At 53.8% G+C, this 44692-nt stretch carries 32 protein-coding genes, 6 pseudogenes and 1 other annotated feature; of the genes and pseudogenes, 19 read left to right on the plus strand and 19 right to left on the minus strand.

All coding sequences use genetic code 11. The annotated features are described in order from the left end of the window. Positions 1 to 146 precede the first annotated feature (146 nt). The 4 genes from ACNQ62_RS01100 to ACNQ62_RS01115 all read left to right on the plus strand — a co-directional run bounded on the left by ACNQ62_RS01100 (position 147) and on the right by ACNQ62_RS01115 (position 5263). Positions 147 to 935 (plus strand): sulfotransferase family protein, encoded by a 789-nt coding sequence (locus ACNQ62_RS01100; RefSeq protein WP_418093997.1) that lies wholly within the window; start codon positions 147 to 149, stop codon positions 933 to 935. A gap of 304 nt (positions 936 to 1239) precedes the next feature. Then, on the plus strand, positions 1240 to 2292 hold the full coding sequence (gene sbnA / locus ACNQ62_RS01105; RefSeq protein ID WP_418093998.1) for a 2,3-diaminopropionate biosynthesis protein SbnA: 1053 nt from the start codon (positions 1240 to 1242) through the stop codon (positions 2290 to 2292). Next, on the plus strand, positions 2289 to 3839 hold the full coding sequence (locus tag ACNQ62_RS01110) for an FAD/NAD(P)-binding protein (protein WP_418093999.1): 1551 nt from the start codon (positions 2289 to 2291) through the stop codon (positions 3837 to 3839). Before sbnA ends, ACNQ62_RS01110 begins: the two co-directional genes overlap by 4 nt. Further along, positions 3836 to 5263 carry a Y4yA family PLP-dependent enzyme gene (locus ACNQ62_RS01115; RefSeq protein ID WP_418094000.1) on the plus strand — a complete coding sequence of 476 codons (1428 nt, stop codon included), beginning with the start codon at positions 3836 to 3838 and terminating at the stop codon, positions 5261 to 5263. The genes ACNQ62_RS01110 and ACNQ62_RS01115 overlap by 4 nt, the downstream gene beginning before the upstream one ends. A gap of 6 nt (positions 5264 to 5269) precedes the next feature. Here ACNQ62_RS01115 and ACNQ62_RS01120 read toward each other — a convergent pair whose 3' ends face one another. Further along, the gene (locus ACNQ62_RS01120) at positions 5270 to 5839 is read right to left on the minus strand and encodes a PAS and helix-turn-helix domain-containing protein (protein ID WP_235183679.1); all 570 of its coding nucleotides are present in this window, start codon (positions 5837 to 5839) and stop codon (positions 5270 to 5272) included. A 111-nt stretch (positions 5840 to 5950) separates the two neighbouring features. Here ACNQ62_RS01120 and ACNQ62_RS01125 point away from each other — a divergent pair, with 111 nt between their 5' ends. From ACNQ62_RS01125 to ACNQ62_RS01145, 5 genes are read left to right on the plus strand one after another with little or no spacing between them, the layout of a single operon-like run. Then, positions 5951 to 7123 carry an acetyl-CoA acetyltransferase gene (locus tag ACNQ62_RS01125; protein ID WP_418094001.1) on the plus strand — a complete coding sequence of 391 codons (1173 nt, stop codon included), beginning with the start codon at positions 5951 to 5953 and terminating at the stop codon, positions 7121 to 7123. 6 nt (positions 7124 to 7129) lie between these two features. Next, positions 7130 to 8677 (plus strand): class I adenylate-forming enzyme family protein, encoded by a 1548-nt coding sequence (locus ACNQ62_RS01130; protein ID WP_418094002.1) that lies wholly within the window; start codon positions 7130 to 7132, stop codon positions 8675 to 8677. 57 nt (positions 8678 to 8734) lie between these two features. Next, positions 8735 to 9820 carry a C4-dicarboxylate TRAP transporter substrate-binding protein gene (locus ACNQ62_RS01135; protein ID WP_418094003.1) on the plus strand — a complete coding sequence of 362 codons (1086 nt, stop codon included), beginning with the start codon at positions 8735 to 8737 and terminating at the stop codon, positions 9818 to 9820. Between the two features lie 39 nt (positions 9821 to 9859). Further along, a complete protein-coding gene (locus ACNQ62_RS01140) occupies positions 9860 to 10381 on the plus strand; it encodes a TRAP transporter small permease (RefSeq protein WP_418094004.1) in 522 nt (173 codons plus the stop codon). Positions 10382 to 10396: 15 nt separating this feature from the next. Then, complete coding sequence (locus tag ACNQ62_RS01145; protein ID WP_418094005.1) at positions 10397 to 11710, plus strand: TRAP transporter large permease; 1314 nt, start codon at positions 10397 to 10399, stop codon at positions 11708 to 11710. Positions 11711 to 11753: 43 nt separating this feature from the next. Here ACNQ62_RS01145 and ACNQ62_RS01150 read toward each other — a convergent pair. After that, positions 11754 to 13369: pseudogene (locus tag ACNQ62_RS01150) on the minus strand (BCCT family transporter). Between the two features lie 156 nt (positions 13370 to 13525). On the opposite strand from ACNQ62_RS01150, the gene ACNQ62_RS01155 reads away from it, so the two are divergent. Beyond that, entirely contained in the window at positions 13526 to 14203 is a 678-nt protein-coding gene (locus ACNQ62_RS01155; protein WP_418094006.1) for an SOS response-associated peptidase, read from the plus strand. A 6-nt stretch (positions 14204 to 14209) separates the two neighbouring features. On the opposite strand, the gene ACNQ62_RS01160 is transcribed toward ACNQ62_RS01155, so the two are convergent. The 9 genes from ACNQ62_RS01160 to repA form a co-directional block, all read right to left on the minus strand. After that, entirely contained in the window at positions 14210 to 15007 is a 798-nt protein-coding gene (locus ACNQ62_RS01160) for a hypothetical protein (protein WP_418094007.1), read from the minus strand. A 109-nt stretch (positions 15008 to 15116) separates the two neighbouring features. Beyond that, positions 15117 to 15545: a hypothetical protein gene (locus tag ACNQ62_RS01165; protein WP_418094008.1), complete on the minus strand. Its 429-nt coding sequence runs from the start codon at positions 15543 to 15545 to the stop codon at positions 15117 to 15119. 233 nt (positions 15546 to 15778) lie between these two features. Further along, complete coding sequence (locus ACNQ62_RS01170) at positions 15779 to 16384, minus strand: DNA-binding protein (protein ID WP_418094009.1); 606 nt, start codon at positions 16382 to 16384, stop codon at positions 15779 to 15781. 365 nt (positions 16385 to 16749) lie between these two features. Next, a complete protein-coding gene (locus ACNQ62_RS01175) occupies positions 16750 to 18138 on the minus strand; it encodes a hypothetical protein (RefSeq protein ID WP_418094010.1) in 1389 nt (462 codons plus the stop codon). 228 nt (positions 18139 to 18366) lie between these two features. Further along, positions 18367 to 18795, minus strand: coding sequence for a hypothetical protein (locus ACNQ62_RS01180; RefSeq protein WP_418094011.1), 429 nt, complete (start codon positions 18793 to 18795; stop codon positions 18367 to 18369). A 455-nt stretch (positions 18796 to 19250) separates the two neighbouring features. Beyond that, positions 19251 to 19865 carry a hypothetical protein gene (locus tag ACNQ62_RS01185; RefSeq protein WP_418094012.1) on the minus strand — a complete coding sequence of 205 codons (615 nt, stop codon included), beginning with the start codon at positions 19863 to 19865 and terminating at the stop codon, positions 19251 to 19253. A 688-nt stretch (positions 19866 to 20553) separates the two neighbouring features. Continuing rightward, positions 20554 to 21687, minus strand: coding sequence for a helix-turn-helix domain-containing protein (locus ACNQ62_RS01190; protein ID WP_418094013.1), 1134 nt, complete (start codon positions 21685 to 21687; stop codon positions 20554 to 20556). A 202-nt stretch (positions 21688 to 21889) separates the two neighbouring features. Continuing rightward, complete coding sequence (locus ACNQ62_RS01195) at positions 21890 to 22813, minus strand: ParB/RepB/Spo0J family partition protein (RefSeq protein WP_418094014.1); 924 nt, start codon at positions 22811 to 22813, stop codon at positions 21890 to 21892. Beyond that, the gene (gene repA, locus ACNQ62_RS01200; RefSeq protein WP_418094015.1) at positions 22803 to 23948 is read right to left on the minus strand and encodes a plasmid partitioning protein RepA; all 1146 of its coding nucleotides are present in this window, start codon (positions 23946 to 23948) and stop codon (positions 22803 to 22805) included. The genes ACNQ62_RS01195 and repA overlap by 11 nt, the downstream gene beginning before the upstream one ends. A gap of 1063 nt (positions 23949 to 25011) precedes the next feature. Here repA and ACNQ62_RS01205 point away from each other — a divergent pair. The 3 genes from ACNQ62_RS01205 (at position 25012) to ACNQ62_RS01215 (ending at position 28785) form a co-directional block, all read left to right on the plus strand. Then, a complete protein-coding gene (locus ACNQ62_RS01205) occupies positions 25012 to 25197 on the plus strand; it encodes a hypothetical protein (protein WP_418094016.1) in 186 nt (61 codons plus the stop codon). A 382-nt stretch (positions 25198 to 25579) separates the two neighbouring features. Beyond that, the gene (locus ACNQ62_RS01210) at positions 25580 to 27466 is read left to right on the plus strand and encodes a polysaccharide biosynthesis protein (protein WP_418094017.1); all 1887 of its coding nucleotides are present in this window, start codon (positions 25580 to 25582) and stop codon (positions 27464 to 27466) included. Between the two features lie 125 nt (positions 27467 to 27591). Further along, positions 27592 to 28785, plus strand: a complete 1194-nt coding sequence (locus tag ACNQ62_RS01215; RefSeq protein WP_418094018.1) for a sugar transferase — start codon at positions 27592 to 27594, stop codon at positions 28783 to 28785. A 112-nt stretch (positions 28786 to 28897) separates the two neighbouring features. Here ACNQ62_RS01215 and ACNQ62_RS01220 read toward each other — a convergent pair. Beyond that, positions 28898 to 29521 (minus strand): annotated as a pseudogene (locus tag ACNQ62_RS01220) (IS3 family transposase); the annotation flags it as partial. A gap of 17 nt (positions 29522 to 29538) precedes the next feature. On the opposite strand from ACNQ62_RS01220, the gene ACNQ62_RS01225 reads away from it, so the two are divergent. The 3 genes from ACNQ62_RS01225 to ACNQ62_RS01235 all read left to right on the plus strand — a co-directional run bounded on the left by ACNQ62_RS01225 (position 29539) and on the right by ACNQ62_RS01235 (position 33973). Continuing rightward, a protein-coding gene (locus ACNQ62_RS01225) for an IS3 family transposase (RefSeq protein ID WP_418094019.1) occupies positions 29539 to 30773 on the plus strand; the annotation gives its coding sequence in 2 pieces (ribosomal slippage) (positions 29539 to 29833 and positions 29833 to 30773; 1236 coding nt in all). Beyond that, positions 29826 to 29942 (plus strand) — a sequence feature (AL1L pseudoknot). Its footprint overlaps the gene before it by 117 nt. 331 nt (positions 30774 to 31104) lie before the next feature. Continuing rightward, a complete protein-coding gene (locus ACNQ62_RS01230) occupies positions 31105 to 32211 on the plus strand; it encodes a glycosyltransferase (protein ID WP_418094020.1) in 1107 nt (368 codons plus the stop codon). A 1615-nt stretch (positions 32212 to 33826) separates the two neighbouring features. Then, the gene (locus ACNQ62_RS01235) at positions 33827 to 33973 is read left to right on the plus strand and encodes a transposase (RefSeq protein WP_418094021.1); all 147 of its coding nucleotides are present in this window, start codon (positions 33827 to 33829) and stop codon (positions 33971 to 33973) included. Positions 33974 to 34370: 397 nt separating this feature from the next. Here the strand turns inward: ACNQ62_RS01235 and istB are convergent. The 6 genes and pseudogenes from istB to ACNQ62_RS01265 form a co-directional block, all read right to left on the minus strand. Next, a pseudogene (gene istB / locus ACNQ62_RS01240) lies at positions 34371 to 35112 on the minus strand (IS21-like element helper ATPase IstB); the annotation flags it as partial. Continuing rightward, positions 35109 to 36584, minus strand: a pseudogene (istA, locus tag ACNQ62_RS01245) (IS21 family transposase). The pseudogenes istB and istA, both read right to left, overlap by 4 nt. 118 nt (positions 36585 to 36702) lie before the next feature. Further along, positions 36703 to 37238 (minus strand): annotated as a pseudogene (locus ACNQ62_RS01250) (IS21 family transposase); the annotation flags it as partial. Positions 37239 to 37399: 161 nt separating this feature from the next. Then, a complete protein-coding gene (locus tag ACNQ62_RS01255) occupies positions 37400 to 38422 on the minus strand; it encodes a hypothetical protein (RefSeq protein ID WP_418094022.1) in 1023 nt (340 codons plus the stop codon). Next, positions 38419 to 39660, minus strand: a complete 1242-nt coding sequence (locus tag ACNQ62_RS01260) for an oligosaccharide flippase family protein (RefSeq protein WP_418094023.1) — start codon at positions 39658 to 39660, stop codon at positions 38419 to 38421. The genes ACNQ62_RS01255 and ACNQ62_RS01260 overlap by 4 nt, the downstream gene beginning before the upstream one ends. Before the next feature lie 121 nt (positions 39661 to 39781). Continuing rightward, a complete protein-coding gene (locus ACNQ62_RS01265) occupies positions 39782 to 40810 on the minus strand; it encodes an NAD/NADP octopine/nopaline dehydrogenase family protein (RefSeq protein WP_418094024.1) in 1029 nt (342 codons plus the stop codon). A 379-nt stretch (positions 40811 to 41189) separates the two neighbouring features. Between ACNQ62_RS01265 and ACNQ62_RS01270 the strand changes: the two genes are divergently transcribed. Further along, entirely contained in the window at positions 41190 to 41903 is a 714-nt protein-coding gene (locus tag ACNQ62_RS01270; RefSeq protein WP_418094025.1) for a transposase, read from the plus strand. Between the two features lie 370 nt (positions 41904 to 42273). Continuing rightward, positions 42274 to 42501 (plus strand): integrase core domain-containing protein, encoded by a 228-nt coding sequence (locus ACNQ62_RS01275; protein ID WP_418094026.1) that lies wholly within the window; start codon positions 42274 to 42276, stop codon positions 42499 to 42501. 214 nt (positions 42502 to 42715) lie between these two features. On the opposite strand, the gene ACNQ62_RS01280 is transcribed toward ACNQ62_RS01275, so the two are convergent. Further along, the gene (locus ACNQ62_RS01280) at positions 42716 to 43882 is read right to left on the minus strand and encodes a nucleotide sugar dehydrogenase (RefSeq protein ID WP_418094027.1); all 1167 of its coding nucleotides are present in this window, start codon (positions 43880 to 43882) and stop codon (positions 42716 to 42718) included. Between the two features lie 378 nt (positions 43883 to 44260). Here ACNQ62_RS01280 and ACNQ62_RS01285 point away from each other — a divergent pair. After that, positions 44261 to 44500 (plus strand): annotated as a pseudogene (locus tag ACNQ62_RS01285) (transposase); the annotation flags it as partial. Between the last annotated feature and the right edge of the window lie 192 nt (positions 44501 to 44692).

Raw genomic sequence — 44692 nt, forward strand, 5'->3', positions numbered from 1 at the left:
ATACGTTACACTCCCTCAAATTTCTACCAAATTCTATCATCGCGCTCCGGCCTCGCTTCGACTTCATCATTACCCCTGCTGACATAACGTCCCTTGCCACCCCTCCCCCACAGCCTACCTGACTTTCGCAAGACAAAGGGGCCTTCATGACAGCACATCGCTATATCTTCGTCGGCGGGTTGCACCGGTCTGGCACCAGCCTTGTGGCGCGGCTGATCGGCGGGTTGCCCGGTGTCAGCGCAGTCAACGCCGCCCCCGTGCCTGAGAATGAAGGCGTCTATTTGCAAGGCGCAATCCCTCACACCGCGCGGCATGGCGTGCCCATGCATTTCGCCACCGACCCCGCTCAGCATCATATCGAAGGATCTCATTTCGACAGGTTAGAGACGCAAATGCGGTTGGAACGGGACTGGGCACCGTATTATAAAGAAGCCCCGTGGCGGGTCGAGAAGTCGCCCGTAAACCTCACACGGATGCGTCTGTATCAGCAGCTTTTCCCCCTGTCGCAGTTTGTGGTTGTCACGCGCCATCCAGAGGCGGTTGCCGCGGCCACCTCCAAATGGGTCGATATGGACTCCGCTGCGATGATAAATCATTGGCTAGATGCTCATGACATCGTGCAACGCGACATCGATTATCTGCACGCCGTGATCACCATCCGCTACGAAGACATTATCGCCGACCCTACCGCAACCTTGGCCCGGTTGGCCGCGTTTCTCGATATGGATACGGTGCCCGCGCCGTCCGATATCCGCAATGGAAATCAGGATTATGCGGGGACGGCTACGCTCTCCCCCGCTCAAGCGGAGCGCGCTTCGGTGTGGGGATATAGAGCGGGATTGCAGGTTCAGCCTTGGGCTAGCGTGACCCGCCACCCCTTGCGGCGCATTGCCGAGAATGTTGTAGCGGCGGCGGGTGTCGCACCGTCGACCTAACTGCGGCTTAATACAAAGAAGATGCAAAACCGCATATTAGAGACCCATATTGTCGACCCACGGCCCGAGCTCACATCGCTTCCCGCCCCCAAATTCCATCTCAGTTGCACACAAGACGGAACTTTATCACGCCCAAGAGGTTCAATCCTAAATAGCAATTTTCGACCATCGTTCTCTCCCTCACAAGCCCGTGCCCTTCCACTTGAGGGTTCAACAGCGCGCGACGTGAAAGAGACGCAACACGATCCGCAACGGCGCGGTCCTGCGCCGTCGGTGAGACTTGGCTTCCCGAAAGGCTGCGCAGATGAATATTCGTACTCAGGTAAAGACCCACTCCCACACGGCGACACCCTTCGCGGCGACGCGGATCGCGGACAATGTGCTCGACCTCATTGGCCAGACGCCGATGGTGCGCCTGCCTCGCTATCTTGACCGCGAGGATGTCAATCTGGTCGCCAAGGTCGAGGCGCTGAACCCCGGCGGCAGCGCCAAGGACCGGCCCGCGCGGCACATGATCGAACGCGCCTTGGCGGACGGTCGGTTGCAGCCCGGCGATACGGTGGTTGAATCCTCGTCCGGCAACATGGGCATCGGTTTGGCACAGGCGTGTGCAGTGCATGGGCTGCAATTCATCTGCGTCGTCGATCCTAATGCGCAGTCCCAGAATGTGGCGATCATCCGCGCATTGGGGGGCCAGATCGAGCTGGTGGATCACGCGCCTGACGGAGATTTCCTCGCCGCCCGTCTGGATCGGGTCGCCAAGCTTTTGGAGGAAGACTCCCGCCGTTTCTGGCCCAACCAATATGCCAACCTCGACAATCCGGAGTCCCATGAGCTCGGCACCATCGCCGAGATCGACGCAGCGCTTGGCGGGGAGATCGATGTGCTTTTCGTCGCCTGTTCCAGCACCGGCACGGCGCGAGGGTGTCGTGACTATCTGCGCCGGATGGGGCGCAAGACCAAGGTCGTCGCGGTGGACGCCATGGGTAGCACGTTGTTCAACGGCACCGCAGGCCCGCGCAAAATCTCGGGCATGGGTGCGGGTCGTATTCCCGAGCTGGCCAAGGGGCAGGAGTTCGATGATCTCGTCCGCGTTTCCGACGTGACCTGCGTCGCGGGGTGTCGTCGCGCCGTTGCGCGCGAAGGGCTGCTGGTCGGCGGCTCCGGCGGTGGTGTGCTTGAGGCGGTGCGCGAGATGCAGGATGAGCTTGCCGGTTTGACCGTCGCCGCGATCATCCACGATTCCGGCTCGCGCTATCTGGGCACCGTCTTTGACCCCGAATGGGTCGAGCGCGAACTGGGGATTTGCGAGGCGGATGTGACGGCATTGGCAGGATTGGCCCCCGCGGATTCATGAGCGAGACAGAGATTGCCATCGTCGGCTGCGGGCCCAAGGGGCTCTACGCGCTGGATAGCCTGTGCGAGGCGGCGCGGCGCAGTCCGCGGCACCGGTTTACCGTCCATATCTTCGAACCCTCGGCGCATCCCGGGGCGGGGCCGATCTATGATCCGCGCCAGCCGGATGTGCTGCTGATGAACTTCCCCGCCGGTCTGATCAACGCCTGGACAGGCGAGCGCGGGCCGTCGTTTCTGGGGTGGGCGGCGAGAAGCCCGAAGCCTGTCGATGCGGGCGACTACGTGCCCCGTGCGCATGTGGGGCGGTATCTGTTCTGGAGCTTTGAGCGTGTCGTCGCGCAAGCCCCGTCGAATGTGAGACTAATCAGGCATAAAACGCGTGTCGAGGCGGTGAACCGCAACGGGGATCGGTGGCACATCTCTCCGCAAAACATCACCGTTGATCACGTTCTGATTACGACCGGTCACCAAGACGGGTTTCGTCATAGCAAAACGGAGACGCGCAACCATGTCCCCTCCCCCTTCCCGATTGACCAGCGTCTGGCCCAGACCGCCGTGCCGCCCAACTCTACCGTGCGCTGCAAGGGCTTCGCCCTCACCTTCATCGACGCGGTGCTCGCACTGACCGAAGGGCGCGGCGGGGTCTTCACCCTCTCCGCTACCGGGTACACCTATACCCCCTCGGGCGCGGAGCCGCGCCGCATTGCCCCCTTCAGCCGCAGTGGTCGTCCAATGCGTGCCAAGGTAGAGGCGGCATTGTTTACCCAACCGCAAAACGATGCCTTTTGGGACGATCAACGCGCCGCGCTTTCGCACATCCTGCGCACCCCAAACGCGACCTTTACCCACCACATCTGGCCCCCGTTTTTGTCATGCGCCGATCAGGTTCTGGGCAACCCTTCCGGCACCAGCGCCGACTTCTTCACCCTCCGGACCAAAACCACCTTCACCCCCGACGAGATCCGCCAAGACCTGCGCATTGGCTATGACATCGCCATGGGGCGCCGCGCTCAAGACAGCGCTTGGGCTCTGGCCGAGGTCTGGCGCCGCTGCTATCCGCAGTTGATCAACTGGATCAGCCACCGCGAGTTATCCCCCGACGATGCCCACCACTTCCGCCAGATCGCGGCAGAGATGGAGCGGCTCGCCTTCGGCCCGCCCGCGCAGAATATCGGCAAGCTGATCACGCTGGAACAGGCGGGCATCGTCAGCGTTGACCATATGTCAGGCGAGGCCGGGGCAGATGTCACGATCAACGCCACGATCCCGCCCGCTGGCGGTGCCGCGCTTGCCGCCCCGCTCGACGGTCTTTTGCGCGACGGGCAGCTCAGCATCGGCACAATGGGCGGTGTTAGGGTCGATAAAAGCGCGCATGCCCTGACACGCGACGGCATCGCCAAGGGCCTCTCCGTCATTGGCCGTGCCACCGAAGGCTGCGTGCTTGGCAATGATACGCTGTCGCGCTCACTCCATGATCTTCCCGAAAACTGGGCCGCCGCCGTCGTGCAAAGCGCCCGCCAATCCAACGCGCTGGAGCATTCCCTATGACCATCCCCCAAACGATCTTCAGCCCCTGCCACGGCGTTGTGCCTTTGCGCCCGCGGCTGGAAAACTGGATGGCAGAGCTGCTGCAAGATCGCCCCCGTCTCGACGCGCTGACCGACCGCTTTGGTGCGCCGCTCAACGTCCAGTCGGTCGATCCTTTCCGCCGCAATATCGCGCAGCTGACCGACTGCGTGACCGACTATGGCCTGCCCTTCCTGCCCATGTTTGCGCGCAAGGCGAATAAATGTCTCGGCTACGTGCAGGCCGCGCGGGATATGGGCATCGGCATCGATACGGCCAGCCATGCGGAGGTGGAACAATGCCTTGAACAGGGCCTTCCGGGTGACCGGATCGTCTGTACCGCCGCCGTTAAGGATCGGGCGCTGATGACCCTATGTGTGGGTGGCGGCGTGACCGTGATCCTTGATAACGAGGATGAGCTGGAGCTGCTGGAGGACGTCGCCGAAGGGGCGACCAAGCCCGTCTCTGTCGGCCTGCGCCTGAACGGGTTTGAGCGTGACGGCACAAAGCTTTATTCGCGTTTCGGCTTTCCGCTGACGCAGGCCCCTACCCTCGCCGCGCGCATTGGCGCGTCGGAAACACTCCGGCTCGACGGGCTGCACTTCCACCTCAACGGCTATAGCGCCGAGGATCGCATCGCCGCCATCCTGCAAACGCTCCCCCTGATCCACAAGATCAAGGGCGACAGCACCGCGCCCTTCTTCCTCGATATCGGCGGCGGCATCCCGATGAACTACCTCGACGACGCGGCGGAGTGGGAGACATGGCTGGCCGAGCTTGACCGCGCCCTCGCCGGTGACCGCGACCCCATCACCCAGCATAACGACGGACTGGGGCGCAAAGCCGGCGGTGAAGGCAAGGTCGACAGCTACCCCGTCGCCCAATCGCTGGTGCAAGAAGACTGGGTGCGCCGCATTCTCGATCACATGGCGGACGGTCAAACCGTGGCAGCACATTTGAGGGATGCCCATATCTCCCTGCGGTGCGAGCCGGGGCGGTCCCTGCTCGACGGCTGCGGCATGACCCTCGCCCGTGTCGCCTTTTGCAAACGCGACAGCGCTAGCACCCCCGTGATCGGCGTGCAAATGAACCGCACCCAATCCCGATCCGGCTTCGCCGAATTCGCGCTCGACCCGCTCATGGTCTCCGCCCCCGGCCCGCGCAAGGAACCTATCGAAGGCTACCTCGCCGGCACCTATTGCACCGAAAGCGAATGGCTGACGCGGCGCAAGATGTCCTTCCCCCAAGGCGTCAAAGCAGGCGACCTGATGGTCTTTCCCAACACCGCCGGCTACCTGATGCATTTCCTCGAAAGCCGCTCGCACCAGTTCCCACTGGCGCGGAACGTGTTTGTGACGGAAGGAAACGCAGGGGCCGTCGCGCTGGACGATATCGACGCGGGGTAGTCGCCCTTAGAAGGCGTGGACAATCTCTGACACCAATGCGGCGGTATTCTTGACGTTGAACTTCCGCATCAGCCGCGCGCGATGCACCTCTACCGTCCGGTGCGAGATATTGAGCGCCTCGCCAATCTCGCGCGAGGTGCGGCCGTTGACCAGATGATGCGCCACCTCGCGTTCCCGCGGGCTGAGGTCGACAGACCGATAGCTCTTGTCTGCAATTTTCTCGAACGACCAGATCATCAGCGAAAACGGATCTTGCGGGGATAGCGTCGCCCCCTTGGCCTGCACCCAGAAGATGGTCTTGTCCGACGCCTGCATAAAGCGTTCGTCTTCATAATGGGTATCGCCCGTCTCCCGCATACGTGCTTCGCAACGCTCCCCGATCTGGTTGAAATCGGCGGTCGATGGGTACAGCCGCTGCACCGACCGGTTGATCAGATCAGCCCTCGTGTAGCCGAACAAACGCTCCACCGCCTTATTGGCCTCGATGATGCGGCGGTAACGCACGATGATCTGCGCCACGGGTGATTCCTGAAACCCGAGGCTGGAGGCCTTTTGCGTGGTAGAGGTATCGATCATCTGCATTTCTACTTAGTCCACTACGTAGTGATACGTATCATATTACGTGTTTCTACCAATAGATCGCGGGTCTGACATCCGTAAAATGACCCTCATATCAGGGAGGATATTATGACCACCGGAGTTTCCATCGTCGGAAGCGGCCACACGCAATTTGGCCGTCTGCAAGAAAACCTTGAAGAGCTGATCGTCGCCGCAACGCGCGAAGCGGTCGAGGAGTCCGGCATTGATCCCAATGATATCGACGCTGTTCTTCTGGGGCATTTCAACTCTGGCATGGTGACAGACGGTTTCGCGTCCTCGCTGATCCATCAGGCCTATCCGCAGCTGCGGTTCAAACCGGGGATGCGGGCCGAAAACGCCTGTGCGTCAGGCTCGGCCGCGATCCATGCGGGGATGAACATGATCCGCGCAGGTCAAGCGCGCAGGGTGCTTGTCGTCGGCGCGGAAAAGATGACCAGCCACAGTACCAAAGAGGTCACGCAGGCGCTGGCCGGTGCAGGTTACCAGAATGATCCGGCGGAGGCGTCGCTGAGCTTTCCGCAAGTCTTTGGCGTGGCCGCGCGCGATTATGATGCGCGCTATGGCAGCCCACTGGACGCGATGGCCAAGATCGCGGTGAAGAACCACGCCAACGCCATGTCCAACCCGCTGGCACATATGCATAAAGAGTTCACCTTCGAACATTGCAGCACCGTGTCCGATATGAACCCCGAGATCGCGCCGCCGCTGCGGTTGACCGATTGCTCGCTGGTGACCGATGGGGCCGCGGCCCTGATCCTCACCACCGAAGAAAACGCGGCGCATTTCCCGAAATCCGTCGCCATGCGTGCGGCGGAGCATGTGAATGATTTCCTGCCCATGTCGCGCCGTGATTTTCTGGCGTTCGAAGGCCCCGAACACGCCTTCGCACAGGCGTTCAAAGCGGCCAATATCACACTTGAGGATATCGATTTCGCCGAAGTCCACGACTGCTTTACCATCGCGGAACTGCTGGCCTACGAAGCGATGGGGCTGGCCCCCAAGGGGCAAGGCGCGCGCGCGTTGGAAGATGGCACCGTCTATCGCGGCGGCGCGCTGCCGGTGAACCTGTCGGGCGGGTTGAAGGCCAAGGGCCATCCCGTTGGCGCGACAGGTGTTTCCATGCATGCGCTGGCCTTCCGTCAGCTGACCAACCAAGCCGGCGATCTGCAAGTCCCCGGTGCCGAACTGGGGCTGCTGTTCAACATGGGCGGCTCTGCTGTGGCCAACTATGTTTCGGTGCTCGAAGCGCGCAAGGTCTGATTACATATGAATATTTCTAATTGGCTGCTTCAGGCCGCACGGGTGTCTCCCGATGCGCCGGCGATCCGCTGCGGCTTGGATATGCACGCGACCTACGGGCAGTTCGCGGCGCGTAGCGCGGGCATGGCGACTTATCTCGGGGATACTTTAGGCATCCGAAAAGGCGACCGCGTGGCGCTGTTCATGCAGAACTGCCCCGAATATCTGGAGATCCTGCACGCGGTATTGTGGATGGGCGCGATTGTCGTGCCGATCAATTACAAGCTGCACCCGCGCGAAACGGCGTGGATCATCGGTGATGCCAAGGCCCGCGTTGTCGTCACCCAAACCGGCACGGTGTTCGCATGCGGGACCGAGCTTGGCGATACCTGCAACGAACTCGGCATCCACGATCCCGCGTTGACCGCTGCGTCACAGCCCGGCGCGGAAATCACGCCCCCCGTCGACACGGGCAAAGACGATGTGGCCTGGCTCTTCTATACCTCGGGCACCACGGGGCGGCCCAAGGGGGTGATGACCACCCACGGCAACCTCATCGCGATGTCACTGGCCTATGCAATGGATGTGGACAGCCCCACCGCCCGCGATAATTCGCTCTATGCGGCACCTATGTCTCATGGCGCGGGACTCTATCACTTCCCCATCATCCGCGCCGGGGGCTGCCATGTCATCCCCCGGTCCGGCGGGTTCGATCCGGCCGAGATCGCAGAGCTGGCGCAGGCGCTGGACAACCTCGTGTTTTTCGCCGCCCCCACGATGATCAAACGCCAGATCGCCCATGCCCATGCCACAGGGTATGACGGCTCAGGCATCAAGACCATCATCTACGGTGGCGGTCCCATGTATCTGGCCGATATCAAAGAGGGGCTCGCGGTTTTCGGCGCGCGGTTTGTCCAAATCTACGGCCAGGGCGAATGCCCCATGACCATCACCGTGCTGCCCCGCGATCTTGTGGCCGACACCGCCCACCCCAACGCAGATGCGCGGCGCGGGTCGGTCGGGTTTGCGCAGGCGGGCGTGCAGGTACGGGTCGTTGACGGTGACATGCAGCCCCTGCCCGCAGGCGAGGTTGGCGAGGTCGTCGTCTCTGGCGACGCGCTCATGAAAGGGTATTGGGGTAATGAAAAGGCCACCGCCGATACCGTCGTCGATGGCTGGCTGCGCACGGGCGACTTGGGGTCGATGGATGCCGCCGGCTTCCTGACGCTCACCGACCGGTCGAAAGATGTGATCATCTCGGGCGGGACAAATATCTATCCACGGGAAGTGGAGGAGACGCTTCTGGCCCACGAAAACGTGTCCGAAGTGTCGGTGATCGGTGTGCCCAGTCCGGAATGGGGCGAGGATGTCGTGGCCTTTGTCGTCGCAACGGGTGATGTCCCCTGCGACGCGCCGCAGCTTGATGCCTGGTGTAAAAGCCGCATGGCCTCGTTCAAGAAGCCGAAGACATACCACTTTGTTCAGGATCTACCCAAGAATAGCTACGGGAAAGTCCTGAAAACCAGCCTGCGCGAACGTATTGCGCAAGAGCTGGAGGGAGAGCATCAGGCCTAAGCCGCGATGCAGAACAACGCGCGTCAGCCTTTGATGCGCAGATCGGGAGAGAGAAACATGAAACGCAGAACATTCCTAAAAACCGGTGCCGCCGCCGCATCGGGCGTCTTTACGCTGGCCGCGCCGTCCCTTGCGCTGGCCGCAACATCGCTGAAATTCGACAGCTACGTGTCGGATTCCGCGGGCCCATCGTGGATCGACCGCTGGTATCTGGACGAGCTGGAAAAACGCACCGAAGGCGAAGTTTCCATCCGCCGCTACTGGTCCGGTTCGCTCAACAAGGTGGGCGAACATCTGGGTGCCGTGCGCGATGGCACCTCTGAAATGACGTTAATCTCGCCCGGTTACTACCAGTCTGAACTGCCCGTCACCCGCGGGCTGGAATGGTGTTTCCGCATGAACCGCGCCGACGCGCTGCAAAAGGTCTGCCGCGATGTCTACGACCAATTCGATCCGCTGCACGCTGAATGGGAAGATCGTCACCGGTCAAAAGTGCTCTACTGGACCAACTGGAACTACGCACCGCTGATCCTGCGCGACCCGATCACTTCACTTGAAGACATCAAAGGCAAACGCATCCGTGCCTACGGCGTCTCTGCCGATGTGGTCGAAGCGCTTGGCGGTACGGCCGTCGCCATGGCCGCACCCGAAGTGTATCAGGCGCTGGAGCGTGGCATTCTCGACGGGGTCTACGGGTTCGATTTCGTGACCGCGATCACCTATAAACTGCATGAAATCGCGCCGCAGTTCTATGACATTGGCGACGGTCCTCACGCCCCCGCTGCGACCATCATGAACAAGCGCGTGTATGACGGGCTTCCCGACGATGTGCGCAAGGTCTCGGACGAGATTGTCGATGACATCTATGGTGGCCAGTTCAGCGCGATCTACGAAGATGTGCTTGCGACCTATGTCAAAACCGCTGAAGCCGAAGGCGTGACGCTAAGCACCGTTTCGGACGAGCAAAAGGCCATGGCCAAGGATCTGGTCCAGCCCGCGCAGGTGAATTCCTGGCTTGAGGATACCGCGAAACCCGCAGGGATCGATGGCGCGGAAATGCAGTCCTTGATCGATGCCGCGATCAAGAAGTACGACGCCGAAGCAACGCTGAAACGCCCTTACGAAATCAGCCAGGCATCGTAATCGGCTGGGGGCGATCGCATTTTAGCGAAGGATCAAATCATGCAAACAATCAACAGTTTACTGAAAATCGTGTCCGATGCGCTTGGTGCGGTCGCCATGTTGTTTCTCGCATTCCTTGTGTTTGGCACCACGCTTGACGTCTTGGTGCGTGCCCTCACCGGGAGCCCGATCACCGGCGTTTTTGAGTTCACGGAACTTGCGCTGGTGATGGTCGTCTTCCTCGGCGCGGGATGGGCCCAACGGGGCGATGCGCATATCCGCGTGACCGTCCTGACAGAGAAGCTCTCCCCCGCCGCCCGCGCCCGTGTTGTCGCGCTGGCCTGGGCGGTCGGGGCGCTGGCATTGCTGATGCTGGCGATCCCCGCCACGCATGAGGCGATTTATTCCGTCTCTATCCGGGAATTCCGCTGGGGTTACGTCAAGATCCCGATCTGGTGGACAAAGGCCAGCTTGGCCGCGGGCTTGTGGTTCGCCTTCATCCAGATGGCGATCCAATCCCTTCAACTTTTTCTCTTCGGGGAGCCTTCTAAGACAAAGCAGGCATCACCCGATCTTCACTGACGTCAGGAAGCCCCGATGGATCCGTCCTTTGCCCACTATATCGCCGTCGCACTGATTATCCTGCTGATGGCATTCGGCGCGCCGGTATTTGCCGCGCTGGCGCTGTCCGGCGCCGTTGGTATCGTCTTGGTCGAGGATTTCGCGTTTCTGATGACGCGGCTCAAGTCGATCTCATACTCCACCACCGCCGTCTATACGCTCACGATCATCCCGCTATTCATCCTGATGGGCAGTTTCGCGCATCATGCGCAGGTAGGTAAAAAGCTGTTCGACGTCGCCAGCCGCTGGGTCGGGCATCTGCCCGGTGGTTTGGCTATGGCGGCGATCCTGACCAGCGCAGGCTTTGCCGCCACATCGGGGTCAAGCGTGGCCACTGCCGCCACCGTAGGCTCCGTCGCGATCCCCGAAATGAAGAAGGCGGACTATCAAGGCAGCCTTTCGGCCGGCGCAGTCGCGGCTGGTGGCGTGCTGGGTGTGCTGATCCCGCCAAGCGTCCTGCTGATTTTCTATGCCGCGCTGACCGAAACATCGGCTGGCAAGATGCTGGTCGCCGGGTTCCTGCCGGGGCTGCTGACCGCGATCATGTTCATGGTCGGGATCTATTTCATCGCCCGTCGCGGCGATATGCGCCATGCGGTCACCCCACGCGCCAGCTGGGGCGAGGCCGTGCGCGAAACGGGTAAGGCATGGCAGGTCATGGTGCTGTTTATCGTTGTGATGGGCGGCATCTATCTGGGCCTCGTCACCCCGACAGAGGCGGGCGCCGTCGGTGCCTTTGTCGCCCTGATCATGCTGGTGATGCACCGCCCAAGCTGGCCGGGTATGCTGGGCCGTATCGTGGCAAGCTTCCGGTCGACCATAGACACCACCGTCATGATCCTCTTCACCATGATCGGCGCCGCCGTCTTCAGCTATTTCCTGACGCTGATTCAGGTGCCCAATCAATTGGCCGAGGCAGTCGTCGGCTCTGGTCTGCAGCCGTATCTCATCGTGGCGATGCTGCTTCTGGTCTTTGTGCCTTTGGGGATGTTCCTCGATGCCTTCTCGATGATGGTTATCCCCATCCCGATCATGTTCCCAACGATCCAATCGTTTGGCTTTGATCCGATCTGGTTCGGCATTCTCGCTGTAAAAATGTGCGAGATCGGCCTGATCACGCCGCCGGTCGGCCTGAACTGCTATGTCATCGCCGGTATTGATCGCGAAACACCCCTGCCCCAGATCTTCCGCGGCGCGCTGTGGTTTGTCCTGCTCGAGGTTATTACGATCGTAATCCTCTTCGCCTTCCCGATCATCACCACCATCCTGCCGAAGTGGATGGGGTCTTAAGGCTTCACCGGCGCGTCCTCCACAGACGCGCCGGTTGCCTACCTCAAGCCCGCGGTTCGCTGCGCAGACCCTTGTAGATCGTGTAGCACATCACCAGCATCAAGATGCTGAACGGCACGCCGGTGGCCGTGACCCCTGCTTGCAGCGCCGACAACCCGCCGCCGATCAGAAGGACGATGGCGATCAGCCCTTCCACCACACACCAGAAGATCCGCTGCGGCACCGGCGCGTCGATCTTGCCGCCTGCGGTGATCGTATCCACGACCAGCGAGCCGGAGTCCGACGACGTCACAAAGAACACCAGCGCCAGCACGATCGCGATGGTCGATGCGGTCTTGGTAAACGGCAGCTCGTTCAACATGCCAAAGAGGCTTAATTCGGGCGAATAGCTGTCGATGACGTTGGCTTTCACCAGCGAAGTCTCGGGGGAGGTCAGGATCTGGTCGATCGCGATGCCGCCAAAGATGCCCATCCAGACAAAGATGATCAACGACGGGATCAGCAGAACGCAGACGATAAACTCCCGCACCGTGCGCCCTTTGGAGACACGCGCGATGAACATGCCGACGAAAGGCGCCCAGGACACCCACCAAGCCCAGTAAAACGCCGTCCACCCCTCGCGGTAGGCATCATCCCCGCGGCCAAAGGGGTTTGATAGCGGGATGATCTCTTGCGTGTAGGCGATCAGGCCAGTCCAGAAACCACTCAGCCCGATCAGCGTCGGCCCTGCGAAAAGTACGAAGAGGAAGAACAGGATCGCGACGCCCATGTTGACCTCGGACAACACCTTCACCCTGCCGTCCAACCCGCGCCAAACCGAAACAAGCGCGACAGCCGTGACCAGAACGATGATAATCACCTGAACATTCGTCGAAATTTCGAGCCGGAAGGCAAAATTGAAGCCCGCATTGGCCTGCTGCGCCCCGAGACCCAGCGAGGTTGCCAAGCCGAACAACGTCGCAAAGACCGCCAGAATGACGATGACATGGCCGGACCAACCCCAGACACGTTCGCCCAAGATCGGATAGAAACAGGACCGGATCGAGAATGGCAGCCCCTTGTTATAGGTGAACAGCGCCAGGGCCAGCGCGATGATCGCATATACCGCCCAGCCGTGCAGCCCCCAATGGTTGAAGGTCGCAGCCAGCCCCATGGCGCGGGCAGCTTCTACATTCTCGGCAATGATCGACCCATCCGCAGCAATGGGCGACGGCACCCCAAGCGGGCCCGAGACGTTCATATGATAGACAGGTTCCAGCACGCCAAAGAACAGCAGCCCGATCCCCATACCAGCGGCGAAAAGCATAGCGAACCACGACGGATAGGAATATTCCGGCACCGCATCCTCGCCCCCCAAACGCACCTTGGACATGGGCAGAAAGATCAGCACGATGCAGAAGATGACGAAGAAGTTTACGATAATCATGAACATCCAGTCGAGCTTGGTGGTGGCGAAATTACGCACCGCGAGGAAGACCGCCCCCGCTTGATCGGGAAAGATCATCGTCAGCAGCACAGAAACCACCGAGGTGATCCCCGAGATCACGAAAACGGGGTTATGAATGTCAAGCCGATAGGGCCAAGGCTGCCGTCGATATTGTCCTGACCGACCTCGAAATCAGTCTCTATCTCGCCGTTTTCTGACGTGGGCTCGGTCATGCTCTCTCCATTCCTATGGCTTATTATTTGTCTCTAATGCGCGCAAACTTGTGTGTCCCTAAGGTTGAACTAGATCGCCTTACGGGAATGTCCTGCATGATTTGTGGTAAGGGTAGAACGCCCAAGCCCCTCACAGCCGGAAACGGAGCGCCGAAGATGTGCAACCTTTACGCCAATACCCTCGCGCCGACCCTCATGCGGCAGCTGTTCAAGGTGCGCGCCGAGGACGACCAACTGGGCAATGCAGAGCCGCTGACCGCGATCTTTCCCAAGGGCACGGCGCCCATCGTGGCGCTGGATGACGATGGCAACCGCGTGTTGCGCAACACGCATTGGGGGTTCGTGCTGCCGCAAACCTCCAAGAAAACCGGCAAGCCGATCCAGCCCAAGGCCGTGAACAACGCGCGGGATGATAAACTGCACAGCTCGCCCTTCTGGAAAGCCAGCTTTACGGAACGGCGCTGCCTGATCCCCGCCTCCAGCTTTTGCGAGGCGAAGGGGCGCAATCCGGCGACCTATGTCTGGTTTGGCGTGACCGGCGACACCCCGCGCCCGCCCTTCGCCCTCGCCGGGATCTGGCGCAGCTTTGCGGGCAATTACGGGACGGAGTACCGCGAGCTCACCACATCCTCAATGATCACGACCACGCCGAATGAACTGGTGAAGGACACCCACCCCGACCGGATGCCCGCGATCCTGGCTCCTGACGATTACGAGGTTTGGTTGACAGCACCGGCAGAGGACGCATTCCGCCTGATTAGACCCTATCCCGCGGAAAAAATGGTGATCCACCAGCAGGGCGAAGATCTGAAATCCGACCACGGCGGGGTGTAGGGCGACCTACCCTTCTTCGGGGCGCAGGGTGTAGCCTTTGGCCCATTCCTCGAATGTCTCGTCGAATTGATCCTGCGGCACATGCTCCAACCCTGGCAGCTCGCGCAGCAGAATGTCGAGGTTGCGCCGGTCCTGCGCCGACATCTCAGGATGCGCCCTCAGCTGCGCCAGCTTCTGCGGCAGGCGCCGTTCCTCGCGCACCGTGCTGAAATAGAGCGCATAGGGAATGGCCTTGATCTGTGCCACCAGCGTGGCGAGTTGCGGCAGCAGGATCTGGCTGAACTGCGCTGTCCCCGGTGGATGCACATCCGACAGCGCCAGAATGGCCCGCCCGGTGGAGACGGCTTGGGTCGTGGAGTAGACGAAACTGACCGATAGGGTCAGCACGACCATCCCCGACACGCCGATCAACGTCGCCACCACACCCCAAAGCGCCCCGCTGCTCTCATAGGTGCCGCCGCCCAGAGTCGACAGCAAATGCCCGGCATAGATCGCCTTCTCCAGCAGACCCGCCGGCGCGCCCGAGCTTTGCGAAACCACCGACCCCGCTTGCCCCGACAGGATCAGGGTCCAGCTCAGGCACATTAAGTTGATCCACGCCGCCCCGATGCTGACCACCACAAGCGGGCCGCAGACACGATGCACCCAATCCTGTTTCGGCAAACGACGGATAAGGCAAAACGTCCCCCGCGCCACCCGTGGGGCCAGCGGACCATTCGCCCCCACCCCCAGCGTCGACATGACGACATCTGCCGTCACCACCAGCAATAAACAGATGCCAAGGATCGCTGATATCATCGCCATGCTCCTCCATCTTCAGGCCGGGCGGCCCCATAGGAAATGGCAGCCCGATCCGCATCAGGCTGCCACATATCGTTTCAAATTACGCAGGTTTTACGCCTGCTCACCAAAATCACGCCGCCGCGCGGTCAGGCGTCAGCCCGCCCAGCTTTTCGCTCAGCGCCTCATACTGCTGCGTCAGGAACTGCAACTCCGCATCCGCGGCGGCATAGGGCTCGATCGCGCGGTCATAGGCGTCCAGCACGTCCGCCTCGTATTTGCGCACCTGCGCCTCGACCCCATCAGGCCCCTCGATCCCGGCCGAGGTCCAATCCAGCGCAGAATAGACCCGATCGGGCTCCTCCAGCGCGCTGGTCTCAATCCCCGCGTCCGAGAGGTATTTCTCGACCTGAGCAATGTTATCTTTGCGCATGGCGGTGATCTCGCTCACCAAATCCTTACCCGCGCCATCGTCAAGGTCCTCCAGCGCCGTCTCATAGGCCGCCTGCGTCCCGCTCAGCACCCGCCAAAGCTCACTCATCGCGTCATTCTTGCTCTGCATACTCACACCTTTAGCTATCATTAGTGGGAAGCTTCACCAGTGCTGAAGCGACCGGTAAAGCATTGACATCGTGATCATTATTTCCGAGGAGATAACACGCGTTGCGGGGTTTGGTTCCGGTGAGTTTTAACGGGAATGGGGGTTTTTTGCGTAGAGGTGGAGATGGGTACTTTTATCTTTGGGCATTCCTGCCAGCTATGGCCGCGAACAAGACCCATCTGGCGAGTGTTCGCCTACTTTGTGCCGCTCCTCAGCTTGGCATTGGCATGTTCTGCATCTGCCTGCGCTTTCTCGGCGAGAACCCTCATCTCCGAAGCCTCTTTCGTCAATGCTACCAATTGTTTGTTCAAATCCCGCTCACTTGCCCTTGCCTCTTTCGTTTCTTCCTTCGTCTCAGAAAGAGCGCTTTTTAGATCAGCAATACGTTCCGCCGATTGTGATTTCGCTAATTCAGCTGCGGCCTCACTGGCTTTAATTGTTTCCTGAAGCTTGGCGATATCCGCATCCGTCTTTTCCTTGGCTTCATCAGCCAAACGAAGCTCATCCTCTAGCTTTGATATCTGTGCTTCCAACAGCATTCGTTCCCCAACAAAGGTACGCTTTGCATGATCTTTTGCCTCGATCCATACTCGCTTCAGAGTATGATCCATGGCCACGTGAACGCTGTTTGGTATGTCTGCCGATCGCTCTTGGAGCAATTTCCATTCTCGGAGTAACGGTGTGATGGTTTCAAGTGACCCACCACCAAGCACTTCCCGAATGTTCCTATTGGTCGGCTCAGTGCCCTGCTCGATCAATTGTTCAGCCGCCTGGAAAACCCGCTGTTGGTTAATTGCCATTTCTTCCTGCCTTAAATGCCTGTCTTTAAACACTGTAACATATTGTAACGTTATGTTCATTACAACATGTTACATATGGGATCTATCTAGGCGATTTCCGTCATATCCTTAGGCGAATCAGCCTTCTATTTGTAATGGCTGAGAAACCAGCTTTCATAGCCTGCTTGACCAGGCCGAGAGTATTGCAGTAGCTAATTTACAGAGCGCATTGCTCCCAAGTTTAGACAAACCCAACATGCCCATAGGCAGCCGTGGACTTTGGAGCGATGCGCTGGATATGGTTTGCACTTATCCGCGAGAATGTTGTGCCCTGAGGCGGACGCGGAAAATATAGGGCACTGACGGTTTAATTTGGCCGTTACAGTTCACAACCTTGGGCGAGAATTCGTTCCGACATCGTTTGGGAAGCTTCGGGAATACTCTCGAACAGGGCTGCTAGCTTCAATACGTACAATCTGTTGGGATCGTACCGACTGTGTTTTCCGCCGCCGGTTTGACCCACCGTAATGCCCTAACGTACGCGTGCTTTGCTGTCCTAGCGCCGCAGCCCTCGCCCGTTCATCAAATCGTCCTTCCGTCTTCATCGCGTCCGCAAATGAATGCCTAAAAACATATGGTGTCACGTTATGCTTGAGACGAGGGAACGCGCGACTACCAATTTTCTTGACGCGTTTCCCAAGACTAGTGGTCAATAGCCGCTCCTGTTCGGCTATCGATAGCACCTTTCCAGATAATGAATACGGAGCCGTCGCTTGACCAAATACTAAACGGCTTTCAGCGGACCGCGAAATGTGGCGGTGTAGCCAAAGCGCTTCACGACTGTGACAGCCCAAGGTGATCTGGCGTATTGCCTGCCCCTTCGGTTCTAACGATATCTCCTTTTTCGTAGCCGTTTTAGCTCCGTGAATTTTGAACGTAAGCCTTTTCGCCGCATCAACATCTGCTATAGAAACCTCAATGCCTAAACGGCATGAAAATTCGACTGGTCGGCAGCCTGTCAAAATCAATGTCGCAATCGTTGCCCGCTGCAAATCGCTGGTGTTGTCGTCAGCCAGCACAAACCGCCAGTAAGTATCGAGCCAACAATAGGTCGGGTCCGATTTGCGTATACGATCCTGATGCTGATTGAGCGCACGCAATGACGCAATTTGGGCGTTGGGCTTTCTTTTGGATTTAGTCGATCGAACACTTTTATTTTTTCTTAGCGCTTGATGTGATGGGTCCGGCGGTTGGGCGATAAGGAAAGCCACCGCGCTCCTAAACCTATCATACTCAGTCTTATCAAGCGGGCGTTGCGCGGCCACAAATCTGGCAACCAACGCACTATCACTGCTTTTGCGAAGCCATTCGTAAAGTTGGAGTGTCGCCTTTGCTGTTGGTTTTTGCGAGATATGGTGTTTCCAGAAATTGGGAGCACCTTCGATTACCGACTGCGCGGCTAAGCGCACAAGGGCAGATCTGTATGCTTGACGGGTGTTAACGGTCTCCCACGCCCCTGCCCTATCTATCCTAAGGAAAGCCTCATACGGATTGTCGCGCGGGCTTTTTTTAGCAAGAGCTGCAGCGCGCACCTCATATTTCTGCCAAGTACCCGAAGCAATGAGATCTTCTGGAGCGTACAAGCGGTTCGCTTCCTGCGCAAATGCGTAAGCGATCAAACTATCGGAAAACAAGCGCTCCGAATGCGTTGGGTTCCGCCCTGCTATGGCAGCGGCTGCATCTTTTAGGCTTTTCATCGGAAAGCCAGTCACCATGACAGCGCTGCGTTTGCGGCACTTTGACCAGCTTTCGCCAGAGCCTTAGCATTTGAGGCCCGCTTCTCTGAAATGCCTTCCACGATTATATAATTACCGTTCTGCACATAGTGTTCACCCGTGGTCGTCGGGTGAGGATTGTTAATGGAAAGACCAAAGCCCCAGGTACTAAGTGACGACGCGCGCCCCTTTAAGGTCGATGGATTTAGAAAGGGATCTGCACTCATATCAGCATGCCTCGTCCATCCAATGCTCAAGAACACAGACCCAAGTCCGGTCATCAGATTTTCCGAGGAACGGCAAAAGAGTGAGCCGAAGCCTTGCTGGGTTTAGTGCAATCTCCCCTACTAAATACCTCGGGAACGAAGCTGATGATTCGTGGATCAGATCCAGCGTCAGCGCTGAGATTAAGTGGGGTAGCCCATGAACTGCAGCACAACAGCACATGCAGTCCTCGGATAAGCCACCTGCGACTTTGACTTGGATTTTTCTTCCTATGGCATCCAGCAGCAAGTCGCATGCATAGGTCGCTTGTTTTGGATGACGCTGCAAAACACCCGCGTATGCCGGTCGCCGAAAACCTGCCAAGATTAATTTTGCCGTTTCAAGCTTTAGCTTTTTAAATGGTGATCTATTGAGATCAGTAGCCTGGGTCATATTAAATCCCCCTCTTGGTAGGAGATTGTCACGGCCCATTAACACAAAGTAAAAAGCTTCCAGAACCATCGTCCCAAGCGTGTGGCTGGCTCCAACGAGGATAAGAAGGATTTTGTAGACGTCGCACTATCAGAGCAGTGCAGTACAAGACCTGGTACGTCAGCGACGGAGGAAATTTAATCTGAACCAGCGCAAGGTCGTAATCACGCAAGTTTGCGCTACTTGATTACCCCTGCTCACTAAATTTCCGCGTTTTGCGAGTTACGTTTACTGAGGCAAAATAACCAAAACGCAACCTATAGGTGCATCAAGGAAGGCGCTGAGCGCTAGAGATTTAATAACTGAATAAAGTCCAGCAGCGCTAACTCGGCATCTGCAGGGCTTTATCAGATTATGTTAAATGCTCTCTACCTCGTATGATCATCAATCATTCAGGGCGTGGGAATTGGCCAGTGTCATTTCAAAGTATTGAAGACCGGTGTTCCGTCGAGCTCTCCATCTTCGTATTCTTCGAAGATCGCTGTCTCGCTAATCCGCACCTGGGTGTTTGGCATAAGGGACCTGAGAGTTTGTGCAACCCCGTTCACGCAACCGGAGCTGTCATCTAGTGTTGCCCAAGCACCAGTTACCGTGATCTCGGAAGTTTCGAGATGCCTACTCAAGAACTCCGCTGCGTCATCTGGTCCATCGAAATATTCATCCAGGCAATATGAACGATTTTCCTGCCAGCCATCATAAGCTGACTCGCCCGTGTCGCAACCATACATACGAACTGCTGAAACCGAATTCAGACACCCTATGCGTTCCGCAGCGAGAATAGCATTGGAGAGCCCTTTCTCGATTACGTCGTCAAACCCTCGTTGGATTTCATCCGATAAAAAGCCATCAATCACCGCAAAGTGTCCGTCGTGTGATAGTATTTCCTCTGCAACTGCATTGCGATATTCGCGCGCCTTACGCCCCAATTGGGATTCTGCTGATCCGAACATACTCCCAGGGAGGACAAGAACGAGGGTTTTCGGCAACTCAATATGGGTTGCTTTTGACGGGATATTAAAGTCGTTGGTCATGGCATTTCCTTGTTTGAAAATTTGAAATTGCATTTTTTATCTGAATGCTCGGTCAAGTTATCTTTGAAGGATTAAACTGAGATTTAGATTTTCAGGATACGGTAAGGCTCATTCGAAAATGTTGAACTTGAGAGGTTTTATCCCCCCACCCTGTGACCTTGGGGTTAGATCACCCATCTGCCTAACTAGGATCAACTAGACCGCGGTCTAACCGATGGGCACGGCAGCAGAACCCGTGTTCTAACGATCTATCTCGTTCGGAGTCTTTCATATGTATTTATAAGGCCGACGTAGGCAACGGAAGTTCACGAGGGAATCCAATATGCACTCTATCGTAGTTCCATGTCAGGTAGAAATCCCCATAAGGGCAGGGGCCTCGGAGGCTAATTTGAGATACTACTTCACCATTTGCAGCGCTCAGTACGTCCCTGAGGCGATTATCGCGAAAGGCTATAAGTGCTTTAAGAGGCAAACAACTTCTTTGCTTATTTGCACAGCAAGGCAGAGCGGATCATAAGAAGTTCAAACTACGCATATCTTGGTAGTAAACAGAGCATACTGTGGGCGTCTTTAATCAGTTTTTCTCTACGATAAATTTCGGTAGCAACCGCGAGGCAAATCACTTCCCGTTCCCTTAAACTCACATGCCATTTAACCTCGCGGAGTTTCTTGACCGCGGTCAAGAAACTCATATGCGGTCATGTTGTGTGCATAGCACCTTTTCGAAATAGGCATCGGGGTGCTTAATCGTTCCGGAGCGGGCTATCAGGTAGTCGAAGACTAGAAGCAGTTTGCCTGCGCCGGCCTTTTGGATGCCACGTTTTAACTTATCTTGTCCCACTCTCAGCATTCGACCGAGGTCATATAGAACGCGAGTAAGGGTTTCCTTTGAGTGAGGAGGTTCTGGGAAAAGTCTTGCTACATGGTTGAAGTCCGCCCATGCCATCTTTGCAGGGTCACGGTTCATTTTTGCCTGAGATCGCGTCGTTTGTTTGTCCTGATCCTCGGTTGTTACAACGAACTTTTTTATATCTTTTTTAGTAGACTCTATGTGCCGGACATTTTGTCCGTTTGTGGCGGTCAGTTCGACCGGATCTAGTCCATCTGATCGCTGTTCGACAGCTTGTAGACTGTCTTCTGCGTCGGCATTTGCTACGGTGTGCCTCTCACCGTAGCACGCGTCCGTGGAGGCTCCCAGAGTTCGAAGCTCCGAGATAATGCCTAGAACTGCGTCCACGGTCAACGTCGCTCGACGCAAGACATTTCTAATTATGTGTAGGTTAGAGAGTTTTCCTTCGTCGAGGCATGTCTGTCGAAGGAGAGACGCACGGAGTGCTAAGGCTTCGGTCTTCAGTGACCGTAGGTGCTCGCGTTCTTCGGTAAGCTGCGACGCCTGCATCGCGAGAGTGTCATACCTTTGGATCAAGGGCTCCAGGTCGATACCGAAGGCGTCCTTAATCACACCACCATACCGTAACGGGAAGCGTTTACCATTTGCGGAGCTCTTGCGTTCAATCAGTTCAGCCGCTGAGAGGCGTCCGAGGCAGCGACGAAGTGTTCTTTCATCAAGGCCATTGGCGCGCTGTGACAACGAAGCGTTCGATGGGAAAACGACGGTAAGTGCAATCTGCTGGCTATCCAGATTTCCATGTCTTTCACGGGGAAGAAAGCTGATGAGTGCGTTCAAAACGGCAAGGTCGCTGCTCGTCAGGCCGAGTTCTTTCCTCAGGACGCGAACCGGGCCTAACAGCTCATACGGGTTAGGGCAGGGCAAGTTTATCCGTTCCGCCAAGGCGGTTCGTGTTGTGTTTTGATGTTTCATGGTGTTTCGGAAGAAAAAGCTTCCCCGTTCACCGCCAGCGGTGTTGAATTCGATTCGATTAAGGAGTATCAATTAGGTGTCGAGACTAATTGAGGCCCTTCGGAAGTATCGCTTTCGGGGGGTCTTTCTTTTTCTAGCCGGTCCTCCTTTCGTTTGCTGCTCATTATTTTTGACGTCTTGACCGCGGTCAAGAAGCGGGTTGTTACTCTGGCCCATCTTGACCGCGGTCAAGAAGCTCAATTATCAGTTTGCGCACAGCCTCCTCAACGCGTGGCGCAAGATCTGCATCAGCGTCGATGGTGATACGATTACCTCTCCGCCCGACCTTCACGCGCTCATCGGGGTTCACCGAAGGTGCAGATGGCTTGGTGGCCGTCAGCAAGGTAACCGCTGCTTCTAGACGATCGGGGCCTGGTAAGTTGCGGGGGATTTCGGCGGCAATTTCGCGGGCTCTTGCGCGGTCTTTCTCGCATAGCCGAAAGAGCTTTTCCCAGACCCGTCGACCAACACCGTGCGCAGGTCCGATAGCCAGAATCAATTCGTTAGGGATGCCTGTCGCGATACGGTTCATCCGTGAAACAAGCGATTCATCTATCTGAAGTGCCCGATACGCAACTGTCTGGGCGTTCTTGCGGGCCTCGCCTGTCTTCCCAAGTTCCCGAATGATGCCGGCTACAAACAGAGCCCTTTCGATGAACGATGGGTCTTGGCGGGCATTGTTTTCTACACCTTGGGCAATGAGTGCTTCCTCGTCGGTCATCTGCATGACCGTTGCGCGCACCTTCTGACTAAGTTCGCGGCAGGCGAGAAGCCTGCGGCGACCATAGACAATCTCAAGGGATCCATTCGAGGTTCTGCGAACCAAAACTGGAACTTTTTGACCGTGCTCACGGATCGACGAGACAAGATCATCCAGCCCATCGCTGGGATCGATGCGATCCATGACCGCGGACATCTGTATGGCGGTCGGGTCTATCAGCCGTGTGGCGTGTTTATCTTCTTCAAGAATGGATGCCTGTGCGCGAGCTACGGTCGGGCTCGTGCGGCTCGTATCCAAATTTTCTTCCGAAGGCGTCGCTTCACCCATCGCATTCTTTAGGGAATTTCCGAAGACTTTACGTGCCATCACTACGCCCCCATGCCTTGAGGATTTCTCGTTCGACCTCATCCGTCACGCGAGATACGGACTCGGTCGCGCGCTCGTAAGTTCGACGATTTACATCGCGAGGTTCGACTTCAAATATGCTCTGTTGAGTATTTGCAGCGTCGCCCACTGCAGTTGATTTGAGGAACTCTGCAGATAGTACCGCATCTCCAAGCACGGTCCGAAGTAGAGACGAAATTTGAACCTGCGGACCATCGGTATTTTCGTAGCGTGTGATGAGAAGTCTTACGAAGTTTAGCCCGTGTTCGGGGGCATGCGTCTCGACTACGCCCATCAAGTTACTCGCCATTGCAAGAAAGCTCGCAAGGGACATGACATCGAGCATTGAGGCGTTCAGTGGGATTAGTACGCCAGTCGATGCAAAAAGAGCCGAGATCACCGAGAAGTTTAGCTGCGGTGGGGTATCAAACAACACCACATCATATCGGTTCAGGACGGGCTCAAGCGCATCCCTGATGCGGCTATGGAAGGTCGTGGTACCTTCTCTGAAGCTCAGTGCGACCTCGAACTCGTACTCCATGATGTCCATAGACGCCGGGATCAGGTCGACAGTCGGGAAGTTCGTTTTGCGAATAATTTCTGCCGCGGGAAGCGGATCATCGGATTTGATCAGATCGTATGAGGTCGGCATATCCGGATCAAGTTCGGGCGTAACACCGAATAGGTTCGTCAGGCTTGCTTGGCTATCAAGGTCGATCAGCAAAACTCGGTACCCACGTAGACCTAATAATTGCCCAATGTGAGCAACAGATGATGTCTTGGCAGAGCCGCCCTTCAGGTTGAAGATCGTCAAAACCTGACAAGCTTCTCCCGGTCTTCTGTGCGGATGCTCTTCTGATTTGATCCTCCCAGTCTCAAGAAGCACGCGCTGTGCCTCAACCATCTCCTCTGCAGAGAAGCTACGGCGATTGCCGCCCTCTAAGATCCCTTCTGGGAAGCCTTCGAGGTTCGACACATGATGTCGGAAGGTGTTCTGGTTGATGCGAAGCAGTTCAGCTGCTTCCCGCATGGCAAAGCGGCGGAGGCCCTTCTGAGCGTCCGGTGGGAAGGTTTCCTGCGCATGTTCATGCAACCGGTTACCCAGCCGCTTGGACATGACTTCAAATCTCTGGGAGGCTCGAATCCCGCTCATTGATGCCCTCAAGTCTTTATTGTTTGAGAGACATTAACAGATATGACGGATTAATCTAGGATAAACTGTTGAGTGGCTTGAGGGTGTTGAGGCAAAGTATTCGTAGCGGAAGTAATTGGTTAGATATCAGCGACTTAAGATTCATGAACTCGCGTAAATTCAACAGTTTGTTGCGCGCGCAGAAATAAACACAAGATGTATTTTGTGTACATACGTAAAACGACATATATCTCAAATGCCCGATTCTGTTAGAGCTCTGTCATGTGACCCAAGCATTTTTTGCAGGCTCTAAAAGCCTTCTTTCCGATGACGGCTGGCAACATATTTTCTTTCGGGGCCGACGTTAGAGCACCGCAACTGAATAGCTAATGACGGCAAGCCATAGGGATCTCATCCACTCACGCCAACCATGATGGCTGAACGAATGTGGTGGTGGCTAAAAAGACGGGGTGGAACCCCGACGACAGTCATTGCAGCCATCATTAGTTATCGTAATCTGTACAGGCGGAACCCAATACTGGGTTAGAAAGGGCCCTGTCGAATTCAGCAGGAAGTTAGCGTTAACGAAGATATACGTTCAACTGCAGCGTAACAGGTTCAAAATTCACATACAGGTATTGGTAGGAATGGGCGGAATTGAACCGCCAACGACACAGTAATCTGCTGCCAAAGGGTTTATAAATCCCGTGTCCCACCAAGGCACTCCCAAATACCGAACTGGTAATCAGTCAGATATTCGGGAGGACAGGTTGCGATAGTATGTGTGATCCATATGACGTATTCTACGCCGTCGTCGAACCTACATCAAGAACGAGTTTACGAAGCGCTCTCGGACAGCAATCTAACGTGAGCGGTCATTTATGTTTTACGAACTTTAATACAAAGGAAATATTCGAGACCGAACCGAATTCAGCATTGGTCGATGCTAGCCGTACGCACAATTAGCATACTAGGGTCTAAAGATAGACGGGCAGTTAATAGATTGATACCATACGAAAATTGGGCGTATACTCGGGATCGCCCAGTCATGCAATATCGACTCAAACGTTCCATTGGCGGCGGGGCAGAACCGGTCACTATCTTACGTGTGCTTGAGAAAGCCATCCCCAACCCGGGCGCATACCTTGGCCGGCTGACACAGATGTCGCGCGATGGGGTATTTTCACTACAACCTATGCTGATGGCTCTGGCAAGCCGTGAAATTGTCAGCTGACAATTTGTGATAATATAAGTACAAGGCGACTTTATGTGTTATGCCCCCGAACAACCATGCAAATTGTCATCGGGATGACGATCGGCCGGCCATGGATGCCATGTCCATGAATCTTCTTTGCGATGTCGGGATGGAAGATATTCTCATCCGGACACATCAGCGCATCATTGTCCGTAGTATCTGACGTATTCCATTTTAGATGGTCTTTTTATATAGGGTGGCGCGGGGAGGAGTATCCAACATCTTGCGGCACCAACGACGGTAAGACGTATAACTCAATCTGCTAGCTGCCGATCCGCAAAAATACCTTCTTGAAATGACGGTAATTTGGTAACCTCTGCGCATTACAAACGACCATATATACTCAAAGAAAATTATCGCCATGCAAATGAACAGTATTCACGACCTGTCGAGGGCGAAGAAGCGGGCCATTTTCCTGGCCATCGACAGCATGTTCGTACCCATTGCCCTCTATTGCGCCTTTGCCTTCCGATACGGGACAGGCACACCCTGGATGCTGATCAGAGACAGTTGGGTGCTGTTCCCCGTCATCTCAATGTGGGGCGTTGGTGTCATCTGGGCACTGCGGCTCCACAGGATCAAGCTCAACGCTTTCGATACCCACTCCATGTCAAACATTGGCGTAGCGTCGCTATTGATTACTTTCAGCGCGGTGATGCTAAGCTACTGGTTGAAACTGTCGGCACCGCGGTCCGTACCGCTTCTTTTGGGGTTGTTTTTCTGCATCTTCGCCGTCGCGGCGCGCGTGGTGGGGCTGAACCTCTTGCGCTGGTTGTCAGAGCGTGGGGGCAACCGTAAGCCTGTCGCGATCTACGGGGCAGGGGCCGCGGGTATCCAATTGGCAGCCGCCTTGAGGCAGGCGAGCGAAGCGCGGCCCGTGTTCTTTATCGACGACAACCCGAACTTGCACGGTCTCATGGTTGCTGGGCTGCCTGTTCATGATCCGGCTATACTCGGGAAGCTGATCAAAGCACGCGATATCGAACAAATTCTGCTGGCCGTACCATCTATGGCCAAGAAGCGTAGGGACGAGTTAATCTCCAAGCTCAGAGCTCAGGAGGTTGAAGTGCAGGTGCTTCCGTCGTATGTGGACCTGATGTCTGGCAAGGGGCTCGCTGATAGCTTGCGCACCGTCGCGCCAGATCAGCTTTTGGGCCGAGATAAGGTTGATCTTGATACGCCTGAAATCGCAAAGACTTATGCTGGCCGCGTTGTAATGGTGACCGGAGCGGGGGGCTCGATCGGGTCCGAGCTTTGCCGGCAGCTGCTAAACTGTAACCCGGCGCGAATTGTGCTGTTTGAACAAGGTGAGTTCCAGCTGTACTCGATTGATCAGGAACTGCAGCCTGAGGCGAAGGCCACGGGTATCCCTATTGTCAGCCGCCTTGGGTCGGTGACCAACAAGGCGCGCGTAGCCAGCGTGATTGCGGAGGAGGGGGTCGAGATTGTCCTCCACGCCGCGGCCTATAAACACGTGCCACTAGTCGAGGAAAACGAGCTAGAAGGCGCGCGCAACAACGTGCTTGGTACTCAGGTTGTCGCCGAAGCCGCTGCTGACGCGAAGCTGGAGCGCTTCATTCTCGTCTCAACCGACAAAGCCGTACGACCTACAAATATTATGGGTGCCACCAAACGGATGGCCGAGCTGGTGGTGCAAGACGTCCACACGCGCAATGCTGCAACGAAATTCGCGATGGTGCGCTTCGGCAACGTACTGGGTTCCTCTGGTTCGGTTCTACCACTGTTTCAAAAACAGATCGCTCGCGGGGGGCCGGTGACGGTAACCCACAAGGACGTCACGCGTTTCTTTATGACAATCCCTGAGGCTGCACGTTTGGTCTTGTTGGCTGGTGCATACGCAAAGGGTGGTGATGTCTTCGTGTTGGACATGGGAGAGCCACAGAAGATCATCGACATCGCCCGTCGGATGATCGCGCTCTCGGGGCGGAAGGTTAACGATCCGGAGACGGGAGAGGGTGACATCGAGATCGAAGTAACAGGTCTCAGGCCAGGCGAGAAGCTATACGAAGAACTGTTGATTGACGATGACAGCCTGCTGCCTACCCCGCATGCTAAGATCCTACGAGCACATGAAGGTATGCTTAGCCAGATAGAGGTCGCCGCGATGCTACAAGAATTGAATGCAGCGATTATGGATGCCGATACGGTTCGGCTTCGCAAGTTGATAGCAGCGCGGGTTGAGGGCTATCACGTACAGGATAGTGGATCTCGGGTAGGGTCAGGCTAACGTACGTTGGCTGATAACAAAGCTATCTACCCTATAATACTGTTTATCTCGGTTCCACCGGTTTAACAGCGTAACTTAAGCATTATCCCGACTACTAAGCGGGACATATATCTATGGAGTTTTTGTTGAAAATCGTTATCACTGGTGCTTCCGGCTACGTAGGCCAAAACATTGTCTCTATCTTGAAAAACCGGTGCGATACGCTGCTCCTCGTCGGGCGCGACGTCGCAAGATTGGAGAAAATTTTTCCTAGCATACAAAGCTGCTCATTTGCTGAAATCCCGGCGTATGCACAAAATTTTGATGCCCTGATTCACTTATCTGTTCTTAATAACGACGCTTCAGGAAATGAGTCTGATTTCCATGATATTAATGTAGCTCTAACCCTAAAGACTGCTAAGGCTGCTGCGAAGTGTGGCATCAAGAAATTCTACAATATTTCTTCCGTCCATGTGTTGGATAGCCAAAATCAATCTCCATACGCAAAAAGCAAACGCGAGGCGGTGTCTAGCCTCGGCGAGGTTTCGGGGATTGAAGTAACCAATGTATACCTTCCTTTCGTACGCGGTGAAAAATGGAATGGAAAACTTTTTTTCCTCAATCGTATGCCCTCGTTTCTCGAGAAACCATTGCAAGCCTTCTTGCTAGCGTTAAAGCCCTCCGTGAAAGCAAGCCAGTTGACGCAATTTGTTGTCCAGCCAAATGAGACTCAGAACGCTGTGATATTATCGGAGGGGCAGTTGCAGAATGCGGCTTTCGGATTGATAAAGCGTGGGATGGACCTGATTTTCGCTATAGCTGTAGTTGTACTATTGTGGTGGGCGCTTTTAATCATCTGGGCTCTAGTGCGTTTCGGTACTCCTGGCCCCGGTATTTTTGCCCAGGAGCGCATAGGGCTGCATGGAAAAATTTTTATGTGCTATAAGTTTCGCACAATGCAGCAGGGGACTGTTCAGGCAGGCACGCATGAGGTTTCTCAAGCTTCGGTTACCCCAATTGGCCGCTTTCTACGAAGAACGAAGTTGGACGAGCTTCCGCAAGTTTGGAATATATTTAAAAATGAGATAAGCTTGATTGGACCTCGCCCCGGTTTGCCGGGGCAAAGAGAATTATACAATGCGCGAAACATGAGAGGCATTTTCAATGTAAAACCGGGCATCAGCGGCCTTGCCCAAGTAAACGATGTTGACATGAGTGACCCTGAGAAGCTTGCTATTTGGGATGCTCGGTATATTAAATTACAATCAGTGTTACTTGACCTGAAGATCACCATGGCAACTATTAGGGGCGGGGGGCAAGGTGACAAGACAGGCGATTGACAACCGTTCAGTTGCGTTAATTTCGACCTCCATAGCTGTGAGTAACCGTGGCAAGGTCAAGGTTGACTAACGCTGAGCTACTCCCTATCTGTTGGACAGGATCTGGCGTAATTTAAGCTACTCTCTGCACCTGCCGATCGGGTTGATTGATATCATTTTTCTGCCAATAGACCAGCGCCGGTGGCTTGCCGCCGAGGGCTGAGTGAGGACGCTGGTGGTTGTAGAAGGTCATCCATTTCCGAATGGCTGCTTTTGTCTCTGATCCGGTCTCCCAGGCAAGCAGGTAGACACACTCGTATTTCGGGGCGCGCCACAACCTCTCGATGAAGATATTATCGAGGAACCTGCCTTTCCCATCCATCGAGATCCGCACCCCGGAACGCCGCAGCCGATCCGCCCAAGCGAAGGACGTGAACTGGGATCCCTGATCTGTGTTCATGATCTCGGGCGGGCCGAACTTATGAATGGCCTCTTTCAGCGCTTCGACGCAGAAGTCGGCCTCCAGGGTGTTCGAGATCCGCCAGGACAGAACCTTTCGAGTGTGCCAGTTCATGATCGCCACCAGATAGAGGAACCCTCGGCGCATGGGCAGATAGGTGATGTCCGAACACCAGGCTTGGTTCGGGCGATCCACCCGCAGACCTCGCAGCAGGTAGGGATAGGTCTTGTGACCCTTCGCCGGCCTGCTCGTGTTGGGCTTCTGAATCGCCCCGAGTTTGTCGGAGACCATCAACTTAAGTAAGGATGATGGTTATGACAAAAAGCAAAATGGCAAATCGCTACTCGCCAGAGGTCCGCGCTCGCGCGGTCCGAATGGTGTTCGAGCATCAAGGCTCCTACGAAACGCAGGTGGGCGCGATCGCGGCCATTGCACCCAAGAACGGCTGTATTCCCCAAACCTTGAGCGGATGGGTCAAGCAGGCTGAGAAGGACAGCGGCATGCGCGACGGAATGACAACCGAAGAACGTGATCGCATAAAGACGCTGGAACGGGAAAACCGTGAGCTGCGCCAAGCGAATGAAATTCTCCGCAAGGCATCAGCTTATTTTGCGCAGGCGGAACTCGACCGCCCACTCAAGCGATGATCGGCTTCATTGATGATCAAAGGGCTGTTTACGGTGTCGAGTCGATCTGCAGGGTGTTGCCGATTGCGCCGTCAACTTACTACCATCGTCTGGCATGCCTCGCTGATCCGGCCAAAGCTTCTGCCCGGTATCAGCGGGATACAGAGCTGCGCCCGGAGATCAAACGTGTCTGGGATGAGAATTATCAGGTCTACGGGGTGCGCAAGGCCTGGCATCAGTTGAAACGTGAGGGCTTTGAGGTTGCAAGATGCACGGTGCAACGGTTGATGAAACAGATTGGCATCCGTGGGGCTGTGCGGGGCAAGGTGGTCAAAACAACCGTCCCTGACACGTCAGCGCCTTGTCCGCGTGACAAGGTGAACCGCGTGTTCCGAGCACCAGCCCCTAACCTTCTCTGGGTCAGCGACTTCACCTACGTGTCGACATGGCAGGGCTTTGTCTATGTGGCCTTCGTCATCGATACGTTTGCTGATCGCATCGTGGGGTGGCGGGTCTCGCGATCCGCCAAAACGGATTTTGTTCTCGATGCTTTGGAGCAGGCCCTGCATGATCGGCGGCCGGTCCAGAAAAGTGGATTGGTTCACTATTCGGATCGCGGCGGTCAATATTTGTCCATTCGTTACACCGAGCGTTTGGCTGAGGCTGGCATCGAACCGTCGGTCGGCAGCGTCGGGGATTCCTATGATAACGCCCTCGCTGAGACAATTAACGGTCTCTACAAAACAGAGCTGGTCCATCGCCAAGGACCGTGGCGCAACATGCAGGATCTGGAACTGGCCACCCTCGGCTGGGTCGATTGGTTCAACAACCGGCGTCTACTTGGTCCCATCGGAAACATCCCGCCAACAGAGGCTGAACAGAACTTCTATGCACAGCACGACGTGCTCGATATGGTCGCGTGAAATGAAGCTAGAGGTCTCCGGTAAATCCGGGGCGATTCAAGCTGAGATAGCGAACTTTGAGTACGTCAATGGCTTCTACAATCCGCAACGCCGACAGTCACCATTGGGTTGGAAAAGCCCCGTCGCTTTCGAACGCAAGGCGGCCTAAACGAGCACCTGGGGCGGCACGAAACCGCAACAGGTCCAAGTCAGCGTTGATCGCTACAACTGTATTTGACTAACTTGTTCTAATGAGCGATCAAAGAGATAAAAAGAGATAGAGATTTCTTGTCTGTTTTCTATCCTGTTTTCAAAGGCTAAGCGTCAAATGCTCTCAAACAACAGCTCCATAATGATCACAGCAAATAATTCTTGGTACATTTATAATTTTAGGAGCGAGCTGATAGAACAACTGTTGGCGGATGGCTATAGAGTAATATGCGTATCAGGAGATAATTCCTATCAAACCGACCTTGAACGACTTGGCGTGGAGTTTCACATGATTCAATACACAGCGCGCAGCAAGTCAGCATCAGCCTTATCGAGGAACATCTTCAGCTATATCAAAGTATTGCGGCAGGTTAAGCCAACGATATGTTTGAGTTTCAATCCTATGGCGAATTTATGTGTAAGTGTGGCGCAGCTGTTTTCCAACGCCAAACAAATGGCAACAGTTTCTGGATTTGGAGTTCTATCAAAAATTATTAAGGGTCGTGACCGAGCGACGCTATCTGTAAAACTAAAAAAGTATGTTCTATCGCAGTACCTCAAGATTCCTGCGGTTGTGCTTTGTCAGAACGAAGAAGACGAAAAGTTTGTCCGAAAAGTCAGGAAATCACTCCCTACACTAAGGGTCAAAGGATCGGGAGTACCGCTGCAAAAGTTTCGCGCGAAGCAGCGAAATTACTCGACTCGTCGTTTCATGTTTGCGGCCCGATTTTTGTTGTCGAAAGGTATTATAGATTATATTGAAGCAGCAAGAAACTCAAGGGTAAATAGATCTGAGTTCTATATATGTGGCCTTCCTGTCGATGAGGGATCTGGAGGGATGAGTGAAAAAGATGTTATTGAGGCACTTGCGAACACCAACATAACCTACTTGGGTCACGTAACCAACATGGCGCCGCTACTGCAGTCGACTGATGTGGTGGTTTTGCCGAGCCAATATGGTGAGGGAATACCTAGAAGTCTTATCGAGGCATCTGCTAGCGGGTGCTTATTGGTTGCATACGACAATGACGGGGTAAGAGAGATTGTGCGGAACGAGCAAAATGGGTTTTTGCTTCCTGTACCCGATGTACTAGGTCTGCAACGTGCTTTTGAGAAAATTGATCGCATGACTGCCGAAGAATTACAAAACTATTCATTGAGATCTCGCGGTATTGCAGAGCGCGACTACTCTGTAACGGTAGTTAACAAAGTTTATATAGATTCGATTCGTGATCTGGTGAGGTATTAGGAATATTTTTAAAGGCTCACTCAAGCGTTTAACGATATCTGCATCACATCATTAAGCTCTTACATGGTCAATATGGTGGTAGGGCAATAAGTTAATGCTTTTTCCGCATTTCTGTACGCTAAGCTGCGAGAGTTGGATTTTAAAAATATTTACCTCCCATTTGTAGATATTTACTAAATAGAAACTTCAATCGTCGTTTCTGTACATAGAAAGGTTGTGTGAATTATTACAAATTAACTATTACGTGCCATAATTCTTGGAAATATTGCTCAATCTGATTCCGCCGAATTTTCTGAATGATGGAACGCGCCATTTGCAAGGTCTTGGCCTATGGGCCAAACCTTGGTAGAATTGGACTACAAGATATCGAAACCTAAACAGAGTAGCGCAGCATGCGTCCGAAAGACAGAGCATTGATGAAATACACAAAGTCGTCGCGCCGCCAGTATACTCGTAACCATAGCGAAATCAACTTTCTGATATTTTTATCATTTTTGATAAAGCTTGCTGCTATTATAATCATTAATTTTCGCTTGTCCGGCAGCTATCAGTTTGGCGATTCCAGCGCGTATTATGATGGTTCTTTTCTGGACCGGCAAGATTTTTCGAGCTTTGCGTTTCTTATTAGCTATCTTGTAAATCAGTTGAAAATGTTTGTTGTCCAAAAATGGCTTGTTGACCTAGTTTTTTTAATAGCCTTACTCCTATCGATCTATTGGAGCGTATATGGGATTAAGTTCAGTAGGCTACAGTTATATGCACTATTCTTAAGCTTGGTAGCCCCCGGGTCGTTGATGTTCTTGGGTGGGGGAAATAAAGAGACAATTGTAGCGATAGCTATGATTCTCTCCATCAAGATAGTGATCAGCCCTAGTTATAGAACAACGTTCCTGACGATAGGCTGTATTATTTTTCTAATTGTTTACAAGCCTACTCTTGGAATCGCACAAGTCTTGGTTCTACTTTGCCTCAAGCTGTCCTCTATGAACGCACGATTCTGGATTTTGCTTTGCACATTGGCCACATGCCTCACTTTTTTCGCTTGCATTATTTTCGCCCCAGAAATTTCAAAGTTCTTTAACAGCCTATATATTCACTTCAGCCAAGGTGAATTTTCCAGAGATGAGTTTACCTACCAAGGAATCTCTAGCGGCTTCGCACTTTTTTTTCAGCCATTTAAAAGTTTTTTCTACTGGGACATCTTTGATTTGTCGTCGTCTTCTGCGGCTTGGATTTTTTTCCTAGACGCAGTGTGTGTTTCGTTGTCATTTTTACTGTTATGTTGGAGGGGCATCGATTTGTTGTTAAGAACCGGGTGGATTACCCGTGTTCTGCTAATATCTTTAGCTATATTGATGATTTACATTTGGGCACACTCTCCCCACGGATTTTATAACATTGGCTCATCAGTCCGATATCGAACGGGCTGGTTAACTGCGGCCGTGATAGTTCTTGTTATATTACCACAGATGGTCGACAAAGCGCGGCGGAGAACTGACGAATTGAACTGTCAGCCGCGTTGAAAGCCAACTCGCTGAGCTACCCCTCGAAAATCGGACACTGACGTAAGCTGCGATTTGTAGTCTGCTGATCTTCAACACGAAGGAGATCAGATATGTCGAAACGGAAGCAACATCGCCCAGAGTTTAAGGCCAAGGTGGCGTTAGAAGCATTAAATGATGAGGAAAATGTCAGCGAGTTAGCCTGTCGGTTCGGGGTACATCCGACGATGATCCATCAATGCAAGCGGGAACTGCTTTAAGGCGCATCAGGTGTCTTCGAGCGGGGCAGACGTAAAACACCGGAAGTCGATGAAGAGCAGGTCAAAGACCTGCATGCTAATATCGGAGAGTTGGCCGTCGCCAACGATTTTTTTTGGCAAGAAAGTGAGGCGCGAGATAATTGATCCGAACCTTCAAGATTTGTCGGTCGGCAAGCAATACGCGTTGTTGTCGATCTCGCGGTCGTCACTTTTCTATGAGCCGAAGGGCGAGAACAAAATGCACCTTGATCTGGTGCGGCGGATCCATTGCCCGATAGGGTATTGCGCTGCAATGTGTCAGCGGCGGAGACAAAACCGGCCACGTGGCGGCGCAAAAGTAGGCCAGTGGCGGCGCATTAGCCCGAAGGACCAATTCTGCAAGATGTGAGCAGGTGGCGGTTTGGGCCTTTCGGGCGCGGCTTTGGCTGGGGCGATAGCTGTCGCCGTTCATCTCGAGAATGTTGACGTGGTGTGTCAGCCTGTCGAGATGGGCACCGGTCAGGCGTTCGGCGCCGAAGGTTTCGGTCCATTCGTCGAAGGGCGGATTGCTGGTGATCAGCGTGGACCCACGTTCATAGCGCTGCGAGATCAGCTCAAACAAGAGCTTGGCACCGGTCTTGGAGAGCGGCACGAAGCCCAGTTCGTCTATGATGAGTAGCTTTATGGTGGCCAATTGCTTTTGCAGACGGATGAGACTGCGTTCGTCGCGGGCCTCCATCAGTTCGTTGACCAGCGCGGCGGCGGTGATGAAGCTGACCGATAGGCCCTTCTGGCAGGCGGCCAGCCCCAGACGGAGGGCGACATAGGTATTGCCGGTTTTCACTGGGCCCCAAGGCAATGACGTCCTCGCGTCGCTCGATCCAGTTGCAGCGGGCGAGTTCCAGCACCTGCATCTTGTTGAGCTTGGGGATCGGCTTGAAGACGAAGCTGTCCAGACTTTTGCGGGCCGGGAACTTCGCGGCCTTGATCCGCCGCTCGCGGTCGATCAATCCCAGCTCGACCAGACGCGCCAGGAACTGGACCTGATCCAGCCCTTCGGCGGCGCATTGGCGCGCGAGCTTCTCGTAATCCCGCAGGAAGGTGGACAGCTTCATCGTCTTAAGATGATCCGCAAGCAGGATCTTCGGGGCCACGGTCATGCCGCATCCTCTGACATCGGGGCCATATGACTGGCCGCGGATGTGGTCTCGACGTTCGCCCGCGGCAGGTATGGGTAAACATCGAGAGCCAGCTTCGGCGGCCGTTTCTCGACGTGGCAGAGGACAAGGTGCACGGCATCGAAGCCGACCGCGCCGAGTTGTAGAGCTTTCTTCACTGCAGCGTGGAGATCGTCGATGTCGAAGATCTCGAGCAGGCGCAGAACCTGAACATACTCGCGGCGTGCTGTCTTGATCTTCCGCGCCTCCATCAGGCGGCGCAGGGTCGCGAACGCGGGCGGCAGGTCTCATTTCGTTAAAGGAGCCGCCGGGTTCAGTGCATTGACCTACTGCTCGATCAGCGTAAGGTAATGCACCGCATCGAAAACCATGTCTTCGCGGTCGTAGCAGCGCGGATGACGTGCGATTACCTCGCTGCCACAGCCGATCACGACCATGTCGACATAGCCTCTGATCCAGACGTCGCGATGTCCGTAGGCGACCGAGTAATCGTTGGTCTTGAAGCGCACCAGCGCCTGCGAACTGACCCGTCCGGTTGCTTGATCGCAGGCATCGAACGGCGCCGCGGGTAGGTCTGACATCGCGGCCAGATCCCGTTCGAGGCGTTGACCAATCGTCTCGGGGCGACCTCGCAGGACATCCGTCTGACGTTTGAGGCACTGCGCCTCCAGGTAATCGTTGAACGCGTCCCAGGTCGCGAACCGCGGGATCGGCACCATGAAGTCGCGGCGCGAGTAGCCGACAAGGCCTTCCGCGTCGCCCTTGCCGGGTCGCCCGTAGAGGTCACGGAACAGGTAATGTGACGGGAAGCTGCTGAACAGCGTGGCCCTCTGACGTGTCCCGTCCGGCAGAATCTTCGCAACCCGTTGACCGGCAGAGCATGCTTGCATGCCCGAGAGGGGGACGGCGGTCGTTGTCGTAGAGCACCGACACCGGCACCTTGCCGAAGAACGCAAAGGTGTGAACATGGCCATCCAACCAGGCCTCGGCAGTGGCCGCAGGATAGGCACGGACATAACAGGCGTCGCCGCGCGGCAGATCCATCACGAAGAAATGCGCCCTCTGCCCAATGCTGGCGATGAGGACCACCGCCTCGCCGAAGTCGGCCTGGGCATGACCGGGCGGATGCGCCGTTCGCGTTGCCGCATGTAATCCTTCACGATCGTATAGCCGCCGGTGAACCCACGCTCGTCGCGGAGCCGCTTGAACACCCGCTCCGCCGTGTGCCGCTGCTTGCGATGGACGTCCCGATCGCCCTCCAGCCAACCGTCGATAATCCCGTTGAAGCCATCTAGCTTCTGTTGCTTTACCGGTGCCGGCCGCCGATACCCAGGCGGAACCGATAACGCCATGATCTTGGCCACGCTATCGCGCGAGATATTGAAATGCCGGGCCGCCTCCCGCTGGCTCATGCCCTCAGCAGAGGCCAGCCGAACCTTCCGATACAAATCCACGGTGAAAATCCTCCTGTCCTCCCTGTCAGCAGAAAGGGTAAAGTTGGACGACTTTTATGCCGCCCGCAGCAGGCTCATCCCGCCGCTACCGTGGCCGACTTTCGCACCGCCGTTCTCACCCGCGACCAGGCCCACCGCCGAACACGCGGAATGCATGCTGGTGGGCGTCAAACAGCATCTCATGAGTTTGCAGCGGGTAGGCCCGCACCAACAAAGCCCGGCTGTGTGACAGTTTGATATGCGCGAGCTGAAGTTTGACGCGCTTACCGCCAATGTTGCCCCCAGTCCTCGCTGCAATCGAACTGGAAGGCTTCGCCGGGCGCGTACACAAAGGCACGTAGGTGCCGCGCCCTGTCGTCTGTTCCGCTCGATGCCGATCTTCACGCCATGCCGGGCGAAAGCTGTTACGCGTTAATAGGAGCCATCATATCCCAGCTTCACCGGATCAGCATGCATTTGCTTCACTGTCCGCCGTTCTTTGCCTGACTTCCACGTCTGGATTAAAAGCTAGGCTGAAAGCCGATCCGCATAGAGATCCAGCTTGCTTGGACGCTTGGGCGTCTTGAACTCTGGTTCCACCGCACCTTTACGCAGATACTTCTTTATCATGTTCCAAGACAAACCCGTCCGCCGGACAATCTCCTTGATTGGCATTTTGTCACGCAATGCCTAGCGTCGAATGACACTCGAAAATCCCATGTCGATCACTCCAAATCCCCCGATCAAGACCCTCGGGGAGGTGTGTTCACATGGCTCAGTTCTCAGTGATAATCAACACCTCCGGCAAACCCGGCGCGGTTTTATCATCCGCTAATCTAACTGTCGTCACAAGCAATTCCATTTTCATCGAAACGGTCCCGAAGCTCAGCCAAACGTAATTTGAAACCCGAGAATTCATGATGCGATCCCTCTTCGAACCGAATTATGCCGCTTTCACCTAACCGGTATATGCCAGATTTCCCGTCAAATTTCATTTGGTAATGAACACGAGACATATATACACTTTGAATTTCATTTATTAGCAGATCACCGTCTTCAGTTTCGAAAATGTCGATAGCGGCGGCAAAAAATCCACTTTTTTTGATGAAATCTAGAGCTAGGGTTACTACCTCATTGGGAGGTTCCACCCAGCCTACGAGATTAGACCCGCTGGCTTTCCCCTTGGCCAAGAGCTTTTGGTGCGCAGAAAGAGTATCGCCGATTACGACAACTCTCCATTCCCATTTCAAAGATGAGTATTGCTGCAAAATTCGATAGTTTCGCTGTTGATACCACCAGGCGGGGATTATTAACCCCCGGAATTTTCCAAACCTTGTCCAACCTATAGCTGGAAACTTACTTGCGCCGAAAACAAGCCAATCCAGAACCGACTGCCAAAGATTATTTTTACGGAAAACCGAAACGCCACTACCTGCACTTCCTATATTTGATTTACATACGAATGGAACGTTTTTCTCTCGAAACTGCTGAGACATGTTAGTATTCGTGGCCACTATCGACCTGACCTTTGGAAGGTTGTAAGACTTTAGCAATGCGTCCATAACTCTTTTATTTTCATATGAAAGAGTTTCAATATAACTTGGAGAAACGTTTTTTCGGAAGATATGTTCAATGAAATATATACGTTCGTCGTGAATGTTTTTTGCAGTTTGAAACTTGTCTGGTGGTCGATGCACAAATACGTCAGCGCAGGACCGGCTAATAATCTCTTCCCAATTGTCGCCCAATAGGTCGATAATTTCGTATTCAATTTCGAGATCGATAGCCGCACTCACATAATCTAGATGCATCTCCCTTCCCATGGCTGATGGAAAGGACTTGAGTATCGCAATTTTCACAAAAAAATCCGCCTTTGGTATTTCAAAAATTCAACCTGAGTTAGTATTGCCCACACGCAAATGGTAATTGCTGTCGCGGAAACTGCGCCGTGCATTCCGAACAAGTAGATTAGGATTGGGCATAAAATCAGATTCGCAATAGTAGCCTTACAAAATACTCGAACAATTATGGCTTCTTGACCCCTCATAAGAAAATACTGACCTATAGCGCCGTTATACGCCACAAAGCAATTTGCGCCTCCTAATATTACAAGGGGTAGGTAACCCAATTTATATTGCGGACCAAACATATACTCCAAGAAAAAGCTTCCAAATAGTAGAAAAAAAATCAGGCCGGATACTGCAACCAAGAGAGACATCTTTTTGGCTTCTGTCAGATATTCTTGCGTTTTCTTCTTGGTTTCAGATTTGCTTGGGACTAATCGCGTCGAATACAATGTACTAACGGTTTGACTTCCGAAGGTTATCAGAACCGCTGATTGAGATGCTGCGCGGTAAATACCAGCGTCCGTAGCATCAACCATAAATCCCAGAAGTACGGTATCGATCTGTCTATTGAACACTATAAGACCTGAGGCGGCTCCTAGCAGAGACACCGCACGAGCGTGAGGTTTGAGACTGCCGGAAAACTTTCGTACTGTAAGGCGTCCAGTACGCACCAGCAGCAATAGGGGTACTACAAGAGAAACAAGCCCAGCAATTGCACATAAAAAGATTGCTAATTCCCAAGTTGGGTATGCAATTTTGAACCAAAAACTAACTGCTATGGCTAATACGGCAGTCGGCCGAACGACATACTCTGCTAGTTGTGATTGTATAGGTCTTTCCAGTCCCAATAGCGCTCCGGAGATAGGCCCACTTAGAGCAATGAAGGGAATCATCATGCATGAAAGTAATAAATATTTCCCTCTATCTATATAATCCAGCATATAGAGCAGAAATCCCACTGCAATCAAAGCTATCAACACCGTTCCGAGATAGAACGCTATCAATTTAAAGCCGATATGAACAACCTCCCCAACATTATGGTAATTACTGTATGCTTGCTCTTTAAAACTGCGTGTAAACCAATTGTTCATTCCGATCAGGATCGGAATCGCGACAATTGTAGAAATGCTCAAGGTTACGGAATAGTGACCAAAGCCCTCAGGCTCAAGAACCTTAGCAAATAATACAGCAGCACAGAACGTTGCAATTACTTGGTACACACGCATCACTATCGAAACTAGCGCAATCACAAGATACCCCATACTGACTGTAATAGTATTTTTCGTATTAATCGATGCAGTAAATATTGCATTACAGAATGGTGCCTGGGTACATACTAGGATTTAGAGCCATACGATGCACCTCACAGTTCTATTCTAACAACTGAGCTGTTGACAGCAGCTTCCGATACTCCACACGCGCGGCCATATGTGAGTAGTCAAGCCCTTGCGAAGCCATCTGCTCTCGACACCACCTCGATATGTCGCTCGTAAGAGGTGTTGATATGCCGAACCTCTGGGCAAAATCCTGCATAATGTCTAACCCATAAAATGTATCGTCCCAAAAAAATCGGTGGCGAGCATCTAGGACAAATTTGCAGTCGAATTCGCGAACTGGTGTTCCAATATTTGATAAAGTTCCGGACTCTGTAAAGCTACTCCGAACATCACCGCTTTCAGAATCGTAACTAAAGCGCTCTAAATCAAGATAACTTTGCATATACCTCAATTCGCACATCGGAATAGCTTTTCGTACTTCTTCGCGTACCAGCTCAAACTCGCCGTCAAGCCCAATTAATGTATCTGCAGAAGTTTCGTCAAAATCTCGGTAAAACATGGGTACATCTGATGCAACATTCCATCCTGCCGGAGAACTCCTACTGAGGCCATAACAGCGGCTGGGATGTATAATCTGATTGTCAACAGAAAGAGTTAGCTCAACGAATCTCTCGGCCCTGTGCACGCATCCAAAACCAAAATAATTTTCCGTTAGCTCTTTGAAGAATCCTTTAGATAGAACTTCGTAACACTTATCGCTGGACGCAAAAACGACATTCCGGTGTTTAGCACCGTAATTAACGCCACTTTCTCCATACTTTTTGACCCGGCTTATCCAAGGTATCAATCCAAAACTCCAGAAGTGGGCGTTAGGCAGATTGTAGCGCTGGAAAGCAGAATTTAACTTCCAGTTAATTCCACCTTGTCCATATAAAAATCCGTAATACACATCTTTATCACGTGATAAATATCGCACTGTGTTCTCAACAACTTCATCGTATACGAATACAGGTGCTACAACCAAAACTACATCAGCACTTGGAATAACGTCTCGAGGGTCACTGCTTACTCGATCAAATTCTCCTGTGAGAACATCAGTAGTTCCATCTGTTTGAGATATCATGTCAACGCTAATGTTTTTTGACCAAAGCTCGGGGTTTCTAGTTAGTAACGAAATTGTATTCCCCGGGTTCTGTGAAAGGAGCCCCAGTACTGAGTATACCGAGCTACCACCCCCAACTATGCAAACGTTCATCATTCCCCCAACTTCAGCTTGATCGCAACTATTTATGTATTGAATTTCACAAAAAATCGTACACTTCCACCGCATAACATTCCACATTGTCAGACGTATAGCAACGTCGAACCCCTAAAAAACTGGCCCCGGTGAGCAACCTGTCTCGTAGTAATTTCCCTAGTCAAACAATTCCAAGAAGCTTAAAGGTTCCACCTAGGAACTGATTAGCCCCTAGTTCCCTAGTGTCAGGATTAACAGCCTGTTGATGTCGAGCGCGGCATGTGCGATTTCTGATAGGAAGATCTTTGGGGGTCGGTCGAAGCAGGTCGATACATGCTGCCAATTCTTCAGCCTTACCAAACATGATCGCAATCCGATTGTGGCGCTTGTATTGAAGTGGTCCCAGAAAACTGGACAGCTGGCTAAGGTGTATTCCAAACCTCCCAAGGGATACAAACTGCCGAAGCGGCGTAAGTTTACAGATAAGTGTAAGGCCAAGGTAGCGTTGGAAGCGCTGAGTGGCGACAAGACCAAGCAAGGGATCGCCGCGGGGTATCAGTTGCATCCGAACCAAGAAAGCATATGGAAGCGGCAGGTTATTAACGGGATGGTAGATGTGTTCTCTGGCGGCCAGCAAAGCGGCCCGACGGAAGCAGAGATCAAAGAGCTACATGCCAAGATCGGGAGGTCGGCGGTCGAAAACGTTTTTTTCAGAAGGGCTGAAGCGATGAGCCCGGCAAAGACACGCGCGATGACCCAACGGGATCACCCCGAACTGAGCATCAGCCGGCAATACAAGCTCGTGCGAATTTCGCGGTCGGCATTCTATGACGCGTCGGGCGACGTCAACGCGGAAAGGCTGGCGATGACGAAAAAGATTGATCGGGTCTTCACCAAATATCCGCTCTTCGGTAACCGACAGCTGTTTATCTACGCAGAAACGGCACGGTTGTTGGGCAACATCGCGACAGGCGCTTGATAGCCAAGATGGGTCTGGAGGTGAGCTACAAGCACACCCGGACCAGCCAGCCACATGCACAGCACCCTGTCTATCCGTACTTGCTGACGAAGATGAAGATCGACCGTCCCAACTAAGTTTGGTGCGCCGATATTACCTTTGTCCCGGTCAAGAACGGGTTCTTGTATCGGGTCGCGATCGAATATTGAGCCACACGCAAGGTTTTGGGCTGGCGGCTGTTGAACACGATGTACGCAGACTTCTGCGTCGCGGCTTTGCAGGGGGCAATCGCCAAAGACGCCCGCCCGAGATATGCAACACGGATCAAGGATCGCAGTTCACAGGAGCGGCGTGGATCACCACGCTGCCCGAGGCATGCAAGCGCATCTCAATGAATGGGCGCGGCCGCTATCTGGGCAATATCTTTATCGAACGGCTGTGGCGCAGCCTGAAGCAGGAGGTAATCTATCTCGAAGAAATCACTGACGGGTTCAAGGTCGGGCGTGTCATCAAGAACGGGATGACAGTTTACAACGCCGAGAGGCCACACTCCGCCCTTGATCGGCTGACACCCGACGACGCATATTGGGCAGGCTTGGAGAAGAAAAAGGTAGCATAAAACCTAAGCATGATGCACCTTAGGAAAGCTGCAAAACTGTCCGAAAAGGTGAGACCACTTCAATCTGCGCATTAGTCAGCCAAAAAAGATTAGATATGTTAATCACTCGGTTTTCGAGCGGGGATTCATGCCGCTACACGGAAAAGAGTGGTCCCTGACCCCTGGGGTTTTTCAGTTTAGACAACTCAAGTTGTAGCAGAGCTGCGAGTATCCTTCAGTTTGTAGCGTAAAGATCTCGAGAAAAAACCTTTGATTCAACATCTTTTAGTTCGGGAGATACGCGATTTGCTAAAATAATATCTACTCCTAACTTAAACTCATCAAAATCACGGATAACGCGAGAACCAAAAAATATATCTTCTACTATTGACGGCTCATACACAACAATCTCAATACCCTTAGCTTTGATCCTCTTCATGATACCCTGTATTGAGGAGTGACGAAAGTTGTCAGAACCTGTCTTCATTACCAGTCGGTAAACCCCCACCTTTCTCGGTTTTTGAGAAATTATTTGATCTGCAAGAAAATCTTTTCGGGTGCGATTAGCATCAACAATAGCTCGTATAAGATTCTGCGGGACGTCGGAGTAATTTGCAAGTAGCTGTTTAGTATCTTTGGGTAAGCAATAGCCCCCATAACCAAAAGATGGATTATTATAGTGATTTCCAATTCGAGGATCCAATGAAACACCATCAACGATCTGTCGAGTATCCATCCCGCCGGCCATAGCGTAACTATCCATTTCATTAAAGAACGCAACCCGCATCGCTAAATAGGTATTGGCAAATAATTTGATCGCCTCCGCCTCATTCGGATTCGTGAAAATTACATCAATATTTTTTTTCAGGGCACCTTTTTTCATAAGTGCCGAAAATATACGAGCACGCTCTGACTGTTCGCCTACAACTATGCGGGACGGATATAAATTGTCATAAAGTGCTTGACCCTCACGTAAAAACTCTGGAGAAAATATAATTTGATCTGTGCCTAATTCCAATGAGATTTTAGCTGTATATCCTACTGGTATTGTAGATTTAATTACAATGGTCGCGGTACTATTGACAGCTAAGACATCAATTATCACTTTCTCGACGCTGGAGGTGTCAAATTGATTGGTAGATGGGTCGTAATCTGTGGGAGTCGCTACGATGACGTAGTCCGCGCCTATATAAGCGCTAGAAGGATCCACGGTTGCAGTTAAATTTAAATTTTTTGTAGCGAGAAAATATTGAAGTTCTTTATCAACTATAGGAGAGCGCCGATCGTTCAACATCTCGACGCGTTCAGTAGAAATGTCGATGGCAATAACTTCATTATGCTGTGCTAATATGGCTGCGTTCGATAGCCCAACGTAGCCAATTCCTGCAACTGTAATTTTCATAAATTCCAAACCCTAAACTGACAATCAGCGGTAGGTACGTTGTATATTGGGTATGCGTTTGGCAATCAACTAGCTAGTTATTAGCCGTAGAATTGGACTGCCGCCTTCTTACCAGAGATCCATAAGTTAAGGGTACTGTTGAAGTGGTACAAATATTTCGCGGGCTTATGTAATCTAACACGTCGACAAAATATCTCATAAAAACAAGGCTGTGAATCCATAATTCGGGTATCCGGAACACAATACGTGGCTGCATCAAGAAACACGGCAAGATAGCGGACCGGCACAAGGTAAAGGTGGTCGCGAAATTTTGGACCCGTGAATAGCCCCTAGATTTGTAGACTCTTTTTTCCCTAACTTTGAGGCAAGGAGGCCGTTATGGGGAAGCCAAATTTCAGTGAAGATTTCAAGCGCGATGCCGTCCATCAGATAACAGTGCGGGGGTATGCCGTTCGCGAGGTTTCGGAGCGGTTGGGCGTCAGTACATATTCGCTCTACAAATGGATGAAGCTCTACGCAAAAGCTGCGTCACTGACATCATCTGTTGACCATGAAGCTGAGAGCCGCAGGCTCAAGCGTGAGTTGGCGCGGATGACGGAGGAGCGCGACATCCTAAAAAACCGTTCCGGGTTGGAGCCCGCCTGCGCGCGGTAGAAACAGCCTGTGTGTTGATTGTCACCGAGAACTGACCCGGCAACTGTAGAAATTGTCATTGAGAATTGACCCATGTGCAACCTTGCCCCTGCTTGAATCAGCTGGGAGCTATTGGAGTGTTAGACATGGGACTTCTTAGGATTATTCCGAAATGGG

The sequence above is a fragment of the Sulfitobacter sp. SBS6 genome (assembly GCF_048285585.1).
GTDB classification, from domain to species: Bacteria; Pseudomonadota; Alphaproteobacteria; order Rhodobacterales; family Rhodobacteraceae; genus Sulfitobacter; species Sulfitobacter pontiacus.

Bases quoted from the DNA above. Each gene is read 5' to 3' on its own strand.
- repA (WP_418094015.1), bottom strand. From the start codon at position 23,948: ATGTCCAAGCGGCTGGGTAACCGGTTGCATGAACATGCGCAGGAAACC.
- ACNQ62_RS01125 (WP_418094001.1), top strand. From the start codon at position 5,951: ATGACCACCGGAGTTTCCATCGTCGGAAGCGGCCACACGCAATTTGGC.
- ACNQ62_RS01160 (WP_418094007.1), bottom strand. From the start codon at position 15,007: ATGGCGATGATATCAGCGATCCTTGGCATCTGTTTATTGCTGGTGGTG.
- ACNQ62_RS01145 (WP_418094005.1), top strand. From the start codon at position 10,397: ATGGATCCGTCCTTTGCCCACTATATCGCCGTCGCACTGATTATCCTG.
- ACNQ62_RS01270 (WP_418094025.1), top strand. From the start codon at position 41,190: ATGTCGAGCGCGGCATGTGCGATTTCTGATAGGAAGATCTTTGGGGGT.
- ACNQ62_RS01280 (WP_418094027.1), bottom strand. From the start codon at position 43,882: ATGAAAATTACAGTTGCAGGAATTGGCTACGTTGGGCTATCGAACGCA.
- ACNQ62_RS01165 (WP_418094008.1), bottom strand. From the start codon at position 15,545: ATGCAGAGCAAGAATGACGCGATGAGTGAGCTTTGGCGGGTGCTGAGC.
- ACNQ62_RS01190 (WP_418094013.1), bottom strand. From the start codon at position 21,687: ATGAAACATCAAAACACAACACGAACCGCCTTGGCGGAACGGATAAAC.
- ACNQ62_RS01265 (WP_418094024.1), bottom strand. From the start codon at position 40,810: ATGATATCTCAAACAGATGGAACTACTGATGTTCTCACAGGAGAATTT.
- ACNQ62_RS01155 (WP_418094006.1), top strand. From the start codon at position 13,526: ATGTGCAACCTTTACGCCAATACCCTCGCGCCGACCCTCATGCGGCAG.
- ACNQ62_RS01130 (WP_418094002.1), top strand. From the start codon at position 7,130: ATGAATATTTCTAATTGGCTGCTTCAGGCCGCACGGGTGTCTCCCGAT.
- ACNQ62_RS01170 (WP_418094009.1), bottom strand. From the start codon at position 16,384: ATGGCAATTAACCAACAGCGGGTTTTCCAGGCGGCTGAACAATTGATC.
- ACNQ62_RS01205 (WP_418094016.1), top strand. From the start codon at position 25,012: ATGCAATATCGACTCAAACGTTCCATTGGCGGCGGGGCAGAACCGGTC.
- ACNQ62_RS01195 (WP_418094014.1), bottom strand. From the start codon at position 22,813: ATGGCACGTAAAGTCTTCGGAAATTCCCTAAAGAATGCGATGGGTGAA.
- ACNQ62_RS01180 (WP_418094011.1), bottom strand. From the start codon at position 18,795: ATGACCCAGGCTACTGATCTCAATAGATCACCATTTAAAAAGCTAAAG.
- ACNQ62_RS01235 (WP_418094021.1), top strand. From the start codon at position 33,827: ATGTCGAAACGGAAGCAACATCGCCCAGAGTTTAAGGCCAAGGTGGCG.
- ACNQ62_RS01230 (WP_418094020.1), top strand. From the start codon at position 31,105: ATGATCACAGCAAATAATTCTTGGTACATTTATAATTTTAGGAGCGAG.
- ACNQ62_RS01120 (WP_235183679.1), bottom strand. From the start codon at position 5,839: ATGATCGATACCTCTACCACGCAAAAGGCCTCCAGCCTCGGGTTTCAG.
- ACNQ62_RS01210 (WP_418094017.1), top strand. From the start codon at position 25,580: ATGCAAATGAACAGTATTCACGACCTGTCGAGGGCGAAGAAGCGGGCC.
- ACNQ62_RS01275 (WP_418094026.1), top strand. From the start codon at position 42,274: ATGAATGGGCGCGGCCGCTATCTGGGCAATATCTTTATCGAACGGCTG.
- sbnA (WP_418093998.1), top strand. From the start codon at position 1,240: ATGAATATTCGTACTCAGGTAAAGACCCACTCCCACACGGCGACACCC.
- ACNQ62_RS01100 (WP_418093997.1), top strand. From the start codon at position 147: ATGACAGCACATCGCTATATCTTCGTCGGCGGGTTGCACCGGTCTGGC.
- ACNQ62_RS01110 (WP_418093999.1), top strand. From the start codon at position 2,289: ATGAGCGAGACAGAGATTGCCATCGTCGGCTGCGGGCCCAAGGGGCTC.
- ACNQ62_RS01185 (WP_418094012.1), bottom strand. From the start codon at position 19,865: ATGACCAACGACTTTAATATCCCGTCAAAAGCAACCCATATTGAGTTG.
- ACNQ62_RS01175 (WP_418094010.1), bottom strand. From the start codon at position 18,138: ATGGTGACTGGCTTTCCGATGAAAAGCCTAAAAGATGCAGCCGCTGCC.
- ACNQ62_RS01140 (WP_418094004.1), top strand. From the start codon at position 9,860: ATGCAAACAATCAACAGTTTACTGAAAATCGTGTCCGATGCGCTTGGT.
- ACNQ62_RS01115 (WP_418094000.1), top strand. From the start codon at position 3,836: ATGACCATCCCCCAAACGATCTTCAGCCCCTGCCACGGCGTTGTGCCT.
- ACNQ62_RS01135 (WP_418094003.1), top strand. From the start codon at position 8,735: ATGAAACGCAGAACATTCCTAAAAACCGGTGCCGCCGCCGCATCGGGC.